We start from the raw sequence: 56416 nt of genomic DNA on the forward strand, positions 1-56416 counted from the left end.
CACGCCCTCCCGGTCGGTGGTGTGGTCGTCCGCGAAACGACGGTCACCCGTCGCGTCCGGCACGTACTTCACACAGACAACGATCCTCAAGCTCATGAGCGGTTCTCCTGGTACGGGTGCACTTGGTACGGGTGCACTGGTCCATGGCCTCAGGTCATGCCGAGGGTACTGAGTGCCAAGTCCGGCGCGCCGCGCCCCGCGTGCGGCGCGCGCCACCTGGACCGGCATGCCCTGTCGGCTCTCTTCGACTGGTGTCAGAGGCTCTCCCGAGAGAATACGGCACTCAGTACCCCTCGTAAAGGAACTCAGTACCCTTTGCCCCTCCGGAGCACGCCGGCGACCCGGCTCCCGGGATCCCAGGCCCGGCTCCCGGGCCCTGCCCTCAGGCGCCGGGGGCGCCGAGCGCGACGGCGGCCTCGGCGGTGAGGAGGCGGAAGGTCAGCGACTCCTGGAGGTAGAGCTCGACGGTGTCGGCGGTGTGCGAGAGGTAGCCGACGGAGACGTCCTGGCCGAGGACCAGCTCGAAGTCGCCGCCGCGGGTGGAGAGCAGGAAGGCGCCCTCGATGGCGGGGGCCCAGATGACCTCGCCGTCGAGCAGGCGGGCGATGTGGGCGGCCACCGGGTAGCCGTGGTCCGAGGTCTCGCTCACGGCGGTGTACGCGTCGGCGCCGAGGAGCAGGGCGTACGGGCCGCCGACCCCGGCGAGGCGGAGGGCGGTGAGGGCCTGGCTGGCGGCGGTGGGGTAGTCGCGGACGTCGGCCGGGAGCGGCACCGGCGGGTTGGAGGCGCCGGCCCGGATGCCCTCGATCCCGGCCGCCCGGTAGCCCTCGAAGACCGCCCGGTCCTCCGCGCGGGCGAGTGCCCGGGCCGCGTCCTTGACCGGCTGCCAGTCGGAGTCGCGGGAGCCGCGCTCGACGTCGTCGACGGCCTCGCGCGAGACGGTGAAGGGGACGCGCAGCTCGACGACCGGGCGGGCCTCGCGGGCGTGCGCGAGGACGCCGTCGGCGGGCGGGTCGATGGCGGTCAGGTGGCCGGTGCCGACGGCGGCGAGCGCCGGGCCCTCGGGGCCGCCGACGTCGACCACGCGGCGGCCGGCGACGTGCAGCTTGAAGGTCTGCCGGGCCTCCTCCTCGATCTCCTCCCAGGCGGCGGCCGAGACGGGGGCGAGGTCGCGGTGCAGGTTGTTCATCGTGCGGGGGTCCTTTTCAGGCTGCCGATGGCGAGCGAGCCATCGAGGACGGCGGGGGCGGCGGGGGCGGGCGGGGAAGTGGGTGCGGGGGCGGCGGTGTCGGCGCGGGTCCCGGCGGCCGCCGGAGCGGGTGGCGGGTCGTCGAGGAAGTCCGCGGTCGGCACGTGGAAGAGGGTCCCGGTGACGGCGGTGGAGAAGTCCAGCAGCCGGTCGTACGCGCCCGGCGGGCGGCCGACGAACATGTTCCGCAGCATCTCCTCCGTCACCTCCGGGCTGCGCGCGTAGCCGATGAAGTAGGTGCCGAACTCCCCGCCTCCCCCGAACGACCCGAAGGCCATGTTGAACCGCATGATCTGCCGTTCCTCGCCGTCCGGACCGGTGATCGAGGTCAGGGAGACGTGCGAGTCGGCGGGCTGGGAGTCGTCGTCGAGTTCGATGTCGGTGAGCTTGGTGCGGCCGACCGCCCGCTCCTGCGCCTCGACCGGCAGCCGGTTCCAGGCGTCCAGGTCGTGCAGGTACTTCTGCACGATCACGTAGCTGCCGCCCGCGAACTCCGGGTCCTCGGGGCCGATCCGGACGGCGGCCGCGGCCGCCCGGCCCTCGGGGTTCTCGGTGCCGTCGACGAAGCCGAGCAGGTCGCGGTCGTCGAAGTAGCGGAAGCCGTGGACGGCGTCGACGACGGTGGCGGCCCCGGCGAGCCTGCGGGTGAGCTGTCCGGCCAGTTCGAAGCAGAGGTCCATCCGGGCGGCCCGCAGGTGGAACAGCAGGTCGCCGGGGGTGGCCGGGGCGCGGTGGCGGGCTCCGGCCACCTCCTGGAAGGGGTGCAGTGCGGCCGGCCGGGAACCGGCGAAGAGACGGTCCCAGGCGTCGGAGCCGATGCCGGTGACGCAGGTCAGGCCCGCGTCGGGGGCCCGGAAGCCGACGGCGCGCCGCAGGCCGGCCAGGTCGGGGAGCAGCGCGCGGACGGCCTGCTCGCCGCCGGGGTCGACGGTGAGGACCAGGAAGATCGCGGCGGTGGTGAGCGGGGTGAGGACGGGTTGCGCGTCGGGCGGATCGGCGGGCGGATCGGCGGGCGGCGCCTGGTCCGCGGACGGGAGGCGGTCGGCGGACGGGGGCGGCACGGAGGGCATGGCGGACTCCGGTCTCCGGGGTCTGATCGTCCGTACGATTACACCCCAGAGCGGACATTCCGGCACGGCCGCCGCCCCGAACGCGGGAGGCCCGCAGCGGACGGAGGGGCCGTCCGCTGCGGGCCTCCCGGGCCTCCGCCCGGGGGTGCGAGGTCAGCCGCGGCCGCGGCGGCGCAGGCCGGACGCGGTGACCAGCGCGCCGAGCGCGACCGCGACGACCGGTACCACCAGGGCGGCGCGGAACCCGTCCAGCCCGGCCTGCGCGGTGCCGTCGGTGCCGGTCGCCGCCAGGCTGACGGTGGTCACCACCGAGAGGCCGAGCGCCGCACCGAACTGGAAGGAGGTGTTGAGCAGCCCGCCGGCCAGCCCCTGCTCCTCCTCGGCGACGCCGTCGGTGGCGGCGATGGTGAGCGGCCCGTAGGCGAGGGCGAAGGCCAGTCCGGTGAGGATCATGGTCGGGAACATCATCGGGTACGTCCAGTCCAGCCCGACCGGCAGGAACAGCGCGTACGAGACGGCCGCCAGGCAGAAGCCGCCGAGGATCACCCGGGCGTTGCCGAACCGCTCGACCAGCTTCGGCGTGAGGGTCGGCGCCAGCACCGCGTCCACGCCGACGGCGAGCAGGGCGAGGCCGGTCTGGAGCGAGGACCAGCCGCGCAGGTCCTGCAGGTAGAGGGTGACGGTGAACTGGAAGCCGAAGAACGAGCCGGCGAAGAGCAGCGCGCCGAGGTTGGCGCGCAGCAGCGGTCCGGAGCGCAGGATGCCGAGGCGGACCAGCGGCGTCGCGGAGCGCCGCTCGATCGCCGCGAAGGCGGCCAGCAGCGCCAGGCCGCCGGCCAGCGCGGCCACCGTCCAGAGCGCCCCGGCACCGGGCTCGCCGAGCCGGACCACCGCGTAGACCAGCAGCAGCATCGCGCCGGTGGCGGTGACGGCCCCGGCCAGGTCGAAGCGCTCACCGGAGCGGCGGGCGGGCACCTCGTCGCGCGGGATCAGCGGCAGCGCGGCGATCAGCAGGGCGCCCGCCAGCAGGACGGGGGCGAAGAAGACCCAGCGCCAGCTGACCGCGGTGAGCAGCCCGCCGGCCACCAGTCCGAGCGAGAAGCCGGCCGCCGCCGTGCCCGCGTAGACCAGCAGGGCGCGGTTGCGGCGGGGCCCCTCGGCGAAGGCGGTGGTGATCACGGCCAGGCCGGCGGGGGTCATGAAGGCCGCCGAGAGCCCGGTGACGAAGCGGGCGAGGATCAGCATCCAGCCCTCGGTGGCGAGGCCGCCGAGGCCGGAGAAGAGCACGAAGACGGTGAGCCAGAGGAGGAACATCCGGCGCCGGCCGAGCAGGTCGGCGGTCCGGCCGCCGAGCAGCATGAAGCCGCCGTAGCCGAGCACGTAGGCGCTCAGCACCCAGCTGAGCGAGCCGGTGCTCATGCCCAGGTCGGCGCGGATCGAGGGGAGCGCCACGTTGAGCATGGCGACGTCGATGCCCTCCAGAAAGATCGCGCCGCAGAGCACGAGGAGCACGGCGGCCTCCCGGCCGCCGAAGCGGGACGGCGCCGGGGGTTCGGGGGCGGTGGCCGGGGCCTCGGGGGCGGTGACCGACGGTTCGGGGGCGGTGGCCGGGCCGCCGGTTCCGGACCGGCTTCCGCTTTCGGGCACGGCTGATGACACGGACACGGAGCTCTCCTGGGAGTACGCGGGGAGGCGAGGGCGACGGCGGTGCGGTTCCTGTTCGGCCGGTCGGTTCCCTCTTGTAACCACTGCCATCCTGAGGCAGCATCAGGAGGCGTGGAAGAAGGCACTTCGAAGTTACCGACGCACTGCACGGGTACCGAGGACGGCTACGACGCGTTCCAGTGGGACACCCGGGAGGACTGCGAGGTCCGGCAGATCCTCGACCGGATCGCCGACAAGTGGTCGCTGCTGGTCATCGCGCTGCTCGACCGCCGCTCGCTGCGCTTCACCGAGCTGCGGCGGGAGATCGACGGGGTCAGCCAGCGGATGCTGACCGTCACGCTGCGCCAGCTGGAGCGGGACGGCCTGGTCGAGCGGACCGTCCACCCGGTCGTGCCGCCCCGGGTGGACTACGCGCTGACGCCGCTCGGGCGGACGCTGCACGCCACCATCCAGTCGCTGGTGTCGTGGACGGAGACGCACCAGCGGGAGATCGCGGCGGCCCGCGCCTCGTACGACGCACGGGCGGTGTGAGCGGCGCGTACGCCGCGCGGGCGGTGTGAGCGGCGCGGAGCCCGGCGGGGCCGGCCAGGGGGACCGGGCCCGGGCATGCGGAAGGGCGGGCCCGTTCCCGGACCCGCCCCTCCCCCCGTGCCGTGCCTGTGCCGTGCCTGCACCCGCGCCCGCACCTGGGACGGCGCCGCGCCGGCTCGGGCCTCAGACCCGCAGGGCCGCCAACTGCTCGGCGAACGGCACCACGGCCTCGGCCACCGGGGCCCGCTCCGGGCCCTCCGGCTCCGGCCGGGCCGCCGGGACGCGGCCGCCCGACAGTGCGGCCAGCTCTCCGGCCGCCCGGTCGATCCTCCCGGGGAGGCCGTCGGTGAGCCCGTCCCCCGCCGCGCCCCAGTCGTCGGTGGCGGCGTACACCGCCGTCGGGACGACCACCGCACGCAGGTAGCTGAACAGCGGGCGGACGGCGTGCTCCAGCGCCAGCGAGTGCCGGGGCGTGCCGCCGGTGGCGGCGATCAGCACCGGCTTGCCGGTGAGCGCGTCCGGGTCGATCACGTCGAAGAACGACTTGAACAACCCGCTGTACGAGGCCGCGAAGATCGGCGTCACCGCGATCAGCCCGTCCGCGCGGGTGACCGCCTCGATCGCCCCGCGCAGCGCGGCACCGGGGAAGCCGGTGACGAAGTTGTGCGCGATGTCGGTGGCGAGGTCGCGCAGTTCGACCACCGTCACCTCCACCGGCCGCCCCGCGGCGCCGAGCCGACGGACCGTCGAGTCCGCCAGTCGGTCGGCGAGCAGGCGCGTCGAGGACGGCTTGCTCAGCCCGGCGCTGACCACCACCAGCCGGTACGCGGTCACTTGGACACCTCCGTGGTCTCGTGCTGCTCCTGCTGCGCCTGCCGCTCACCCTGCGCGGCGAGTTCGGCCGCGACCCGGGCCGCGTGCGTCGGCCCGTCCGGGACCTCCGCCGGGCGGCCCTTGGCGAACTCCGCGCGCAGCACCGGCAGGACCTCCTCGCCGAGCAGGTCCAGCTGCTCGAGAACGGTCTTCAGCGGCAGGCCGGCGTGGTCCATCAGGAACAGCTGGCGCTGGTAGTCGCCGAAGGACTCGCGGAAGGTCAGCGTCTTCTCGATGACCTCCTGCGGGCTGCCCACGGTGAGCGGGGTCTCGTCGGTGAACTCCTCCAGCGAGGGCCCGTGCCCGTACACCGGCGCGTTGTCGAAGTACGGGCGGAACTCGCGCACCGCGTCCTGCGAGTTCCTCCGCATGAACACCTGGCCGCCGAGGCCGACGTACGCCTGCTCGGCCGTGCCGTGCCCGTAGTGGGCGTAGCGCTGCCGGTAGAGGTCGACCAGCTTCTGGAAGTGCTCCTTGGGCCAGAAGATGTTGTTCGCGAAGAAGCCGTCACCGTAGTAGGCGGCCTGCTCGGCGATCTCCGGGCTGCGGATCGAGCCGTGCCAGACGAACGGCGGGACGCCGTCCAGCGGGCGCGGGGTGGCGGTGAAGGACTGCAGCGGGGTGCGGAACCGGCCCTGCCAGTCCACCACGTCCTCGCGCCACAGCTGGTGCAGCAGCGCGTAGTTCTCGATCGCGAGCGGGATGCCCTGGCGGATGTCCTTGCCGAACCACGGGTAGACCGGGCCGGTGTTGCCGCGGCCCATCATGAGGTCCACCCGGCCGTCCGCGAGGTGCTGGAGCATCGCGTAGTCCTCGGCGATCTTCACCGGGTCGTTGGTGGTGATCAGGGTGGTCGAGGTGGAGAGGATGATGCGGTCGGTCTGCGCGGCTATGTAGCCGAGCATGGTCGTCGGCGAGGACGGCACGAACGGCGTGTTGTGGTGCTCGCCGGTCGCGAAGACGTCCAGGCCCACCTCCTCGGCCTTGCGCGCGATGGCCACCATGGCCTTGATCCGCTCGTGCTCGCTCGGGGTGCGGCCCGTGGTCGGGTCGGGGGTGACGTCGCCGACGGTGAAGATTCCGAACTGCATGCTGCTCACCACACTCCTGGTGAATCCCGGCTTCAGGATCCGATCGTCAAAGTTTCAACCACCTTAGCACCGGCCGCCCCGGCGATATTCCCCTCCGTGCCCGGACCCTTGTCCGTGACTGCACACCGGGCCCGGCGGACACCCCCGCCCGCCGGCCCCGGCGCCCCGCTCGCCCACGCCTCCGCCCCTGCGACTCCACTCGCCTCCGTGTCCGCTCGCCTGCGCCTGGGGCGGCCCGCTACACGGGCTCGGGGGTGCGGTCGGCGGCGCTCGCCGCCGGGGCGGGAGTGGGGGCGGAGGCGGAGACCGAGGTGGGGGCGGGGGCGGGGGCTTCGCGGCGGGCGCCGAGGGCCTCCGGGACGAGGGTGAGCAGGCCGGCGACAGCCAGGGCGACACCCAGCCAGAGCGGCGCGCGCAGACCCCAGGCGTCGATGGCGAGGCCGCCGAACGAGGTGCTGAGGATGATGCCCAGGGTGATGAAGGAGGAGTGGACGGTGTTCACCAGCGGGCGGGCGTTGCCGGTGCGCTGGACCCGGGAGACCATCGCCGGGTTCATGGTGACGCCGACCAGGCCGACGCCCAGCAGGAACGCGACAGCCGGCACCGGAAGGTGGGCGAAGATCGCGAAGCCCGCCAGGAAGAGGGCGTTCAGCCCCAGGCCGAGGGCCAGCACGGGCAGCGCGTGACGGTCGGCGAACCGGCCGACCACGGTGTTGCCGACGACGGTGGCCGCTCCGTAGGCGACCAGCAGCAGCGGGACGGACCCGGTCGAGAACCCGGTGACCTCGGTGAGGATCGGGTTGACGTAGCTGAACGCGGCGAAGGTCGCGCCGATGACCAGGGTGCTGGTGGAGAAGACCAGCCAGAGCCGGGGGTTGCGGAAGGCGCCCAGCTCGGATCGGACGGAGCCGCCGCCCTCGGCGTGGTCCACGTCGGGCACGCCGGCGAGGGTGCAGAGCGCGGCGACCACGGTGAGCACGGCCACCGTCCAGAACGCGGCCCGCCAGCCCAGGTGCTCCCCGATCACGGTGGCCAGCGGCAGACCCAGCAGGGTGCCGAGCATCAGTCCGTTCATCGCGACGGCGATCGCCCGGCCGCGGACCTCGGGGCGGGCGAGCTGGGCGCAGAGCGAGATCGAGACGCCGAAGAAGGCCTGCGCGGCGACGCCGGTGACCACCCGGGCCGCCAGCATGACCGGATACCCGGAGGCGGTCGCGGCGAGCACGTTGCCGACGAGGAATATCGCGAACACGAGCATCAGCGCGTGCTTCTGACGCACCCTCAGGAGCGCGACGGTGAGGAAGGGGCCCCCGACGGACATCGCGACGGCGAAGGCCGTGATCAGGTAGCCGACCTGCGGGACGGTGACGTCGAGACCCTCGGCCAGTTGCGGCATCAGCCCGGCGACCGCGAACTCGCTGGTCACCATCGCGAAGATGCCGAGGGCGAGGACGTACACGGCACGTGGCATGGAAGGTGCTCCCGGGGTGGTGTGGACGGATCCGTTCGCAGGTCCGTTTTGGATTAATCAGTTCAAAATCACGGCAGGCCGAGACCATCGGCGACCGGGGCCGGAACTCCGGTCGCCGGCGCACACGTTCGACCGAGCGCACACGGACCGAGGGGCTCGGGGACTCGGGGGCTCGGGGCGGGGTCGGACTCGGGGGGTCGGACTCGGGGTCGGACTCGGTTGAGAGAGAGGGGAAGAGCGGGCGCACCCGCCCTTCCGGCAGGGTCAGGGAGCGAGTGCGTCCAGTGCGGTCGCGGCGACGGCCTCCAGGGCGGCCCGGTCGGCCCCGCCCTGGGCGGCGACCCGCATGCCGCCGATCACCGCGTTGAGGAACCGGGCGAGGTCGCCCGGATCCCGCCGCGAGGCGATCTCGCCCGACCGCTGCCCGGCCGCCAGCACCGCCCGGAGCGCGACCAGCCGGATCTCCAGGTCGCGGGCCACCATCGCGGCCGCCTCCGGGTCGCGCCCGGCCAGTTCGACGATGGTGTTCACGGTCAGGCAGCCGACGCTGCGCCCCTCCGGGCGCAGCGCGAACTCACCGTCGACGACCCGCTCGAACAGGGCACGGATCCGCTCCGTCGGGGACAGCTCCGCGTCCTCCAGGAGGGCGATCTGCGGGATGGTCATCAGGTCGATGTAGCGGGCCAGCGCACGCTTGAACAGGTCGTGCTTGCTGCTGAACGTGTTGTAGATGCTGCTCCGCCCGAGACCGGTCGCCGCGCAGAGGTCCTGCGTGGACGTGGCCTCGTAGCCGTTCGCCCAGAACGCGTGCATCGCCGCGTCCAGCGCCCGGTCCTCGTCGAAGGTGCGCGGTCTCGCCATGGCAGCACCGTAGCTTTTTGGATCGATCAGTGCAATACCTTCGGGCGGGCCCGGCCGGAGCGGGCCCCGCGCGCGACAATGGGAGGAGCCGGAAGTGGCCGGGCCGGAACTCCGGAAGGACGGCGAACCGATGACGGCCTACATCGAGGTGAGCGCGCTGAGCCACGAGGGCCTGGTGCGGGAGCGGAACGAGGACAGCCTGACCGTCGGGCCGTGGACCCTCTGCGCGACGGTGACCACCAACCCGCAGACCATGCTCTTCCCGCTCGGCCCGCCGTGCGTGGTGGCGGTCGCCGACGGCCTCGGCGGCCACCCCGGCGGCGAGGTGGCGAGCGCCCTGGTCGCCCGGCGGCTGGCGGCCGCCGGACCGGACCTCGACGGCGAGGAGAGCGTCCGGGAGACGCTCCAGGCCTGCAACCGGGCGGTGTACGCGGCGGCGGCCGACGAGCCGGAGCTGGCCGCGATGGGGACGACCGTCGCGGGCGTGGTGCTGCTGACCGACCGGGCGGTGGTCTTCAACGTCGGCGACAGCCGGGTCTACCGGGTGGAGGCGACGGAGCTGCGCCGGGTCAGCGTGGACGACAGCCCGCCGCTGCCGCCCGGCCGGCGCACCACCGCCATGGTCACCCAGTCGCTCGGCGGCTCGCTCGGCCTCACCTTCGTCGAACCGCACGTGCGCTGCGCGCCGCTCGCCACCGGCGACCGGTACCTGGTGTGCAGCGACGGGCTGACCGATCCGCTGCCGGAGGACGAGCTGTTCGCCCTGGTGGACCGCCCGGACGAGGAGCCCGGACGGGCCGGCGGGCGGGCGGCGTTCGCCCTCTGGAAGGCCGCGATCGAGGCCGGCGGCCCGGACAACATCACGCTGGCACTGGTCCGGGTCGGGGCGTAGGCCCCGGACGGAAGGGTGCCCCCGGCGGTGCGCGTTCGCGCACCGCCGGGGGCACCCGGTCAGCCTTCCTGTCGCGGCCGGCCGCTCGGTCCTCGACCGTCAGCCGCTCGGTCGTCGCCGGCGGCCGTCAGCCGTCGCCGGCCAGCCTGTCGGCCTGTCGGCTTGTTGGCCGGTTGGCCTGTTGGCCCGTTGGCCGACCGTCAGTACTCGGCCTTGATGTTCGCCCCGGAGAAGCCCTGCTGGGCGTACAGGCTGACGAACACGTAGCCTGCGGGCGGGTTGGTGATGGTCAGGGTCTCGGTGTTGTTGGAGGCGTTGACCGACCGGGCGGTGTACGCGTTGGTGTACGCCCAGCTGCCGGCGTTGTAGTAGAGGTCGGCGTTGCCGGTGCCGCCGGTGCTGGTCAGCTTCAGCTGCTTCACCCCGGCCGGCAGGTACAGGTAGAAGTGGGTGTAGTTCCCGGTGGTCGCCGCGAGGTTGCTGCGGCGGCAGTTCTTGTCCAGCTGCCGGACGTCGGCGCCGGAGCACTCGGGCAGGCCCGCGACGGTGACGTTCTGCCGGGCGGTCGCGGTGGCACCCTTGTCGTCGGTCACCGTGAGCGTGACGGTGTAGGTGCCCGCCTTGGTGTACCACTTGGTCGGGTTGGTGGTGGTGGCGGTGGTGCCGTCACCGAAGTCCCAGGCGCGGGCGGTGATCGTCCCGTCCGGGTCGGTCGAGCGGTCGGTGAAGGTGACGGCCAGCTCGCCGATCGCGGTGCCGAAGGCGGCGGTGGGCGACTGGTTGCCCGGGGTGGGGGTGTTGCAGGCGCCGGCGGCGCAGGCGGTCAGCCAGCGGTCGAAGTCCGCGTCGTAGCGGGTGCCGATGGTGCTGGTGAGGTAGGTGCGGGCACCGGCCCAGTCACCGGAGCGGTACTTGGCGAGCACGGCGTCCATGTCGCTGCGGTGCTGCTCCAGCATGTAGCGGACGGCCAGGTAGCCCCAGCGGTAGACCCGCTCCGAGTCGGAGTTGTTGTAGGTGGTGTCGAAGAGGGTGGAGAGCTTGTAGGTGTGCTGACCGGCGGCGGAGATCGCCGCGTCGTACGACACCTTGCGGTACCCGTAGGAGACGTACTCGGCGAAGCCCTCGACCCACCAGACGGTCGGGGTGGTCATGCCGGCGTTGAAGTCGCCGTACATGTCGAACCGGCCGTCGAGGTAGTGGGTGTACTCGTGGTTGAGGTTCCAGATCTGGAAGTCGGGGCGCGCCCACTCGGCCTCGTAGGCGAGGAAGCGCGGCTGGTTGCCGGCCTCGGCGGGCTTGCCCTCCAGGTACATGCCGCCGTTGTTGGTGTCGATGCCGTAGATGCTCGCGGCGAACACCCCGTAGTCGAACCGGGAGTGGAAGACCACGACCTCGATGGTGGTGTTCCGGTCGTCGGCCACCGGGCCGTTGTCCTTCGCCACCGTGTGGAAGTAGGCGTCCTGGGACGTCAGGCTGGAGCAGGCGGTGGCGAGCTGGCTCGCGTCGAGGGCCTGGGCGAGGATGCGGATGCTCGGGCTGCAGGTGTGGTTGACCGTCAGGACGGCCGACTTGAGCCGGTTGGCCGAGTCACAGGTGCCGTAGTACGAGCAGTTGCCCGGGTCGAAGGCCTCGCCCATCTCCGCGACGGCGGCCCACTGGTAGGCGGTGCGACCGGACGGCGCGGACTGGTCGGCCAGGCCCTTCTCCATCGGCCGGACCTTGGCCCGGAGCGGCTCGTACTTCAGGAAGCGGCCGAGCTCGCGGGTCGCGTTGTACACCAGGAAGCTGTAGTCGCCGCCGAGTTGCGCGTTGTTGGCGGAGGCGAAGGAGTACAGCGCGTCGAGCACGCTCGGGTCGGCCTGGACGGCGGCGGCGAAGCCCGTCGTCTGGTGGCCGCGCCAGAGCACGGTGAAGACGCTGTTGAGCGCGTTGCCCATCCCGGCCGGGTTGTGGGTGGCGGCGTTGTAGTCGTTCAGCAGCCGCTTGACGACCGGTATGTAGCGGGTGTTCTCCTGGGCGCTGTCGATCAGGGTGATCGCCTCGCCGAGCGTGGCGGCGTTGGCGGCGGTGACGTCACGCGAGTGGGAGTTGCCGAAGAAGCCGTCCAGCGCGGACCGGATCGCGGTCTGCAGGGCGGTGCCGTAGGTGCCGACGTCGGCCGGGTGGTACCACTGCACGAAGTAGCCGGCGCGCAGGTAGAGCACCAGCTGGGCGGTGGAAGTGGTGTTGTCGCCCGGGTAGTTGGCGGCGTTGTCGCGCAGGGCGTACGCCACGGAGGTCATCTGGGACTCGCGGAAGGCCCCACTGGCGTCGCCGCCGGTCAGGACGAACAGGCTGTTGATGCAGCCGAGGTCGGCGGCCTTGATCGCCTGGACCAGGGCGGTGCCGCTCCGGCCGGTGAAGTCGGACACGTTGCAGGGCTGTTCGGCGGCCGCGGCGGCCGCGCTCTCGCCGAAGCTCTTGGCGAGCGCGGTGTCCTTGGCGGCCTTCGACTGGCCGTCGGCCCGGTCGGGCACGGTGGTCGAGAACGGGGCGCGCTCGCGGGCGGGCACCGGCCGGTTCTTGCCGTGGTCGTCGGGCGTCTCACCGATGGCCGGCTGGGGGGCCGGGTCGGTGGGGGCGGCCGAGGCCGCGGGCGAGCCGCCGCCGGGCTGCGGCGAGGCCGGGGCGGGGGCGGCCTGGCTGCGCGGGGCGAACAGGCCGAACGACAGGAGCAGCGCCAGGGCAAGCGTCAACAGCCTGGCAATGTGGGGTAGTTGGTGCAGAGGGCGTGCGGCTCTCACGTGGGGGCCTCCGGGCCTGGTCAGCCGCGTTGGGGGCGCGGCCTGTGGGGGGGTGAGGACCGTTGCGGCGGCGCCGTGGGGCGGCTCCGTCGAGCACCGGTGGGGAGTGTGACATGTACAATGGCACACATCACATGACGAGGGGAAGGCCTCGGAACGGACGAAAACCGAACGGCCGCGCCCATGATGGGGTGTTCCGTTCGCGGACGGCCGTGGCGAGTCCGACAGTGACGGACCCCCGCCCGCCGGGGCTCCGGAGAGGCCCCGGCGGGCGGCGCTGTGGCGGGGCGTCAGGGAGTCCCGCACACCCGGCCGGGGTGCGCGCCCTACAGGCCGGCCAGGAGCTCCAGCGGGAACGGCGGCTGGGCCAGCGGCCGGGTCGCCATCCGGAGCAGGAGCAGCGGGCTGTCGTCACCGGCCGCCCGGTTGGCGCTCAACTCGTCGCAGGCGGTGCAGCGGTGGATGATGACCCACTCGCCGGCGCCGCGCACCGAGATCGAGATGGGCTCCATCCGGGCCCGGCACTCGGACGCCCGGTCGCCGGGGACGCGGTCGTCCAGGTGCAGGCTGAACAGGCAGTTCGGGCAGTGGTTCCGGTGCACGGTGCCGGGCGCGCGCATCGGCACGTCCAGGTGGCAGTTGCGGCACCGGAAGGACTCCGCGGTGCGGCCCGCCGGTTCGCCGGACCGCCGGCCGGTGCGGCGGCCGGACCGCTCCGGGTGGGCGTGGGCGTGGAACTCCGCGTACTCGGAGGCGAGTTCCAGGCGGTCGACTTCGAGGCGGTCGGCTGCGCGGTGGTCGGCTGCGCGATGGTCGGCGTCGAGGTCATCGGCGTCGAGGTGGTCGGTGTGGTGCTTGCGGTGTCGTCGGGACACGTCGGGTGGCTCCCTGCGGGATGCGGTCGGACCGGTCGGCTCGGGATGAGGCGAGCGCCGTCCGTCCGCCCCGGAGGCGGAGCCGCGGTCGGATCAGACCGGCCGAGTGGCGGCCGGTCCGGGCGATGCGGGCTCCGTCCGGGGCGTACGAAGAGCGCTCGCTGTCGACCTGGGCACAAACCCACCACTTTCACCACGCCGCAGGGGACCACCGCCGGTCGCGGACGCGGCCGCGGACAGGCGAGGGGCCGCCGGTCGTCGACCGGCGGCCCCTACTGAAACCCGGCGGCTCCGGGCCTCGCAACCCGTTTTCCGGGTGCACGCCCGCGAGCCGCCGCGGTACGGGTCCGTCACTTGCGCACGAGCAGGACCACGCCCGCCGTCACCAGCCCGACCAGGACGGCGGCCGCGCCGTACAGCAGTCGGTGCGAGCGCACCACGGGCAGGTAGCGGTCCACGGCGTAGCGGCCGGGACCGGTCAGCGCGAGCGCGGCGGAGGCGGCGATCAGCAGCAGCTCGTACTCGCTGCCGCCCTTGGCGGCGAAGAAGGTGCTGCTCCAGGTGACGGCGAGGGCGTTGAGCATGGTGCCGAGGATCGCGGCGGCGGCCAGCGGGGTCAGCAGGCCGACGACGAGCGCGAGCCCGCCCCCGACCTCGGTGAGGCCGGCCACGACGGCCATGGCCTTGGGCGCCGGGTAACCGCTCATGTCGAAGAACTGACCGGTGCCGTCGATACCGCCGCCGCCGAACCAGCCGAACAGCTTCTGGCTGCCGTGCGCGGCCATGGTCAGGCCGAGGACCACGCGCAGCAGCAACAGGCCGACGTCGTAGGCGTGCGGTGAGGTCACTCCGGACTCGGGGATCGCCCGGGCCGAAGCGGAGGTGGTGGTGGGGGCGGTCGTGCTCGGGCTGCTGCTCGGCATGCGCGTCTCCATCGATGGGGGGTCGGTCGAGGAAGCTGGTTTGTTCAAATTCGAACCAGCGCTGTTCGACCGTACCTGGAAGTTTGAATTTGAACAACCAGCCTGACCGGGGAGATTTGGCGTGGGCGAGTCAAGAAGTGGTGTAGACCGGCGTACGGAGGTGCGCGCCGGGGCGGGGCGGGGCGGGGCACGTCCACCCGGCCCGGCAGGGGAATCCGGCGCGGCAACCCGGCGGGGAACCAGCGCGGGAGCCCGGCGGGGCGCCCGGGAGGGAGCCCGGGGCGGGCCACCGGCGCGCGCGGCGGAGCTCCGGAGGGCAGGGTGGAGACATGGCTCACCGCAGGGAACACCGGAAGGCGGCCCGGCCGGACACCCCGTACGCCGAGGCCCTCACCGCGTTCGGCGACCGTGTGCGACTGGTCACCCCCGACCAGTGGGACGCGCCCACACCGTGCGCCGACTGGTCCGTCCGGGATCTGGTCAACCACCTCACCGCCGAGCAGCTCTGGGTGCCCGAGCTGCTGATGGGCTCGACCGTCCCGGAGGTCGGCGGCCGGTTCGACGGCGACGTGCTCGGCACCGACCCGGTCGCCACGTGGACGGCCGCCGCCGAGGCCGCCCGCGACGCGTTCGCCGTGCCCGGCGCCACCGAACTCACCGTCCACCTCTCCTTCGGCGACGTCTCCGGCCGGTACTACCTGGACCAGCTCACCGCCGACGCCGTCGTGCACACCTGGGACCTCGCCGAGGGCATCCACCGCCGCACCCGGCTGCCCGCCGGGCTGGTGGACTTCGCGCTCGGCGAGTACACCGGCTACGGGGACCTCTCCGGCAGCGGCCTCTTCGACCCGCCGCTCCCCGTCCCGGCCGACGCCGCCCCGCAGACCCGCCTGCTCGCCCTCACCGGGCGGCGGGACCGCCCCTGACCCGCCGGACCGCGGCCTCGCCGCTCCCGCCGTCCCCTCCCCCGCCCTCCGCTGCCCTGTCCCGCCCTGTCCCGCCCTGTCTCGCCCTGTCTCGCCCCTGACCTGCTCCGTCGCCGGACGGGCACCCGGGTGCGTACCGCGACGCCGGATACTGGAGGTGTCGGGACACATCGGACGAGACCGGACGAGACCGGACGGGAGGCGGGTGCGCCATGAGCCGCAGGCCGGACATCCTGGACGAGTTCACCGCGGAGCACCGGGCGGTGGAGGACCTGCTCGCCCGGATCGAGGCCGGGCTCGAACCGCCCTCCGGGGCGTCGGAGGCCTCACCGGAGGCCGCAGGGACGGCGGACGCGGCCGCAGGGACGGCGGAGCCGTCCGAGGTGGCGGCGGCATCCGGCCCCCCGGGGAGTGCGGCGAGTGGGGGAGCCGCGGAGGCGTCCGGGGCGCTCGACGAGGCCGTCGGGCTCCTCACCGACCTGCTGTTCAGCCACTGCGCCGCCGAGGAGGAGCACCTGTTCCCGGTCGTCCAGCACGACGTACCCGACGGCGGTGCGCTGGTCTTCCGGTGCATCCACGACCACCTCGCGATCGGCCAGTACCTCTCCGACCTGCAGGGACTCCCGCCCGGAGACCCGACCACGGGCACCCTGCTGCAGGGGCTCGCGGGACTGCTCCGCCGACACCTGGCAACGGAGGAGAAGCAGCTCTACGCGGCCGCCCGCAAGGCACTGCCGGCCGACGCCCGCGCCGCGCTCGCCGAACGGCTGCGGGCCGCGCGGACGGAGGTCGCCGAAGCCGGGCCGTGACCCGGAGGACCGGCCCCGGCGACCGGCTCGGCGACCGCCGCGACGATCGGCTCAGCGGTCGGCTCAGCGGTCGGCTCAGGGTCGGCTCGGCGACCGCCGCACCGCCTCAGCGCTTCGGGCTGATCACCGCGAACCGGCCGCCCTCCGGGTCCCGGAGCCGGGCCACCCGCCCGTACGGCGAGTCGAAGGCCGGGCCGATCACCGCCCCGCCCAGCGCCTCCGCCCTGGCCAGCGCGGCATCGGTGTCCGGCACCGAGAACGACACCTCCCAGTGCGGGGGCATCCCCGCCGCGCCGCCCGCCTGCTCCCTGGCGAGGGCGGCGACGCTGTGCCCCTCCGCCCGCAGCACCACCCGGTCGTGCTCCCAGCGCACCTCGAAACGCTCCGGGTCCCGGCCGTCCCAGCGGAACACCTCGCCGTAGAAGAGCGCGGCCGCGAAGGGGTCGGGCGTGCGGAGCTCGATCCAGACCGGAGCGCCCGGCAGGTCCAGTTGCCGCGCCCGGCCCGGCGGGCCCTCCCAGATCCCGAACACCGCGCCCGCCGGGTCGGCCGCGAACGCGACCCGCCCCGCGTCGAAGGTGAGCGGGCCGACGGCGAGTGTCGCCCCCCGCTCACGGACCGCGTCGGCGGCGGCGTCGGCACTCTCGGTGCCGAAGTAGCTCGTCCACGCGACGGGCATGGCCCAGCCGCCGCCCGCCACGCCGAGCCCGGCGACCGCCTCCCCTCCGGTCACCGCGTGCACGTACGGGCCGAAACGGTCCGGCGCCGGCTCGAACTCCCAGCCCAGCAGCGGCCCGTAGAACGCCTTGGCCGCGTCGAGATCGCGCGCCACCAGGCTCACCCAGCACGGAACGGCCGCTACACAGCGCACCGTGGCCGTTGCCTCACCGCTGCCCATCGCGCACCTCCTGGTCCCGGCCGCCGGGCCCCTCCCGACTCCCACGGCCGACCGGCCGCCCGGGCGAGTTCAGCCTAGGCCGACGAGGCGACCCCGGCACGGCACGGCACGCAGGACCGGCGCGTGTGCGGGCGCGGGTCCGGGGTGGGAGGCGGGAGGTCCGGGCGCACGCCCCCGCGGCCGGGCGTGCCGAAGTCCGGCCACGCCGGGCGGCGGGCCGGACGGTGCCCCGCGGGCCGTGGTTCCCACGGGCGTCGGCGGTGGACGGAAGCGCGGGTCAGAGCAGAGGGTCCCGCTCGAAGCCGTCGTGGCCCGCTCCCGGAGCGGTGAGGGCGAGCCAGCCGTGGCCGCGGACCGGGGTCTCGGCGGTGATGGCCGCCGGGTCGACGGACAGGCCCGCCGCGGCCACGCCGATCGACTGCACCCGGGAGGCGTTGGGCTCGGCACCGTCGAAGTCGTCCTCGTCCTCGTCCTCGTCCGGGTCGTACTCCTCCGCCTCCTCGCCGGCGCCACCGCCCACGCCGCCGGAACCGGGCAGCGGCTCCCAGGCGAGCGGCTCGCCCGTCCACTCCTGGTCCTCACCGCGCCAGTAGCCGCGGACCAGCGTGCCCTGCTCCGCCGCAGCCCAGATGACGGAGTCGGCGAAGGGGTCCTGGAAGAAGACCTGGGCCCGGCCGCAGGCGGCGCTGAGGCGCTCGACGACCTCGTGCGGCCACCACGTCGTCTCCCGCAGCGGCGACTCGGCGTAGATCAGGCGCCAGCCCGCGTACTCGGGCGTGACGAACACCCGGTGCACCGCGTCCGGGGCGTACTTCTCGTCGTCCTCCTGCGCGGCCAGGCCGTAGCGGACGGTGACGGGTATCCGGTCGTGCAGGCCGAGGACCGCGAACGCCGCCTCGTACGTCTCGCCGGGGACGGCCAGCCACCAGTGGTCGGGCAGCGGGCCGGGCCGCTCGGCGGCGAACGCCCGGCGGGCCGTCTCCGCGAGGGTGGCGGCGTCCGGACCGGGCGTGCCGCGGTCGCCCGCCGCCCGGGCGGCCAGGACGTCGACCAGTGCGGCGAGTGCCTCGGGGGCGGGAACAGCTGCGGTCACGGTGTTCATGCCGGTGACGTTAGCCCAGGGGTCTGACACTCCGTCCACTGCGTCGCCGGGACGGGCCCGGCGGTGGCCAGCCTGCCCTCCGCCATGGTGACGACCGAGTCCGCCAGCGCGCCGACGGCGGCCGGGTCGTGGGAGATGAAGAGCAGTGCGAGGCCGGTGCGGTCCCGCCGCTCCGCGAGGCGGGCGAGGATCGCCTCCCGGGTGCCGGCGTCGAGTCCGGAGGTGATCTCGTCGCAGATCAGCACCGCCGGGTCGGCCACCAGCGCCCTTGCCAGGGCAGCCCGTTGCAGCTCGCCGCCGGAGAGCCCGGCGGGCGGGCGGGCCGCCTTCGCCGGGTCCAGTCCCAGCTCGGCCAGCAGGCTCCGGGCCTCCTCCGCGGCGGCGGACGGTGAGCGGCCGCGGAGCCGGACGGCCGCCCGGGCCACCTGGTCGAGGACCGGACGGTGGTCGGCGAACGCGCTCCTGGCGTCCTGGAACACGTACTGGACGGCCGCCAACCGCCGCCGGCCCCGGCGCCGGACGCTGCGCGGCAACGGCTCGCCGTCGAGGAGGACGGCGCCGTCGTGGCGCGGGTGCAGCCCGGCCAGGCAGCGCCCCAAGGTGGTCTTGCCGCTGCCGGAGCGGCCGACCAGGGCCAGGCACTCCCCCGCCCGCAGCGTCAGCGCGATGCCGTGCAGCACGGTCACGCCGCCGGGGTGCCGGGCGGTGAGGCCGGTGACGGACAGGCGGACCGGCCCCGGTGCCGGGCGGCCCGGCCGGGCCGGAACCTGCGGAGCGGACGGAGCGGGCGGAGCGGGCGGAGCGGGCGAGACGAACGGCGCGGACGGCGCGGACGGCGCGGCCGAGGCGGACGCAACCGGCAGGACTCGCGGAACCGGTCGCGGAACCGCCGGGAGGACCTCGGCGGGCGGGCCGGTCCGCACCGCCCGGCCGGCCTCCAGGACCACCACCTCGTCGGCCAACTCCCTTACCGTGCGCAGGTCGTGGCTGAGCAGGAGCAGTCCGGTGCCGCGCGCGACGAGCCGACCGAGCAGGGCGGTCACCCGGGCGGCGGTGCGCGGGTCCTGTCCGGTGGTGGGCTCGTCGGCGACGATCACCCGGGCCCCGGTCAGCAGCGCCTGGGCGAGCACCACGCGCTGCTGCTGGCCGCCGGACAGCTGGTGCGGGAACCGCCGCAACACCCCTTCCACATCGGCCAGTTCGGCGTCCAGCAGGACCCGGCGGACGGCCTCGGGGCCGCCGCCGTGCACCCGGGCGAGGTCGCGCAGCAGCACGCCGACCCGGCGGGCCGGGTTGAGCACGGTGGCGGGGTGCTGCGGCACGTGGCCGACGCGCACCGCGTCCCCGGGTGCGACGCCGCCGGTCACCGCACCGGTCACCCGCGCGCCGTCCGGGTACACGCCGAGCAGGGCGAGCGCGGTGGTGGTCTTGCCGCTGCCGGACGGCCCGACCAGCGCGGTCACCCGGCCGGACCGGACCCGCAGGCTGACGCCGTCCACCAGCACCCGCGCGCCGACCGCGACCCCCAGGCCGTCCACACTCACCAGCACCGGTCCGGTCACCGCCGGGCTCCCTTCCCGCCGGCCCGGTGCAGGGCGGCGTCGAACAGCAGGTTGGTGCCGGTGGAGAGCCCGGCCACGAGCAGCGCCGGAACGACCACGGCCCAGGGCTGGAGGAAGAGCCCCGGCCGGTTGCGGTCGACCATCACCGCCCAGTCGGCGGCGTCCGGTTGCACGCCGACCCCGAGGAACGCCGCCGTGGCGACCAGGTACAGCGCGCCGACCAGCCGGGTGCCGGCGTCGGCGGCGAGCGTACGGCGGATCGTCCGGGCGACCTGGCCGAGGGCGATCCGCCACCACGACTCCCCGTGCAGCCGCAGCGCCTCCACGACCGGCCGGGCCGCCGCCTCCACCGCCGCCGCGTGGACCACCCGAGCGACGTCCGGCACCGCCGCCGCCCCGACCAGCACGGCGAGCCCGGCCGGACCGGGTTCCAGCGCGGTGGCGACCAGCAGCACCAGCAGCAGCGAGGGCACGGCGATCAGCACGTCCAGCGGCCTCAACAGCAGCTCCTCCACCCAGGTCCTCCCGGTCAGCGCGGCGGCCAGCGCCAGCGGCAGCGCCAGCGCGTAGGCGAGGACCGTCGCGGCTAGCGCCACGAGCACCACCGACCGACCGCCGAGCAGGACTTGGCGCCACACGTCGCGGCCGGTGAAGTCGGTGCCCAGCCAGTGCCCGCCGCCGGCCGTGAACGACACCCCGCGCGGCCCCGGCTCCCCCGCGACGAGCGGTCCGACCAGGGCGAGCAACAACGGCACGGCGATCAGGGCGGCGCCGAGCGCGTACTTCCCCACGCCGTCACCTCCCCCGGTGCCGCGGCCGCGCCCGGGCCGCGGCGGGCTCGGCTGGGACGGCGCGGCGGCGGGTGGCCCGGCGGCGGGTGGCCCGGCGGGCGGCTCGGCGGCAGCCGGGCGGGCGCCCGTCACACCGCCACCTCTGCGCGCGGGGCGAGCCGGCGGGCGACCAGGTCGGCGCCCAGGTTGAGGACGACCGTCACCACACCGAAGAGGACCGCGAGGCCCTGCACCACGGGGACGTCGCGGGCGGCGACGGCGTCCAGCAGGACGGTGCCCAGGCCGGGGATCACGAACAGGGCCTCGGCCACGATCACACCGCAGAGCAGCCAGTCGGCGGTGCGGGCGAGCTGCTGGGCGGCCGGGGCGAGCGCGTTGGGGAGGGCGTGCGTCCAGCGGACCCGGGTCGGCGGGACGCCGCAGCGCAGCGCGTGGACGGCGTACGGGGCGGCCATCGCCTCGATCAGGCCGGCCCGGACGAGACGGGCGACGGAGCAGACCGGGCGGGCCAGCAGCACCACCACCGGCAGCACCAGGACGGCCGGCTGCTGCCCGACACCGCCGACGGCGGTCGGCGGCAGCCAGCCGAGGCGGAGCGCGAAGACCGCGGTGAGCAGCACCCCGAGCGCGAACTCCGGTACCGCGTACACCCCGAGGGTCGCGGTGCTGATGACGCGGTCCAGCGGGCCGCCCTCGCGGCGGGCGGCGAGCATGCCGAGGCCGACCGCCGTGGGGACGAGCAGGGTGAGGGTGAGCGAGGCCAGCAGGAGGGTCGGGGCGAGGCCGTCGGCGAGGTAGCCGGCGACCGGGCGACCGCTCACCAGCGAGCTGCCGAGTTCGCCGTGGGCCAACTCCCCCGCCCAGTCGGCGAACCGCTCCGCCGCCGGCCGGTCCAGCCGCAGCGCCGCGCGGACCGCGGCGATCCGCGCCGGATCGGGGTCGTCCCCGGCGATGGTGACGGCGGCGTCGCCGGGCAGCGCCTCGGTCAGGGCGAAGACCAGGACCGGGACGGCCGCGATCTGCCCGGCGCCGAGCAGCAGCCGGCGCCCGGCCCAGCCGCGCAGCGGCGTCGTCATGCCAGCCAGACCTTGTCGAACCTGGCCCAGTCGAGGGTGTTGGCCGGGGCCTCGGCGGAGACCCCGCGCAGGCGTTGCGCCGTGCCGACGATCCAGTCGGCGAAGCCCCAGATCAGGAAGCCGCCCTCGTCGTACAGCCGGCGCTGCATCCGCTCGTAGAGGGCGGCGCGGGCGGCCGGGTCGGCCGTGGACTGGGCCTGGGTGTACAGGTCGTCGAAGTCGGGGCGCCGCCAGTGGGTGGCGTTGGTGGTGGAGGCGGACAGCAGCCGCTGGGAGATGTGCGACTCGATGGGCAGCGCGCCGGAGCGGTAGGAGGCGAACACGCCGCCGTCCAGGATGTCCTTCCAGTAGGTGTCCTTGTTGCCGACCTTGACCTCCACGGTGACGCCGGCCTTGGCGGCCTGCTCCTTGAGGATGCCGGCCGCCTCCACGAACCCGGCCGCGACCGGGGAGGTGTCGAGGGTGACCTTCAGGCCCTCGGCGCCCGCCTCGCGCAGCAGGGCGCGGGCCCGGTCGAGGTCCTGGGTGCGCTGCGGGAGTCCGGCCGGGTAGTACTGGGCGCCCTTGCCGAACAGGTCGTTGCCGATCTCGCCGGCGCCGGAGAGGGCGCCGTCGACCAGCTCCCGCCGGTCGGCGATGAGGAAGAAGGCCTGCCGGACCCGGACGTCGTCGAAGGGCGGCCGGTCGGTCTTCATCACGAAGCCCTGCATGGCGCTGTTGCGCAGCCGCACGATGCCGATCCGGCCGCCGTGCTCGTGCGCGCGGGCGGTGGCGGGGGTCAACTCGTGCGCGTACTCGGCCTGTCCGGCGAGCAGGGCGTTGGCGCGGGCGGACTCCTCGGCGGCGCCGAGGATCTCCAGCTCGTCGAGGTGCGGTGCGCCGTCCCAGTAGCCGTCGAACCGCCGGACCAGCAGCGAGGTGCCGGGCTTGAACGAGACGAAGGAGAACGGGCCGGAGCCGACCGGCTGCCGGAAGTCCTCGGTGCCGTCCGGGACGACGTAGGCGCCGAACGCGGCCAGTACGTTGGGGAATTCGGCGTAGGGGCGCTTGAGCCGGAACTCGACGGTGCGGGCGTCGAGCGCGCGGCTGGCGGCGAGGTCGACCGGTTCGAGGGAGGCCCTGGCCCGGAACGCCCGCTTGGGATCGGCTATCCGGCGGTAGCTGAACAGCACGTCGGCGGCGGTGACCGGGCGGCCGTCGTGGAACGCGGCCTCGCGCAGGCGGACGGTCCAGGTGTCGAGGCCGGCGTTGGGCTCCCAGCCGGCGGCGAGGCGGGGGACGGCGGCGAGGTCGGAGCCGGAGTCGGCGAGCTTCTCGTAGAGCGCCTTGGCGCGGGCCGCGTCGGCGAACAGGTTGACCAGGTGCGGGTCGAGGGTCTCGTTGGCGCCGCCGCCGGCGAACAGGGCGCGCAGCCGGCCGCCGCGCCGCGGGGTGGCGGAGGCGGTGGCCGCGGCGTCGGAGGGGGTGCCCGCGGGGCCCGGGGAGCAGGCGGCGAGGCCGAGGGTTCCGACGGCTCCGACCGCCCCGGCGGAGGCGGCGAGCAGGGTGCGGCGGGCCACCGGCCGGGCGGACGGGCGGGCGTCGGGGCGGGCGGTCGGGCGGGCGTCCGCCGGGTGAGCGTCCGCCGGGTGAGCGGTCGACGGGCGGGCGGTCGGGCGGGCGGGTGTCGCGGAGGACGGGCGGGGGTGCGGACGGTCCATGGGGTCAACTTCTCTTTCTTGCGCGGGGGTCGAGCCGGGCGACCAGGTGGAGTCGGTCCTCGTCGGCGGTGTCGGCGGGGCGGTCGCCGTCCGTCCAGGGCGGTTCGGTGCGCGGGCCGGGGCGGTCGTAGAGGGCGAGCACGGTGAAGCCGTGGGCGGCGAGCAGGTGGCGCAGCTCCTGCGGGAAGAGGAGCCGCCAGGCGGAGTGCTGCTCGACCGGCGCGGCGCCGTCGTCGCCGGTCCAGATCCGGGTGCGGCGCAGGAGTTGGGCGGCGCGGTCGATCCACAGGGTGGTGTGGGAGGTGAGGGTGACGCCGTCGCGGGTGACGGTGTCGACCCTCGGGGTGTCCAGGAGTTCGGTGCGGCCGAGGAAGAACGCGCCGTTGCGCATCTCGGCGACCAGCAGGCCGCCGGGGCGCAGGTGGCGTCCGAGCCGGCCGAGCAGGGCGTCGAGATCCGCGTTGGTGTGGCAGTAGAGCAGCGCGCTGTCCAGGCAGAGCGCCGCGTCGAACCGGTCCGGCGCGAAGTGGAAGGTCCGCATGTCGCCGACGTGGTAGGCGGGCCCGGGGTGGCGGGCGCGGGCGTACTCGATCATCGTCGCGGAGCTGTCCAGGCCGGTGACGGTCCGCCCGGCGGCGCGGTGCAGCCACTCGGCGTCCCGGCCGGTGCCGCAGCCGAGGTCGAGCACGTCCGGTCCGGCGCCGTGCTCGCGGAGCACCGACTCGGCCCACCGGGCGGCGGTGAACCCCGGGTCGGGGAAGCGGAGTTCGTAGAGCTCGGGGTCGTCGGTGAGCAGGTTGCGGTGCTCGCCCGGAAGGGGCCGCGCGGAGGTGGCCCCGGTCGGTGCGGAGGTGGTCGGGGCGGAGGGAGTCGGGGCGGGCGGGGGCGGAACGGGCCGGGGCGTCATCGGGCCTCGCTGGGGAGAGGGCGGGCGGGGGCGGGGAGCCGCCCGGTGCGGTGCAGCCGGGCGAGAGCGGCGGCGGAGGCGAGGCCGAGCGCGGCGCAGAGCAGCCAGGGGGCGGTGGCGGCACTGTCCATGGCCCGGCCGACCGCGGTGTTGCCGAGGGCCGCGGCGAATCCGGAGACCACGTAGTAGAGGCCGTAGTAGGTACCGGTGAGGCCGGCGCGCCCGAACGCGGGGATGAGTGCCAGGACGAACGGCTGGGCGGTCATCAGGCCGAGTTGGAGCAGCAGCACTCCGCCCAGGACGCCGGGCAGACCGGGAGCGACGAGCGGCAGCAGGAAGCCGGTGGCGGCGACGGCGAGGCCGAGCGGGATCCAGCGGGTGGCCGGCCCGTCCCTCTGGAGCCTTGTGGTGATGCGGAGTTGGAGGGTGAGGTTGGCCAGGGTGCTGGTCAGGAAGACCAGGCTGACCGCCCCCTCCCACCCGGTCGCGCGGCGGGCGGCGTCGGGCAGCAGCAGGTAGAGCTGGCTCTCCATCCCGAACAGGCCGACCATGGCCAGCGAGAACGCCAGGAACCGGCGGTCGGCGGCGACTTCGCGCCAGTCCGCGAGCACTCCGCGCGGCGGCGGCGGAACGGCCCGCTCGGGCAGGGCGAGCGCCTGGGCGACGGTGAGCACGGCGAAGATGCCGGCCGCGGTGAGCGCGGCCGCCCGGAAGTCGACCAGCAGCAGGACGGTGCCGAGCAGCGGCCCGGCCAGTGCGCCGGTGGTGGCGAACACGCCGAACAGCGCGAACGCCTCGGCCTTGCGGTCGGCGGACTCGTGCGCGACGTACGTCCGCACGGCCGGGTTGAACAGCGCGCCGGCCAGGCCGCTGAGCGCGGACGCGGCGAGCAGTATGCCGAGCGAGTCGCCGAGCGCGAACAGCCCGAAGCCGACGCTGCGCAGCGCACACCCGGCGATGATGACGCGGCGTGCTCCGAGCCGGTCGGCGGCCGAGCCGCCGAGGATGAACAGGCCCTGCTGGCTGAGGTTGCGCAGGCCGAGCACGGTGCCGACGGCCAGCGCGGAGAGTCCGAGGTCGTGGCCCAGGTGGCCGGCCAGGTACGGGATGAGCAGGTAGAAGCCGGTGTTGACGCCGAGCTGGTTGACCAGCAGGAGCCGTACGGGCAGGGGGAAGGACCGTACGGCGCGCAGTATTCTCACCGGCCGGCCACCGGGCGGGCGTGGGCGGGTGGGGCGGGCGGGTGTGCGTGGGCGTGCGGACCCCGGCCCGCGGCGGGGGGCGGTACGGCCCCCCGCGCCGCCGCCTGGACGGACCCCTGGACGGCCTCCCGGACGGGCAGCACGCCGAGGCCGGCCCGGTCCGGTGTGCGGACGGTGCCGTCGGAGCCCCCGATGCCCTGCCAGGGGTCGTGGGCGAGCAGGAGGTGCCCGTCGAGGTCGATCCAGCGGGCCCGGTCGGCGAGGTGGACGGCCGGCGCGATGCCGAGCGAACTGGCCGCCAGGCAGCCGAGCATCAGCTCGGTGCCGCTGCCGCGCAGGGCCTCCTCGATCCGCAGCACCTGGTGGACTCCCCCGCACTTGGCGAGCTTGAGGTTGACGCCGTGGACCCGCCCGGCGAGGCGGCGGACGTCCTCGAAGGTGACGGCGTCCTCGTCGGCGATCACCGGGACCGGCGATCGCTCGGCGACGGCGGCGAGCACGTCGGGGTGCCCCGGGGCGATGGGCTGTTCCACGGCCACGACGCCGGTGACGGCGAAGGCGGGCAGCAGCTGGAGGGCCTGTTCGGGCGTCCAGGCGCCGTTGGGGTCCAGCAGCAGCCGGGCCTCCGGAGCGGCCTCGTGGACGGCCTGGACCCGGACGAGGTCGAGGCCCGGGTCGGCGGAACCGGCCTTGACCTTCAGGACGGTGAAGCCGGCGTCGGCGAGGCGGGCGGCCTGGACGGCGGCGCGCGCGGGCGGCTCGATCCCGATGGTGCGGGCGGTGGCCGCGGCCACCGGTTCGGCCCGGCCGAGCAGCCGGTGGACGGGCTCGCCGGCCCGCTTGCCGACCAGGTCGAGCAGCGCGGCCTCGACGGCGGCCAGCACACCGGCCGGCAGGGCTTCGAACGGGACTGCGCCGCAGCGGAGTTCGGCGAGCGCCTGCTCCGGGTCCGGGAACCGCTCCAACGCGGGCCGCAGCCCTTCGAGTTCGCGCCGGATCCGGTCGGTGGGCAGGTGCAGGTAGACGCTGCTGACCACTTCGCCGTGCCCGGTCAGCCCGCCGTGGCCGAGCGCGAGCTGGACGGCGTCGCGTTCGGTGGTGACCGAGCGGGAGATCCGCAGCGGCTCGGCGAGCAGGAGCCGTACGGTACGGACGTCGAGCCTCATCGGTCCTCCTCGGTTCGTTCGGTGCCGCCAGGGCCTGGGCCGGCGCCTGGGGCTGGGCCGGGGCCTGGGCCTGGGCCGACGACCGCCCGGTCCGGCGGCACGGCGGGTGCGGCGAGTGCGGCGGGTGCGGCGGTCGCAGCCGCTGCGGCGGGGACGGCCACCGCCGCGACGGCCGGCGAGGTGCTCCCGGTGCGGCAGCGCGCCCAGCCGCTGACCTCGACGGCCGCCGGGTGCGGGATCTCGATCGGGCGGAGCGCCGCCCGCTCCGCGTCCAGGCCGTGCCGCCGGCAGAAGGCGTCGTCGTACACGGTGCCGAGGTAGCGGTGCGGGCCGTCGGGGAAGACCGTGGCCACGGCGGCGCCGGGGTGGACCCGGGCGGCCCAGGCCGCGACCAGCGCCACCGCGCCGGTGGACCAGCCGCCGCTGACGAAGGCCCCCCGGGCCAACCGCCGGCAGGTGTCGACCGCCTCGGCCGGACCGACCCAGTGGACTTCGTCGAAGGCCTGGTGGGCGACGTTGCGCGGGTGGATGGAGCTGCCCAGGCCGCGCATCAGCCGGGGCCGGGCGGGCTGCCCGAAGATGGTGGAGCCGACCGAGTCGACGCCGATGATCCGCAGCCCGGGCCACCGGCGGCGCAGCGCCCCGGCGAGGCCGGCGCTGTGTCCGCCGGTGCCGACGCTGCAGACCAGGACGTCGAGGTGGTCGAGGTCGGCGGTGATCTCCTGGGCCATGGCCAGGTAGCCGGCGGCATTGTCGGGGTTGTTGTACTGGTCGGGCCAGTAGGCGTCGGGCAGCCGTTCCAGCACCTCGTGCAGCCGGGCCAGCCGGGCGGCCTGCCAGCCGCCGCGCCGGGCGGGCCGGTCGACCAGTTCCAGGCGGGCGCCGTACGCGCGCAGCAACTGCCGCATGGACGGTTCGAGTTCGGTGTCGCCGACCAGGACGACGGGGTGGCCGAGCGCCTGTCCGGCGAAGGCCAGGCCGACGCCCATGGTGCCCGAGGTGGACTCCACCACCGTGGCGCCGGGCCGGAGTTCGCCGCGGGCGTGGGCGCCGCGGAGCATCGCGACGGCGGACCGGGCCTTCATGCCGCCCGCGCTGAGCCCCTCCAGTTTGGCCCAGAAGCCCGGGTGCGGGTGCGGCAGCGGGGTGGTGATCCGGGCCAGCGGGGTGTGACCGAGCAGTGGCAGCAGACCGGGGTTGCCCAGCACCGCGCCGGAGTCGAGCAGGGCGGTCATCGGGCCCCGCCTCCGTACAGGTGGAGGACGGTGGGGCCGCCGTCGAGCCAGAAGAAGGGGTAGGGCTCGGCGCTGACGGCGGTGACGCCGTCGCCGATCAGCCGGGGCAGCACGGCGCTGCCGGTCTGGGCGAACAGCACCAGTGGCTTGCCGGTGGCGCGGGCGTGCGCGAGCAGCGGCTCCAGGGTGCCGTTGCCGAGGGTCATGCCGGAGGCGAGGATCGCGTCGCAGTCGTCGAGCCGGGCGAGGGCGTCGGTGTGCACGGGCTCGTCCCACTCGGTGGCGCCGCCCTTGAGGTCGCACGGACGGTAGCCGACGCCTCGCGAACGAAGCTGTTCCAGGAGGGAGTTGACGACTCCGACGACCAGCACCCGGCGGACCTCGGCGAGCGGCAGCAGGCCGACCACGGCGGCGGCCCGGGCCCGGGACTTCTCCAGCGAGGACCCGGCCGACAGGGTGACCGCCCGGGCGCCGTGGGCGGCGGTGTGCGGGCGGCAGTGGCCGAGGTAGGCGTCCAGTGCGGCGACCCGGACGGCGGAGAGCGGGTGGGCGAGCAGCTCGGCGACGGTGGCGCCGACGCAGTCGGTGAGCGCGTCGGCGGGCAGTTCGCCGGGTTCGACGGCGCAGGAGCCGACGGCGGCGTCGAGCCGGAGGCTGAGCACCTCGTTGCGGTAGCCCTGGGCCCGACCGGTGTGCCGGACGGCCTGCGCGGTGGTGAAGGCGAGGGCGATCCGCAGGCCGGCCGGGTCGGGTCCGTACGCCCCGGCACGGGCCCGGTCGGCGACCAGGTCGAACGCGGAGCCTGCCACGGCGGTGGCGGTGGCGGTGACGGGAGCGGCGGAGCCTGCCACGGCGGTGACGGGCTCGGCGGCGGCCACGGGGGTGGCGGAGGCGGCAGGAGCGGCGGTGCTCACGCGGGCACCGCCGCGGGCTCGGCCGGACAGGCGGCGGCCGCGTACCGGGGGCTCAGCCCGGCGAGCAGCCGTTCGGCCGCGCCGCGGGCCCCGGCGCCGCCGGTGTCGGCGGTCATGACGTGGCCGAGGTACTCGTTGTTGCTGGTGGCGGGCCGCACCTCGCGGCCGGGCCCGGCGAGGCTGAGCTCGACCACCGCGGGGTCGCAGCGCACCTCGGCCTCGCCGTCGAAGCCGTCCAGCAGCCCGGCCCGCCGCTCCCCCGGGACGGGGAACTCGCCGGGGACCAGGAAGGCGATCGCCGCGCTGGCGACGCCGGTCGGGTGGACCGCCAGGTCGGGGCGGCGGCCGAGGGCGACGTCGACGGCGGCGGCGGCGAGGTCCACCCCGGTGACCCGCCGGACCAGTTCGGTGATCCGGTTCCCGGCCGGGCGCGGGTTGACCTCCACTACCCGGGGCCCGGCCGGGGTCAGCTTGATCTCGGTGTGCGCGACGACCTGGTCGAGGCCGAGTGCGGAGAGCGCCGCGACGGCGGTGTCGGCCGCGGCCGCCGCGTCGGCGGGGTCGAGCGCGGCGGGGAACATGTGACCGGTCTCGACGAACGCGGGCGCGCCGCCGACGCTCTTGTCGGTGATCCCGACGACGTGCGCGACGCCGCCGGCGGAGACCGTCTCGACGCTGACCTCGGGCCCGGTGAGCAGCTCCTCGATCAGGACCACCGGGTCCCGCCGCTGGCCTCGCGCATTGACCGGGAAGGCCTCCAGCGCCCGGACGGCCGCGAGGAGTTCGACCTCGTCGACGACCTCGCGGACGAACATCCCGGCACACAGGTCGACCGGCTTGACGACCAGCGGGTAGCCGATCGCCCGGGCGGCGGCGCGGGCCTGCTCGCGGTCGGCGCAGAGCGCGTACGCGGGCCCGGGGACGCCGGCCCCGGCGAGGGTGCGGCGGGTGGCGTCCTTGCGGCAGGCGGCGGCGACCGCCTCCGGGTCCGGCCCCGGCAGTCCGAGCCGGCGGGCCACCCGGGCGACCTGCGGCAGGTAGTAGTCGCAGGAGGAGAGCACCCCGTCGAAGCCGAGCAGCCCGTGCAGCCGTTCGGCGTACGGGAGCAGCACGGCCGGGTCGTTGGTGTCGGTGGTGAGGATGTTCTCCGCGGCGAGCAGCGGGTGCGGGCCGTCGGCGGGGGCGGCGCGCAGGTAGTGGTGCAGGTCCCGGGTGAGGAAGGTGAAGCGGTGGCCGCTCTCCCCCAGCGCCCTCGGCAGCAACCTGCTCATGGAGCCGACCCAGCTCTCGATCACCAGCAGATGCGCCACGACTCTCCCTCTCGACGGACACGCAGACACGGCGGCAGGCCGGATTCGGCAGGCCGCGAGAGGAACGTAACGGGATTCGTTTTCATTTTCAACACGCCGGTACGCACTTCCGCCGCCGCGTTAGATGAAAGTGGTTTTCATGTACGCTGACAGTCACCCACCCCGGCCCGATCCGTCGGAGATTCCTGATGAACCGTCATGAGCCCTATCTGGTACGGCATGCGCTGCCTTCGGACATCCCGGGCGCGCGCCGGCTGATCCTCGACACCTTCTACCGCGAGTTCGGCTACGGCTACGTGCCCGCCTGGCACGCCGACGTGGTCGACCTCCAGGGGCACTACCTGGACCACCCCCGGCACGCACTGCTGGTCGCCGTCCGCGACGGCGAGGTGGTCGCCACCACCGCACTGCACTCCACCGGGCCGGCCCACCCGCCGCACCCGCGCGAGGTCGCCGAGCGCTACCCGTCCGGCACCACCGCACAGCTCGTCCGGGTCTACGTCCGGGCCGAGCACCGCCGGCACGGCCTGGCCCGCGAACTCGTGCGCCGCGCATGCGAGTTCGCCGCCGAGGAGGGCGGCTACCGGCGGCTCTACCTGCACACAAACACCGCCGTCCCGGGGGCCGAGGCATTCTGGCGCAGCCTCGCCGAGGAGGTCTACGACGCCCGTCCGACCGGTGAGCACGGGCCCGGCGTGGCCACCGTCCACTTCGAGATCCCGCTGCGCCGGCCGGTGGCGCTGGCGGGCAGCGCGGACGGCCACCCGGCCGGGTGAATCGCCGGGGACCCGCACGCCGTCGGACCCGAACCGCCTGACCCGACCCGAACGGCCTGACCCGACCCGTCGGACCCAACCCGCCTACCCCGACCCGAACCGGCCTGAACCGGCCTGCACCACGCCGGCGACCATGCCGGTGACCATGCCGGTGACCACGCGCGCCGGTGGCGCCACCGCCGCACCCCCGGCCGGCCGCCCCCGCCCTGGGGGCCCGCCGCGGCCCACGTCGCCCGGGCTCGGCCCGCCAGGTGTGGCCCCCCGGCCTGCCGCGCCTCGGCGGCCCGCCCGGGGTCCGTGCGACGAACCTCGACGCGCTCTCGACGCGCTCTCGACGCACTCCCGAATCCCCCCCTCGACGTGTCCTCCGCACTCCCTCCACGCTCCCCGGAGACCCGCCGGCGATCCGCCGCACCCGGCCGACAAGGGGCCTTCGCCAGAATGTGACGCAGGTCACATTCGAACGCGAAATTTCCGGGGACGGATTCCCCGTTTGGCTCTTCGTAGGACTAAGCGGGGAGAAACTCCCCGGAACCCGGGAGGAGCACAGCGTGAGCACCGCCGCCGTCGAGCCGACCCGCACCACGGAGCCGCCGGTCCGCGCGCCCAAGCTGCGCGCGGACGCGAGCCGGAACCGTGAGCGGGTCGTCATGGCGGCCCGGGACGCCTTCGTCGAGCACGGTGCGGACGCACCGCTGGACGAAATCGCCAAGCGCGCAGGCGTCGGAAACGCTACGCTCTACCGGAACTTCCCGACCAGGGCGGCGCTGATCCGCGAGGTCGCGCTGCTCGTCAAGAACCGCATCGTGGCGATCGCCGAGACGGCGGCCGCCGAGGGCACCGGCCCGTTCGACGCCCTCCAGCGGTTCGCGCACCGGACCGTCGACGAGAAGGTCGGCGCGCTCTGCCCGATGCTCACCAACCGGGTCGACATGTTCGACCCTGAGCTGACCGAGGCCCGGGAGCGCCTGATGAGCGTCGTCGGCGGTCTGCTGGACCGCGCCAAGGCGGCCGGCGAACTGCGCGCGGACGTCGACCACGGCGACCTGTTCATCGCCTTGAGCCAGCTCACCCGCCCGCTGCCGGGCACCTCCTGCCACGTGCTGGACGACTTCGTCCACCGGCACCTGCAACTGTTCCTGGACGGTATGCGGGCGCCCGCGCGTTCCACCCTGCCCGGCCGGGCCGCGACCTTCGAGGACTTCCACACCGACCACTGACCCGCCGAGTCACCTGACCTCTCACCGCGGGACCACCGCGCGGCCACCTCCGCGCGCCCGTTCGCACTGATCCGCACACCTCGCACCGTGAAGTGAGTACCCCCATGCCAAAAACCGACGCCCTGCCCGCCGTCCAGCCTGATCCGAGGCGCTGGAAGGCCCTGATATTCATCGGGCTCGCGCAGCTGATGGTCGTCCTCGACGCCACCATCGTGAACATCGCCCTGCCCTCCGCCCAGCAGGACCTGGGCATCACCGACGGCAACCGCCAGTGGGTGATCACCGCGTACGCGCTGGCCTTCGGCGGCCTGCTGCTCTTCGGTGGCCGCGTGGCGGACCTGTGGGGCCGCAAGCGGACCTTCGTGGTCGGCCTGGCCGGCTTCGCGTTCGCCTCCGCGCTGGGCGGCGCCGCCGCCAACACCGCCATGCTGCTCGGCGCCCGCGCCCTCCAGGGCGTCTTCGGCGCACTGCTCGCGCCCGCCGCGCTCTCGCTGCTGGCCGTCATGTTCACCGAGGCCAAGGAGCGCGCCAAGGCGTTCGGCATCTACGGCGCCATCGCCGGCGGTGGCGGCGCGATCGGCCTGATCCTCGGCGGCCTGCTGACCGAGTACCTGAACTGGCGCTGGACCTTCTTCGTCAACATCCCGTTCGCCGTGGCCGCCGCCATCGGTGCCGTCATGGTGATCCGCGAGCCGGCCGAGGGCCGCAACCGCAACCGCCTCGACGTCCCCGGCGTCATCCTGGTCACCACCGGTCTGGTCGCCCTGGTCTACGGCTTCACCCGGGCCGAGTCCGACGGCTGGTCCTCCGGCGTGACGATCGCGCTGTTCGTCGGCGCCGCCGTCCTGCTGGCCGCGTTCGTGGCGGTCGAGGCGCGGGTGAAGGCGCCGCTGCTGCCGCTGCGCGTCATCCTGGACCGCAACCGCGGCGGGGTCTACCTGTCGCTGGGCCTGGCCGTGATCGGCATGTTCGGCCTGTTCCTCTTCCTGACCTACTACCTGCAGATCGTGCTCGACTACAGCCCGGTCCTGACCGGCGTGGCCTTCCTGCCGATGGTGGCCGGCATGATCACCGGCTCGACCCAGATCGGCGCCCGCCTGATGACCCGCGTCCCGGCGCGGTACCTGATGGCGCCCGGCTTCCTGGTCGCCTCGGTCGGCATGCTGATCCTCACCCAGATCGACCTGGACACCTCCTACCCGGCGCTGATCCTGCCCGGTCTGGTCCTGATGGGCCTCGGCATGGGCACCGCGTTCATGCCGGCGATGAGCCTCGCCACGCACGGCGTCGAGCCGCGCGACGCCGGTGTGGCCTCCGCCATGGTCAACACCTCGCAGCAGGTCGGCGGCGCCATCGGCACCGCGCTGCTGAACACCATCGCGGCCAGCGCCACCACCACCTGGCTGGCGGCCCACATGGGCGCCGTGACCAGCCCCGCCGCCGCCCAGGCGGTGCAGTTCCAGGGCATGGTGCACGGCTTCTCGACCGCGATCTGGTGGTCCTTCGGGATCCTGGTGCTGGCGGCCGCACTCGCCTTCGCGCTGATCAACGCCGGTCGCCCCGACCAGGCGGCGTCCGGCTCGGGCGAGGGTGCGGTGGACAGCAACGAGGTGCCGGTGCTCGTGCACTGACCCTCACGGGGGTGGTGCGACGGTGCGCAGCGGCCCGTCCGGTGTCCGACAGGACACGGGACGGGCCGTTCGCCGTTTCCGGACGCCGTCGAGGGGGCGCGGGCCCGGCCGAGCGGACCCCCACTAGAAGTGGGGATCATCCCCCGTTTATTCTTGGTCGAGCTTCGAAACGGGGACAGTTCCCCGCTTCACTTCGACCGAGGTGCGTGGACATGACCCGGAATGAGAGCCGCCCCGGAGCCGGACGGGGGCAGCGCGCCGCCGACTGGGCGGACGGCCGGCTGGGGATCTACACCCTGGCCAGGACCAACCTGCGCAAGATCTTCCCGGACCACTGGTCCTTCATGCTGGGCGAGATCTGCCTCTACACCTTCATCGTCATCATCCTGACCGGCGTCTGGCTGACGCTGTTCTTCAAGCCCTCGATGGGCGAGGTCGTCTACGACGGCGTGTACGTCCCCCTCAAGGGCGTGCCCATGTCGGAGGCCTACGCCTCGACCGTCGACATCAGCTTCGACGTGCGCGGCGGCCTGCTGATCCGCCAGATCCACCACTGGGCGGCCGTCGTCTTCGTCGCCGCCATGTTCGTCCACATGATGCGGGTCTTCTTCACCGGCGCGTTCCGCAAGCCGCGCGAGATCAACTGGCTCTTCGGCTTCCTGCTGCTCTTCCTCGGCATGATGGACGGCTTCCTCGGCTACTCGCTCCCCGACGACCTGCTCTCGGGCACCGGCATCCGCTTCATCGAGGGAGTGGTGCTGGCGATCCCGCTGGTGGGCACGTACGTCCAGATGTTCCTGTTCGGCGGCGAGTTCCCCGGCCACGACATCGTGCCGCGGTTCTTCACCCTCCACGTGCTGCTGGTCCCGGGCATCATGGTCGCGCTACTGGTGGCCCACCTGATCCTGGTCTTCCACCACAAGCACACCCAGTGGGCCGGGCCCGGCCGGACCGAGAAGAACGTCGTCGGCATGCCGCTGATGCCGGTCTACCTGGCCAAGGCCGGCGGCTTTTTCTTCCTCGTCTTCGGCGTCATCGCGCTGATGTCGGCGATCGCCACCATCAACCCGATCTGGGCGTACGGCCCGTACCGCCCCGACCAGGTGTCCACCGACGCCCAGCCCGACTGGTACATGGGCTTCGCCGAAGGGCTCATCCGGGTGATGCCCGGCTGGGAGATCGGCCTCTGGGGCCACACCCTCAACCTCGGCGTACTGGTCCCGTTCACGCTCTTCCCGGTCGTCCTCGGCGCGATCGCCGCCTACCCCTTCGTGGAGAGCTGGGCGACCAGCGACAAGCGCGAGCACCACCTGCTCGACCGGCCGCGCAACGCGCCGGTGCGCACGGCCCTCGGCGCGGCCTGGATCTCGCTGTACCTGGTGATGCTGGCCGGCGGCGGCAACGACCTGTTCGCCACCCATCTGCACCTGTCGCTCAACACCATGACCTACGCCGTCCGGGTGGGATTCTTCGTGGTCCCCGTGGTCGTCTTCACCGTCACCCGGCGCTGGTGCCTCGGCCTCCAGCGGCGCGACAGGGAGAAGGTGCTGCACGGCCGCGAGACCGGCGTCGTCACGCGCCTGCCGCACGGCGAGTTCGTGGAGGCGCACACCCCGCTCGCGCCCGCCGAACTGCACCGACTCACCGCCCACGAGCAGCCGCGCCCCCTCGAACTGCCCGCCCCCGTGGACGAGAATGGAGTCGCCCACCCGGCCGGGGTACTGCAGCGCACCCGTGCGAGGCTGTCCCGTGGGCTGCACGGCGAGGACAACAGGATCGCCAAGCCCACCGCCGACGAGTACCGCGAGACCACCGGAGGCCACGGCCACTGAGGCGCCCGCCCCGGTCCCGCCACCGGTCCCGCCACCGCCACCGGGCCCGCCACCGCCGACCACGAACCGTCCGGCTCCGAGAGGGAGGACATCGTGCACGACCGTACCGAGCAGCTCGCCGACAGCAGGTACCTCCTGCTCACCACCTTCAGTGACGACGGCCGCCAGGTGCACTCGCAGAGCTGGGTGGTCGCCGACGGCACGGCGCTCGGCATCTGGACGCCCGTGCACTCGGGCGACGCCGACCGCATCCGCCGCCACCCCAAGGTCCTCATCGGCCCCTGCGACGCCCACGGCCGCCCGACCGGGCGTCAACTCCCGGCCCGCGCCGCCGTCTGCGACGAGGACGACACCGCCCGCTACCGCACCTCGCTGATCAACAAGTACGGCCTGCCGGCCCTCGTCGCGCTGGCCCGCAGCCGGATGCGGCTCGGGCTGTCCGGGACGATCGGCATCCGGATCACGCTCAACGAGCTGGAGCAGCGGCTGATCGGGCCGGAGTGGCAGGTGCCGGGCACGTACTGCCCGAACTGAGGCCGGCGCCGGGCGCGCCCTGGACGCCTCACGGGCGTACGGCGCCCGGGCGTACGACGTCCAGCCGTCGACGTCCGGGGTGCAAGGCGTGCGTCCGGGCGCAACGAGTCCGGACGTACGGCGTACGGCGTACGGCGTGCGGGCGCGCCCCGGTTCCGGCGCGGGCATTCGGGCGCGCGGCGTCCCGGGTGCGCACCCTCGGCGGGGTGCGCACCCCGCTGCCCGCCGCCCGCCCGTCGTCGTGCACGCCGACCCGGCGCGGTGGCGTGTCAGTCCACGCCCTCCTCCGGCGCACGGGCCAGGTCGCCCGGCTCACAGGCTTCCTGGCCGGTGCCGGCGTGCACCACCTTCACGGCGTGCCCCGGACCGCCCGGCACCACCCGCTGCTCGTGCCCGCAGCGCGGGCAGATCAGCGGGATGCGCGGACTGCGGCCCTCGGCCCTGCCCGATCCCGCGGCCTCGCCCGGCGCCGTCACGTCAGCGGGTGGGTCGGGATCGGGCTGACGGCCTGGATCTCGCCGTGGGCCTTGGTGAGGAGCTGGGAGGCGAGGTCGTTGAGCGCCCGCGCCGCCGCGATCTCCTCGCCGACCCGCAGCTGCTCCGGGTCGGACGGATGACGGCTGGTGTAGCCGTGGGCGCGCACCTCGGTCCCGTCGCCGAGTCTCAGCAGGGCGGCGGCCGCCGTGCGCGGCCCCTCCTCGCGGAACTCCATCTCGATGTGCCAGCCGACCAGCGTCTGCATGGCGGATCACCTCCGGCGGTCGTTCCTCGTCCGGTTACTCCTCCAGGGTGCGCCGCCCCCACCGGGAACACCAGGCCAGCACTTTGCAAAGCCCGCCGAGCGGCTTTGCAAAGTCGGTCCAGGGGAACTTGAACGCGTTCAGTACACGGCGTAGAGTCGCCGGCGCAAGCATTTGAACACGTTCAGGGGGTGGTGCGGCCATGGGACAGGGCACCGTCGAACTCGTCGACCTGCTGGTCCTGCTCGGCATGGGCGCGGTGATCCCGCTCGGCCTCACCCTGATGGACGAGCCCGGCCTCGCCCGCGTGCGCCGGTACTGGCCGCTGGCCGCCGTCCCCGGCGCGCTCTCGCTCTGGCTGCCACGCGGCGGCCTCGCCACCGGCAGTGCCACCCTCTACGCGCTCGGCACGCTGGCCATCGCCGCCCACGCCCCGGTCCGACTCGCCCGCACCCGCTCGCTCGCACCGCACGAGATCGCCGTGCTCACCGCCCTCGCCACCCCGTCGGTGGCCGGGCTCGCCCTGGTCGCGGAGCGCTCGGGGCACGAGCTGTTCGGATTCGACCTCGACATCCTCGCCCTGACCGTCCCGCACTTCCACTACGCCGGATTCACCGCCGCCCTGGTCGCCGGACTCGTCTGCCGGGCCGTGCCCGACAGCCGGGCAGCCCGCTGGGCCGCGCTCAGCGTGCCCCTCGGCACCCTGCTCGTACTGGCCGGCTACTTCGTCGACGACTGGGCCGAACTGGCCGGCGCCGCCGTCCTCACCACCGGCATGTGGCTGGTCGGCCTCCTCACCTGGCGCGACCTGCGCCCCCGGGTCCGCGCCGGTGACGACAGCGTCCACGGCGACGGCAACGGCGGCCACGGCAACGGCCCCCGCGGCGCCGACGGCAGGCGCGACAGTCCGGACACCCGCGGCCGTCGGGTCGGCGGCGGCCGGCACCGCACCACCGCCACCCTGCTCGCCGTCTCCGGCACCGTGCTCGCCGCCACCATGCTGCTCGCCCTCTGGTGGGCGGTCGGCGAGGCCGCCGGAATACCCCACCCCACCCTCGGCTGGATGGCCGCCACCCACGGCGTCGGCAACGCGCTCGGCTTCGCGCTCTGCTCACTGCTCGCCTGGCGCCGTCTCGCCCTCCCCCAGGAGCACGGCCGATGACCGCCACCCCGCCCCCGAACGACCTGAGCTACCCCGAGATCGGCGCCAGCACCGCCCTCGGCGGCCCCCTGCCCGCCGGCTACAACCACCTCCGCCACCGCGCCCCGATCGGCCACGGCCGCGCCGCCCTGGACGCCGCCGGCGACGCCCTGCTCGGTTGGCGGATGCACCGCGCCGCAGGCGTCCGGATCACCGCCGAGGCCGACCGGGCCGCCCCGGGGGTCGCCGTCCGCTGCGCCATCGGCGTCGGCCCGTTCCGGGCGGGTGCCCCCTGCCGGGTGGTCTGGAGCACCGACGGCACCGACGGTACCGGCAGCACAGGCAGCACCGGCGACTCGGACCGCTACGGCTTCACCTACGGCACCCGACGCGGCCACCTCGCAGTGGGCGAGGAGACGTTCGTGGTCGAGATGGGCCCGGACCGGATCGTCTGGTTCACCGTCAACGCCTTCAGCCGCCCGCGCCGCTGGTACGCCCGCCTCGCCGGCCCGCTCCTCCCCCTCGCCCAGGGCCTCTTCGCCCGCCGCTGCGCGCGGGCCCTCGCCCGGATCGCGGCGGAGGCGGAGCGGTCCGAGCGGGCCGCCGCGGGCAGGGGACGCCGCCGCGAACACGACGGGTGGGCCAGGTAGGGCTTGGCGGCCGCCGGGCGCAGCGCTCTGCCGACGGGCGCGCCGGACCCGCCAGGCCAGGGACGGGGACGGGGCCAGGACCGGGGACGGGACGTACGCCGGGGCCGGGCCCAGGAGGGCGGCGGCCCGGGCTCGACCGGCTCGGCGTCGACGAACGGGAGGTGGCGGGTCGGGCGGGTGCCGGCGCGGCACCGAGCCGCGGCACTGAGCCGTGGCCCCGAGCCGCGGCGCCCGGCGTACCGACCCGGTAGGGCCGGTCAGGCCGGTCAGGCCGGTCAGGCCGGTCAGGCCGGCCGGACGGGGACCGAGACGAGGAGCGTGCCCGCGTCCAGGGTGCGGACCTCGAAGTGGTCGAGGTCGCCGGGCGGGAAGGCGGTGCCGCCGGTGGTGCGCAGGGGGCCGGACTCCTCGCCGTAGCCGGTCGCGGGGACGCTCCAGGTGGTGACGGTCTGGCGTTGGCCGGTGGTCGAGACGGCGACCAGGTCGCAGGTCAACGGGCCCTGGACGCGGGAGAGTTCGAGGGTGACCCGGCTCCCCCAGGGAACGCCGTCGACGCCGACCACGGCATGGGCGCCGGTTCCCGCGTCGGTCGCGGTGAACTGCCGGGCCGCGACGGCGACCACGCCGGGCGTGGAGTCGGCGGTGACCACGACGGCCGTGACCGCCGGCCCCGCCACCGCCAGTACGGCCGCGACCGCCACCAGCACCAGTCGCCGCACCCGCCCGCGCCGGCGCCCGGCGGCCACCTCGGCGACCAGCCGGTCGAGCATCACGGGATCCGGCCGGGGCACCGGGTCCGACGCCGGGACGGCGGCCGCGTACCCGGCCAGCAGCGCCTCGACCGGTCCCAGCTGCTCCAGTTGCTCGGTGCACCGCGGGCAGCCCGCGGCCAGGTGGGCCTCGAACGCCGCGCGCTCGGGCGGATCCAGCACCCCGAGGACGTAGGCGCCGACGTCGAGGTGCGAGGTGTGCGCGGGACCGGTCCCGGACGGTGTCACGATGTCACTCCCCGTTCCTCCAGCGCGAGCCTGAGCGAGCGCAGCGCGTAGAACACCCGCGAGCGTACGGTGCCCGGCGGGATGCCGAGTTCGGTGGCCGCCTCGTCGGCCGTGCGGCCCTTGAAGTAGGTCTCGACGATGACCTCGCGGTGGGCGGGCGAGAGGTCGCCGAGCGCCTCCGCGATGGTCATCAGCCGGAGCGCGCGGTCGAGTTCGTCCTCGGCGGGCAGCAGTTCCAGCGGAGCGGGGTCCACTTCGTGCGGCCGGGCCCGCTCGGCGCGGTGGCCGTCGATGACGATCCGCCGGGCGACCGTGACCAGCCAGGGCCGCAGCGAGCCGGCCGCCGGGTCGAGCCGGTGGATGTTGCGCCAGGCCCGGAGCAGCGTCTCCTGCACGATGTCCTCGGCCCGCTGGCGGTCGCCCGCGACCAGGTGGAGCACGAAGCCGAGGAGCGGTCCGGCGTGCTCGTGGTAGAGCGCGCGCATGAGCTCCTCGTCCGGTGCCGGCGCGCCCCGGGCGGCCGTTCCACCGCCACCGGGAGCCTCCTCGGTCACGACGCCATCCTTGCGCACCCGTACCTCCGGGTCGAGAGTGGTCCGATCGGCGGCACTCAGTAGCCGCTGGGGCTGCTGGGGCCGGCGGCGGCGGCCCGGGCGCCGGACGGGGTCACCGCCCACCAGGTGCCGCCCACGCCCTGGCCCTTGGTGTCGCCGGGCTTGCCGTCGGGGGCGTAGCGGTAGAGCGGCCAGCCGTCGAGGGTGAGCTGGTGGGAGCCGTCGACCCGGGTGACGGTGCCGACCAGCCCGGGGTCGATGCCGCTGACCGTGGGGGTTCCGTCGGCCGGGGCCGGCGGCCAGATCACGGCGCACCCGCCGGTGCAGTCGGAGGTGGGCGGCGTGGCGCTGTCCTGGTCGAAGCGGTAGAGGGTGAAGCCGGCGCTGTCGGTGACGACGGTGCCGAGTCCGGCGTCGGTGGTGGTGCGGAGCGTGGCGGCGGCCGGGGCGGAGGGCGACGCGGGGGCCGTCGGCGCGGTGGACGGGGTGCTCGGTGCGGCCGGTGTGGTCGAGGAGCCCCCTCCGGACGATCCGCAGCCGGCCACCAGGGCGGCCACGGCCAGTCCGGACGCGGCGAGCACCGCGATCCGGCCGGTCCGCCGGGTGTCTCCGCCCCTTCCTCTTCCGGCTCTCCTTCCGGCTCTCCTTCCGGTTTCTCTTCCGGTTGCTCCGCCGGTTCCTCTTCCGGTTGCTCCGGTTGCTCCGGTTGCTCCGGTTGCTCCGCCGGTTCCTCGGCCGTCGGCTTCCCCGGTGCCTTCTCCGGTACGACTGGTGTTGCGCATGGTGGCTGCTCCCCGGTCGGTGGGTGGGCACGTCCGTGCCGGACACCCTCCCGTACGGTCCGGGCCGCCCCGGCGTTCACCGGCCGCCCGGATCGCCGCCGGATCATTGCCGGAATAGCCCGGGCACGGCAGCCGTTGTCGCGGGCACATGGCCTTGACCGCCACCACCGGAAGGGCAGGAATCGCGACATGAGCAGCACGGTCGAGCTGACCAAGGAGAACTTCGACGACATCGTCCCCGGTCAGGAGGGCAAGGACTTCGTCTTCATCGACTTCTGGGCAGCCTGGTGCGGTCCGTGTCGGCAGTTCGCGCCGGTCTTCGAGAAGGCGGCGGAGCGCCACCCCGACCTGGTCTTCGCCAAGGTGGACACGGAGGCGCAGCAGGAGTTGGCCGCGGCCTTCGGCATCCAGTCGATCCCGACCCTGGCGATCATCCGCGAGGGTGTCCTCGTCTTCTCCCAGGCGGGCGCGCTGCCGGAGCCGGTCTTCGAGGACCTGATCGGCCAGGCCCGGAAGCTGGACATGGACGAGGTGAAGCGCAAGGTGGCGGCCGAGCAGAACGGCGGCCCGCAGGAGTGACGCCGGTGGTGTACCGGTGTGTCGGGATGCCGGGTCTTCGAGGTCCCGGGTGTTGAGGTCCTGAGCGGGTGGCGTGCGGCGGGTCCCGGTGGTGTCGTTCGATGCCCCGGGGCCCGCCGCCGTGCGTTCAGGCGGACGGTCCGGTGCCGCCCCATTCCGTGAGCCGGGCGGCCAGGGCGCGGACCTCGGCGCGCAGTTCGTCCGGCCGGAGGACGGTGAACGGCCAGCCGAGGCCGGCCAGCATGACCGCCATGCCGTCCAACTGCTGGGCCCGTGCCCGCAGCAGGACGCGGCCGTCGTCGGTGGCGGTCACCGTGCCGGCGGTGGGCGGGATCCGGCGGCGGGCCTCGGTGAGCGTGGTGGTGAGCACGACCTCCACCTCGTGCGTCCAGGGCACCGAGGCGAGCGACTCCAGTACCCGCTGGACGGGGTCGACGTCGGCCGGCGGTTCGAAGGCGGTCTCGCGCAGGTCCGCGGACCGGATCCGGTCCAGCCGGAAGGTGCGTTGTTCGCCGCTGCGGTGGTCCAGCCCCGTCGTGTACCAGCGGCCCGAGTGGAAGACCAGTCCGTACGGGTCGAACTCGCGCTCGCTGGGGGCGCCTTCGCGGTCCCGGTAGTCGAGCCGGACCCGGCGCCGGCGGCGTGCCGCCTCGGCGAGCGTGAAGAGTGCGGCGGCGGCCGGGCTGGGACCGGTGGCGGGTGCGGCGGTGAGGCCGAGTGTCTGCTCGACCGCTGCCACCCGCTCGCGCAGTTGCGGCGGCAGCACCCGTTGGATCTTGGCGAGCGCCGACTCCCCGGCCTGCTCCCCCACGGAGAGTCCGGACCGCTGCCCGGCCAGCAGTCCGAGCACCACGGAGGCGGCCTCGTCCCCGGTGAGCATCAGTGGCGGCAGCCGGAAGCCGGGCATCAGCCGGTAGCCGCCGTACCGGCCGCGCTCGGCCTGGACCGGGATGCCGAGGTCGGCCAGCCGGGTCGCGTACCGGCGGACGGTGCGGACGTCGACCTCCAGCCGCTCGGCCAGTTCGGCGCCGGTGAGGCCGGGTCGCGACTGCAGCAGTTCCAGCAGGGCGAGGGTGCGGCTGACCGGATGGTCCATGAGTGTCCCTTCGTGCGGCCTTCGTTCCGCCTTCGTGCTGCCTCTGTTCGGCCTGCGTGCGGCCTGGGTGCGGCCTGCGGACCAGCAAGTCTCCGGGGGTCGGATCGATCGGTTCGATCCGGCCGGTTAATCCGGTCGTGTTCTGTCCGCATTCGATCCTAGAGTCGGAGACAGCGGCAGGCACTCCACGAGTACCCCGGGGCACCGGCAGCCGCGCACTGCAAGGAAGACAAGCACGGCATGGATGCCCGGAGAGGATCGATCCATCATGAGCACCTTCGTACTCGTTCCCGGATTCTGGCTCGGCGGTTGGGCCTGGGACGCGGTCGCCGAACCGCTGCGCGCGGCCGGTCACACCGTCCACGCGGTGACCCTGCCCGGTCTCGGCGCGCGGGTCGGCGAGGCCTCGGCCGAGATCGGCGTGGAGAGCCACATCGCCGACCTGACCGACCTGCTGGTCCGCGAGGACCTCCGGGACGTGGTGCTCGTCGCCCACAGCGGGGGCACCATCGCCGTCTCCGGTGCGGCCGACCGGGTGCCCGAGCGCATCCGGCGGGTCGTCTTCGTCGACTCCGGCCCGCTCGACGACGGTGCCGCGCTGGCCGACCTCTGGGAGCCGGACTACCGCACGGCGATGGAGGAATCGCTGGTCGACGGCTGGCGGCTGCCGCTGCCCTCCTGGGAGCTGCTGGCCTCCAACGGGGGCAGCGTCGACGGGATCGACGAGGCCGGGCTGGCCCGGTTCCGCGAGCTGGCCACCGACCAGCCGGCCCGGACGCTCACCGAGCCGGTCCGGCTGACGGGCGGTGCGGACAAGCTGCCGAAGGGTCTGATCTCGTGCTCCATCCCGCTGGAGCAGGTCCGCGCGATGATCGCCGACGGCCACCCGTACTTCGCGCTGCTCGGCGGCCCGGAGTGGGAGCTGCGTGAGGTGCTGACCGGGCACTGGCCGATGTTCTCCCGGCCGGCCGAGACGGCGGCGGCGCTGGTGGAGCTGGCCGAGGCCGAGTAGCGGACGGCGGGTAGCGGGCGGCGGGTAGCGGACGGCCGGGTCGGGTGTCGGCGGCCGCGGGGCGGCGGCCCCGCGGCCCGATCGCGGCCGGGCGGGGCGGCGGGCCGCGATCGCGGCTCCGGGCGGCCGCGGGCTCTGCGGAACCCGACGCTCTCGGGGCGGCGGCCGGATCGGTGGCCGGCGGCCCTGGGTCCCGGGCCGGGCGGCGGGCTCGTCCGCGTGTTCGGCTGCGCCGGACGGGCCGGTCGGCGCAGGATGGGCACGACGCTCCGGCCCGGTCCGGCGCGCCGACCTGCACCAACCCGCACCGATCCGCACCGCGACCGAACGAGGGCGAACGCGTCGATGAGTCAGCACCCGGCCGCCACGGGCTGCGGCACCGTTCCGGCCGCCGTGTCCGTGCTCCGGCGGGTCACCGCCCCCGTGGCGGCCGGCGGTCCCGCCGACGCGCCGCCCCGCGGTGCAGCGGGCGCTGACCTCCACCCGCCCTGCCCGGACGGGCCGGTGCGGCAGGGCGGTCCGGGCAGCGGCGCGGAGCCGCCCGCCCCGGGGCTCACCCCGCCGGGCACCCGCACCGTGGTCGCCCCGAGGCCGTCGGCGGAACGCGCGGAGTGGCCGCCGGACGGCATCCGGGTCAGGCTCGGCCACGGGAGGAACGGGACGAGCCGGACGAGCGGGAGGACCGGCCGCAGTTCGGGCCGGCCCTCGGACCGGCCCGCGTGCCTGCCGTCGTGCCGCCCCTGGTGCGGCTGCGCACCCGGCGCCGGCGGGCGCACCCGGATCCCCCGCACCTGCGAACACACCTGCGAACGCACGCCCGTCACCCCCGCCCCGCCTGCCGGGGTGACCACCGAGATCACGGAGGACCAGGCATGACCACCGCTCCCACCGCTTCCGCCGCTTCCTCGTCGGCCGTCCCCGAGGAGTACGACGTGATCGTCGTCGGGGCCGGCCCGACCGGCGAGAACGTGGCCGACCGGACCGCCGCCGCCGGCCTGCGCACGGTGATCGTGGAGAGTGAACTGGTCGGCGGCGAGTGCTCGTACTGGGCCTGCATGCCGAGCAAGGCGCTGTTGCGCCCGGTGGCCGCGCTGGCCGACGCCCGTGCGGTGGCGGGCGCCCGGGAGGCGGTCGGCGGCGGGGCGCTGGACCCGGCCGCCGTACTGGCCCGGCGCGACTCGTTCACCTCGCACTGGCAGGACGACGGCCAGGTGAAGTGGCTCCGCGACACCGGCATCGACCTGGTCCGTGGCCACGGCCGGCTGGCCGGGGAGCGCCGGGTGACCGTCGAGGCGGAGGACGGCAGCGAGCGGCTGCTCGTCGCCCGGCACGCCGTCGCGGTCTGCACGGGCAGCCGGCCCGTCCTTCCGCAGGACGTCCCCGGGCTGACGGAGGCCCGGCCGTGGACCAACCGCGAGGCGACCGGCTCGCCCACCGTGCCCCGGCGGCTGGCGGTGATCGGCGGCGGGGTGGTCGGCGTGGAGCTGGCCACCGCCTGGCGGGCGCTCGGTTCGGAGGTCGTGCTGCTGGTGCGCGGCTCCGGGCTGCTGCCCCGGATGGAGCCGTTCGCGGGCGAGCTGGTCGCGGACGGCCTGCGCGACGCGGGCGTGGACGTGCGCTTCGGGGCCTCGGTCACCTCTCTGGAGCGCGTGGACGGGGCCGCTGCGGAGGTCCGCCTGGTCCTGGCCGACGGCGGACGGCTGAGCGTCGACGAGGTCCTCTACGCCACCGGCCGGGCCCCGCGCACGGCGGACATCGGACTGGAACAGGTCGGCCTGCACCCCGGCGGCTGGCTCGACGTGGACGACAGCTGCACCGTGCTCGGTGTCGACGGCGGCTGGCTCTACGCGGCCGGTGACGTCAACCACCGGGCGCTGCTCACCCATCAGGGCAAGTACCAGGCGCGGATCACGGGCGCGGCGATCGCCGCTCGCGCCCAGGGGCGGCCGCTGGACACCGCGCGCTGGGGCGCGCACGCCGCGTCGGCTGACAGTGCGGGCGCGCCCCAGGTCGTCTTCACACATCCGGAGGTCGCGGCCGTCGGCCTGACCCTGGACGCGGCCGAGCGGGCCGGGCTGCGGGTGAAGGCGATCGACCACGACCTCGGCGCGGTCGCCGGCGCCTCGCTCTACGGCGACGACTACCGGGGCCGCGCCCGGGTCGTCTTCGACCTGGACCGGGAGGTGCTGGTCGGCGCCTCGTTCGTCGGCCCCGGGGTCTCCGAACTGCTGCACTCGGCCACCGTCGCGGTGGTCGGCGAGGTGCCGATCGACCGGCTCTGGCACGCCGTACCGGCGTACCCGACGATCAGCGAGGTCTGGCTGCGGCTGCTGGAGGGCTGCCGGGGGTGAGCCGTGCCCCGCCCGTCCCGGGGGCGCGCCCCCGGGACGGGCGGCTCGGCGCGGGCGGCTCGGGGCGCGCGCCCGGGACGGGCGGCTCGGGGCTGGCGGCTCGGCGCGGCGAGAGGTGGGAGTCGGCGGGCGGCGGGACACTGGCCGGAGAAGGGTGTCCGAGCGGGGGCCGTTACGCCGATCAGGTGGTGTGTGTGATGACCGAGGTGCTGTTGGCCGTCGGGACCGAGAAGGGCCTCTTTCTCGGGCGCAGCCGCGACCGGCTGGACTGGGAGTTCAGCGGGCCGCACTTCCGGATGAACGCGGTCTACTCCGTCGCGATCGACGGCCGTGACCCCGTCGACGGCAGGAACCGCCGCGACGGCCGCGTCGGGCTGCTGGTGGGTGCCGACAGCAGCCACTGGGGACCGTCGGTGTGGCGCTCGGACGACCTGGGCGCCAGCTGGTCCGAACCCGCCGCGCCGGCGATCCGCTTCCCCGAGCACACCGGTGCCTCGCTCACCCGGGTCTGGCAGCTCCAGCCGGCCGGCCCCGAGGCGCCCGGCGTGGTCTACGCGGGCACCGAACCGGCCGCGCTGTTCCGCTCCGCGGACGGCGGTGCGAGCTTCACGATGGTCGAATCGCTCTGGGAGCACCCCCAGCGTACCGAGTGGGGCGCCGGGTACGGCGGCCAGGGCCTGCACACCGTCCTCACCGACCCGCGCGACGCCGAGCGGCTGCTGGTCGCGGTCTCCAGCGGCGGGGTCTACCGCAGCAAGGACGGCGGCGGCAGCTGGGTGCCGTCCAACACCGGGCTGCGCGCCGAGTTCCTCCCGGAGGAGAGCCAGTACCCCGAGTTCGGCCAGTGCGTCCACAAGATCGCCCCGGACGCCGTCGACCCCGACCGGCTCTACCTGCAGAACCACGGCGGGGTCTACCGCAGTGACGACGCGGGCACGACCTGGCGGTCCGTCGCCGACGGGCTGCCGGCCGACTTCGGCTTCGCCGTCGCCGCACACCCGCGCCGCGCGGACACCGCGTACGTGTTCCCGCTCGGCGGCGCCGACGACCGCATCCCGCCCGGCCGCCGCTGCCGCGTCTTCCGTACGACCGACGGCGGCGACAGCTGGCAGCCGCTGGCCGACGGCCTCCCCGGCGAGGACCACTACGGCGTCGTCCTGCGCGACGCGCTGCGCACCGACGACGCCGACCCGGCCGGCCTCTACTTCGGCACCCGCACCGGCGAGGTCTACGCCAGTCACGACGAGGGCGAGCACTGGTCGTCGCTGGTCTCCCACCTGCCGGACGTCCTCTGCGTCCGCGCGGCGGTGGTGGCGGACTGACCCGCCCGGGGCGATGGGCCGGTGGTGGGCCGGCGGTCGGCCCCCTCGGCCTCCCCACCGAGCCGACGAGCCGACGAGCCGCCAACCCACCGGGCCGCCGAGCCGCCAACCCGCCGGGCCGAAAACACCGTTGCCGCCGGGCGGGTCGCTCACGGAGCATGGCGGACGGCAGGACTTTCCCGCTCCCGGAAATCGGACGGACGGCGTGACAGAAGCAGAAACCGAGTGGCAGTTCGGGTACGGCGTCGACGGCCTTCCCGTCGTGCGGTACCAGCGGGGCGAGCGGGAGGGCCGCCCCTGGGCCGACCGGCTGGAGGTGCTCGACCCCGGCGCGACCCCGGCCGCCCTCGCCCGGTACGCACTGGCGGAGTTGGCCGGCTGGGTGCTCTCAGGCCCCGTCCCCCTCGGTGAGGAGTTGCTGCGCCGCGGGGCGACGCCCCTGCGCCACGGCCACACCATGCACCGGGGCCTGACCGACGAACCCCCCTCCGAGGGCTGGGCGTCGTGGGCGGGGACGCCGATCCGGGACGGGTTCCACGTGGTGCCGTGCGACCGCGAGGCCAAGGACCTGGTCAGGGCGTCGGTCGGCGCCTTCGGCCCCGGTCACCCCGACCACCGCCCGGAGGAGCACGAGGACGAGCCGGCTTCGGCGCGGCGACTGGACGAACTGCTCTCCGGGCAGGTCATCGGCCCCCTGCTGCCGTCCAGCGCCCTGGTCGTGGACGACGCCGACCGGGTGGTGGCCGGCGCCGTCCTGACCGACTGGGACGGCCTGCCCTGGATCGCCCACGTCTTCCGCGACCCGGAGCTCAGCTATCCCGGACTCGGCCGGGGCCTGCTGCGCCGCGTCCTCGCCGACGCCGCCGCTCGCGGTGCCACCGGGATCGGCCTGGCGGTGACCGAGGGCAACCGGGCCCGGCAGCTGTACGAGTCCCTCGGCTTCACGGTCACACGCAGCACGCTGACGGTGATCGTCCCCTGAGCCGCCCGGCGCCGCGGGCGCCGCCGTCCTGGAGCCGGCCTCAGGGGCGGGCCAGCTCCAGGACGGCTATCCCGGCCAGGACGGTCGCGCTCGCCGCCATCCTCAGCCGCCCGAGGCGCTCCCGGAAGACCACGGTGGCGATCAGCGCGGCGATCACGATGCTCGTCTCGCGCAGCGCGGCGATGCTCGCGAGGTTCCCCCGCGACTGCGCCCAGACCACCAGCCCGTACGCGGTCAGCGACAGCACCCCGCCGAGCAGACCCACCGGAACCAGCGGACCGGCCTCGGCCAGCAGGCCCCGGCCCCGGCGCGCCCAGGCGATCAGCGCCAGCGTCGGCCCCTGGAGGAGGAACAGCCAGGCGACGTAGCCGCCGACCGTCCCCGCGTGCCGCACCCCGCCGCCGTCCAGCACGGTGTACGCCGCGATCATCACGCCGGTGCCGGCGGCCGCCCCGAGCGCGGGCAGCTGCGCCCGCCCCGGAATCCCCTTGGCGAAGGCCAGCCCGATCAGGCCGCAGGAGATGACGGCCACGCCCAGCAGCTCCCCGCCGCCGAGCGTGTCGCCCAGCACCGTGACGGACAGCACCGCCACCAGCAGCGGCGCCGAACCCCGGGCCATCGGGTACATCTGCCCGAAGTCCCCCAGCTGGTAGGCCCGGAGCAGGAGGAGCTGGGACGTCACCTGCATCACCACCGAGGCGATCAGGTACGGCCAGGCCGCCGCCGCGGGCAGCGGGTTGAGCGCCACCAGCACCACCGCGCACCCGGTGTACGCGAGGTTGATCAGGGCGAAGCCGACCAGCTTGTCCTGGATCCGGTGCGCCAGCCCGTTCCAGACCGCGTGCAGCACGGCGGCGGCGAGGACCACCGCGGGAACGGCAGCGGCACCGGTGACAGCGGGCATGGCGGAACTCCTGTCCAACGGGCCATCAGGCGTGGAATCGGGTTCCACGCTACACTGGATCGATGGAAGAGCGTTCCGAATATTTCTCCCCGCTGGAATCCCGGCTGGCCGCGCACATCCGCGCCCACCTCGGCGAACTGCGGGGCACCGAGGCCCGGGTCGCCCAGGTGGTCCTCGCCCGGGGCGCCGACCTGGTCGACCTCAGCGTCAGCGACGTCGCCGAACTCGCCGGCACCGCACCGTCCTCCGTCGTCCGGGCCTGCCAGCGGCTCGGCTTCCGGGGCTACCAGGAGCTGAAGATCGCCGCCGTCCGGCAGGCGCCGGCTCCCGCACCCGACCCGTCCGACGCCCGGGACCCGGCCGCCCGGGCGCTCGCCGACACCGTCCGCGCCGCCCGCGAGGCGCTCGACGGCATGGCCGCCACCCTCGGCGCCGACGACCTCCGGGCGGCGGCCGAGGCGCTGAACGCCGCCGACCACGTGCTGGTCGTCGGCGCGGGCCTCTCCGGCGCGGTCGTCGTCGACGCCGCGTACCGCCTGCGCGCCCTCGGCCTCCTCACCGACTCCCCCGCCGACCCGATCACCGCCCAGTTCGCGGCCGCCCAACTCCCGCCCACCGCCGCCTGCCTGGCCATCAGCCACACCGGCGCCACCCGCACCGTCGTCGACGCCGCCCGGCACGCCCGCACCAACGGCGCCGCCGTCGTCGCTCTCACCAGCTACGCCCGCTCCCCGCTCACCGAGACGGCGACCCACACCCTGGTCGCCGGCGGCCAGGACCTCGTCTTCGGCCTGGAGACCACCGCCAGCCGCATCGCCCACCTCACCGTCGTCGACGCACTGACCTCGACCCTGCTCGCCCTCCGCGGCGAGACCGCGGAGCGGGCCCTGCGCCTGTCGGCGGACGTGACGGCGGACCACGCGTACTGAGGCCGGAGGCCGGGCGGGGCGACGACGGGGCGAGGTGACCACGGGGCGAGGTGACCACGGGGCGGGGCGACGACGGAACGGCACGCCCGTTCCGGTGAACCACGGGCCGCGGGGCCGAGCGGCCGACTAGACTCGCGGCGCAGCGAGTCCGCACCCCACGCATGTGGGGATGGTCCCGACATGGCGGCACTTCGCGGTGCCCGGTTGGTCCGCGCCCCACGCACGTGGGGATGGTCCCGTTCCCTGCGATCCCTGGGGCGAGTGGACCTCGTGCCCCGCGCGCGCGGGGGCGGAGTGGGGCGAATCCGCGGGTGCGGCCGGGGCGGGCGGGGCTCCCAAGGGGTGGAACGACAACCTGGCCGGTCAGGGGTGGTGTGTAGGCTCGCGGGCATGGCGAGGGTGACGCGGGACGACGTGGCGAGGGTGGCGGGGACGTCTACCGCGGTCGTGAGTTATGTGATCAACGACGGGCCGCGCCCGGTGGCCGCCGCCACCCGGGCGCGAGTGCTGGCGGCGGTCGAGGAGTTGGGGTACCGGCCGAACCGGGTCGCGCAGGCGATGGCGAGGCGGCGGACCGACCTGATCGGCATGGTCGTGCCGGACGCCCGGCAACCGTTCTTCGCCGAGCTGGCGCACACGGTGGAGCGGGCCGCGGCGGAGCGCGGGCGGCTGCTGCTGATCGGCAACTCCGACTACGCGGACGAACGCGAGGCCCACTACATCCGCGCGTTCCTGGGGATGCAGGTGGACGGGCTGATCCTGGTCACCCAGGATCCTTCGGCGCCCGGGGTGGTCGGCATCGACTCCACCGAGGGGACGCCGGTCGTGCTGCTGCACCACCGGGCGGAGACCGAGCGCGGGATCGCGGTGGTGGCGGACGACGAGGGCGGGGCCAGGGAGGTCGTGCACCACCTGCTCGGCCACGGGCACTCCGACGTGCACTGCTTCGGCGGCACCTTCTCGCTCAGCCCGAGCGACCCGGTGACCGTGCGGACCGCCGGCTGGGCACGGGCCCTCGCCGAGGCGGGGATCTCCACCGAGGGGCGGCTGACGCAGGCGCCGTTCGACCGCGTGCGGGCGCACCGGGAGGCGCTCGTGCTGCTGGCGCGCGCCGACCGGCCGTCCGCGATCTTCTGCGCCACCGACGACCAGGCGATCGGCCTGCTGCGGGCCGCCGACGACCTGGGCATCCGGGTGCCGGAGGATCTCGCCGTGGCGGGGTTCGACGACATCGCGGAGGCGGTGATCGCCGGGCCGCCGCTGACGAGCGTCGCCACCGCGCAGGAGGAGATGGCGCGCGCCGCCGTCGGCCTGGTGCTCGGCGACCACCCGGGCGGCGGACAGCCGGACGGGAAGCAGCCCGGCGGGAAGCTGCCCGGCGGGGAGCAGCCCGGCGGGAAGCTGCCCGGCGGGGAGCAGCCCGGCGGGGAACGGGCGGACGGGGAACGGGCGGACGGGACGCTGCCGGACGGTCGGGCCGTGTCGAGCGGGGCCCGGATGTTCCCTGCCCGGATGGTGGTCCGCCGGTCCTGCGGCTGCACCCCGGGCTGAACGGCCGCCGCAGGAACGGGCGGCGGGAGTGGCGACGGCGGTCGGCTCGGCCGCCGGGTCGCCGGCCTGGGCGGCGCCGGCCGCGCTCGGGCTGGCCGCCGTGCTCCAGCGGTGGGACGCCGCGTTCACGGTGGTCAAGCTCGCCGGTGCCGCCTACCTGGTGTTCCTGGGCGGGCAGGCGCTCTGGCAGGCGCGGCGCGCGGGGCGCGGTCAGGCGCCCGAGGGGGCCGAGCCGGGAGCGGCATCGGCAGCGCCGGTGGAAGCGGGAACGGGCGTGGGAGCGGGAGCGGACGAGGCGGGTGCCCCGGGTGAACCGGGCGCTGGAGCGCGGCACCGGCGGCGTGCTGGTCGCGCTCGGGATCGGAACGGCCGTCGAGAGCGCGTGAGCCCGGCCGGGCGGCACCGCCTCCGGCCGACCTGCCCGACCTTCCCGGCGTGCCCGACCTTTCCGACCTACCCGGCGGACTCCGGGCCGGACACGGGCCCGGTGTGGACGGTCCAGGGGTCCGTGCCGCCCTGGTTGATCGTCACCAGGCCCCGGGCCGGCACCAGGAGGGACGCCCGGGCCTCCTCACTGCCCCAGACGCCGCGCTCCGGACCACCGTCGTCCTCGGACGGGGCGCAGGAGCAGTCGTCGCCGTCCCCGCTCAGCTCGCACTCGCAGCGGAAGAGGACCTCCCAGAAGGCGTCCGACATGGTCTGGAAGGTGAGTTCGACCGGCTCGTCCGGACGGTGTGCCAGCACGGTGTCCCGTCGCCCGACCAGTTCCGGCGGCAGGTCCTCGGCCGCGGACAGCGGCAACAGGCGCAACGACCAGCTGCCGGGGCCGCGGTCGACGACCTTGAGGTGCGTCGGCCCCGGCCAGAGCAGGAACCGGCCCTGGTACGGGAGGTACGCGGTGAGCACGGACGAGTCGCTCGTGATCCGGGACACGGTGCGGGTGACGGGGGTCAGTTCCAGGTAGTCGGCGTCGCTGGCGAGTTCGACGATCGCCGGCCGGCCGGGCTCGGGCCAGTCGATCAGGAACTCCCTCTTCGACCTCTCCGGCTCTCCCTCCCCCGTGTAGTGGAAGCGCTCGCCGCTGTACGGGTCCGGCCGCGCGGCCGCCACCGGGTCGAGCAGCAGGAGCAGGGAGTCGATCGGGACGGCCGTGCAGCCGGGCGTCCAGCCTGATCAGCGCCGCCCGGCCTTCGCCGAGGGCCTTCTGCGCGGCCCCCGGTGATCCGTCCTTCAGTGCGCGTCCGGCCCGTTCGCCGGCGTCGACCGCCTGCCGGTGCTCGTCGGCGGCCTTCTCGGGGAGGGCGGCGGCCTGGAGGCCGGGGGCCAGGGCGTCGAGTTCGGCGAGGTAGGCGGCGAGGGCGAGTTCCGGTCGGGAGGGCACCCGGTCACGGGGGCCCTCCTCGACGGCGTCGACCACCGGCACCGCACCCGGCACCGGCTCGGCACCCGCCGCCGCACCCGCCGCCGCACCCGACTCGGTCTCGTCGGTCCGGGCCGCCGGGAGCGCGGGCCGGGCCGGTACCGCCCCGGCCGGACGCCTCCCCAGTACCCGCTGGGCAGCCAGCGCGGAGCCCGCGCCCGGGGCGAACGACACGACGACGTCCCACATGGAGCCCCCCGGCCTGCGGAGGTACCGCCTCGGCACCGTCCGGTCGCGGACAAGCTATCGCACGCCGGCGAACGGGGCGGCGGGGGGGAACGGGGCCGCGGCCGGGCGGCGGCGGCTCCGGCTACCTCTCCACCCCGGGCGGCGGGCCGAGCATGACGTCCAGGTTCAGGTGGCCGTCGGGGGCGATGAGCCGGTCGAGGTTGAGGGCGGAGATGCCCGCCCAGAACGCCCCGCGCTCGAACATCGCCTTCTCGTAGCCCGCGAGCGCGGCGTCGAGCTCACCCGCGTCCCACCGCGCCGCGGTGAGGACCGGCGCCACGGTGAGGGCGAGTTCGGCCGCGTCCCACATGGCGAGGTTGACGCCCTTGCCCGCGAACGGCGACATCAGGTGCGCGGCGTCGCCGACCAGGGTGGCGCCCGGGCTGCGCGGCCAGGTCAGGCCGACCGGCAGCATGTCCAGCCGCTGGGTGCGCAGGGTGTCGTCACAGGCGGCCAGGGCTGCCCGGAACTCCGGTGCCCAGTCGGCGAAGTGGTCCTCGACCGCGCTGCGGGTGCCGGCCGGGTCCTGCTCGGAGAGGCCGGCGGCCGTCAGCCAGTCCTCGGCGCAGCGGTAGAAGGCGTAGATGCGGATCCGGCCGTCGCTGTTGCGTTGGAGGGCGAGGCCCTTGTTGTCCTGGAAGCCGTACAGGCTGCCGTTGCCGACGAATGCGGCGGTCCCGGGGGCGGTGCGGTCGGCGTCGGGGACGCCGAGTTCGACGAGGCTGACGCCGGTGTAGCGGAGCGCGGTGCCGGTGAGCAGCGGACGGACGCGTGAGCGGGCGCCCTCCGCGCCGACGAGCAGGTCGCAGGTCTCGACCGTGCCGTTGTCGAAGTGGAGCCGGTGCCGGCCGTCGCCGAGCGGTTCGGCGTGGTCGAGGCGGTGTCCCCAGCGGACGGTGGCCGGGGCGAGGGAGTCGAGGAGGAGGGCGCGCAGGTCGCCGCGGTCGATCTCGGGGGCGCCGTCGTCGTCGGGTGCTCCGGTGCGGCCGACCGGGGCCCCGACACCCACGCCGACATCCGCGCCGACATCCGCGCCGACACCTGTGGCGGGGTCCGCGCCGGGGCCCGCGGCCTCGCCCGCGTCCGCCCCGGCGGGTCGGCCGGCGCCGAAGGCGGCGTGGACGGTGCCGTGCTTGTCGAGCAGGCGGAAGTCCTCGCCCTCGGGCCGGGCCCTGGCCAGGAACTCGGCCTCCAGCCGGGCTTCCCGGACGGCGCGCCGGCCGGTGTCGCCGTGCAGGTCGAGGGTGCCGCCCTGGACGCGGGCGTCCCGGGAGGGCTCGCGCTCGTACACGGTGGCGGCGACGCCGTGGACCTGGAGGACCCGGGCGAGGGTGAGGCCGGCGGGGCCGCCGCCGATGACGGCGATGTGCGGGGTGGTCGTCATTCCGGTCATGGTGCGCACTTCTCCTTGGGAGGGGGAGATCGCGAGGGCCCGAACGCCGTCCAAGTCTGGTGGACCGGGCGGGCGGGCTGAAGGCCGGAATCGGACGGTGCGGCCCCACCGCGGGCCGGGGTCGGGCGGTTGGAGGCGCGGGTGGGGCCCGGACGCGGACGCGGGCGGAGACGGCGGCGGGCCCGTACCGGTGTCCGGTACGGGCCCGCCCGCGTCGCCGCGGGCGCGGCCGTCGTGGCCGTGGTCGCCGTCGGCCCCCGGCGTCGTCCGCCCGGCGCTGCCTGCACGCGTGCACGCCGGTGACGGTGGTGCCGTCGGGGCCGCCGGGGCGGGTGGGGCCGGCCGGGGCGGGCCGGGAGCCGTCCGGGATGTCCGAGACGACGTCCTTGCGGATCGCGTTCGTCCTGATCCGCGACCCGGCCGCCGCCGCCCCGCCCCGGTCTCAGCCGGAGGCGCGGGCGACCCGGCGGAACACGACGCCGAGGGCCACCACGGAGAGCAGGACCAGGATGCCCGTCTCGACGAGCTGGATCGGGACGAAGTGCGAGGCCGGGTGGTACTCGCCCCAGGCGGTCCGCGCGTCGTCGCAGAGCGGCCCCGCGTTCATGCAGTAGGTCTCCGGGACCTTGCTCCCGTCCGGGAGGATCGCCCCGTTCTCCACCAGCCAGGCGTTGGCGGGCTTCACGAAGCCCGCCATCCGGCGGTCGTACTCCTGCTCGGCGTAGACCGTCGGCCAGAAGTACGGCCGGACCAGCTGCATCACGGCGGTCGCCAGGACCACCAGCACTCCGCTCACCAGCACGGCGGTGATCGTCCGCCGCGCCAGCTCGCCGACCAGCACCCCCAGCGCGAGGCCGAACAGCGACCAGGCGATCGGGGCCAGGCCCAGCGCGGGGTAGGTGAAGGCCTGGAACGGCGGGTCGAAACCGACCGGGCCGTTGATGATGTCCACCCACCACACCCAGGTGGTCAGTACGGACAGCAGGCCGACGGCCGGCAGGACGACCAGCCCGGGGACGGCGAGCCGGGCCGCGAGCCAGCGGCGCGGGGCGACGGACTGTGCCAGCACCAGGCGGATCGTGCCGCGCTCGTACTCCTGGGCGAGCAGCGGCCCGCCGAGGAACATGCCCAGTACGACGGGGAGCGCGGCGACGGCCGGCTGGACCAGCGTGGTGAACCCCGTCGCCAGCAGGTCGACCCGCCGGACCGTGGACCAGCATTCCGGGCGGTACCAGGAGGGCGACCCGTAGCAGTTCATCTGGTTCAGGAGGTCGATCCGGTCCTGGACCACGAAGTGGAGGGAGAGCAGTGCGACCGTGGCGAGGGCGAGGAGGACGAGGGTGACCCGGACGGCGGGTCGGCTCTGCCGCAGGGCCAGCCAGACGGGACCGCTCGGCCGGCGGGTGGAGCGGGTGGAACGCGTCGGGCGGGTCGGGCGGGTCGGGCGGTCGGCGGGCTCCTGGGCGGCCCGGCCGGTCATCACGCTGGTGCTCATGCGGCGGCCTCGCGGTCGGGGGCGGTGGAGTCGGTGGGAGCGGTGGAGTCGGCGCGGGCTCCGGTGCCGGCTCCGGAATCGGCCCCGGAACCGGCGGAACCGGGACGATCCGCGATCGGAGTGCGGAGGTAGGCGAGCAGCAGCTCCTCCAGACTCGGCCTGGCGACCTCCCAGGGACCGTCCACGACCTCTCCGGTACTGAGCAGTGCCGTGACCTGGCGGCCCCGGACGCGCCGCTCCACGGCCATGTCGCCGGGGAGTTCGGCCGCCCCGGCCGCGCCGGTGACCAGCTGGTGGCCGTCCAGGATCTCCTCCAGGTCACCGGCGAGCCGGATCCGCCCGGACTGCACCAGGAGCAAGTGGTCGATGACGCCTTCGAGTTCGGGCAGGATGTGGGAGGAGATCAGGATGGTG

Annotated in this window: 51 protein-coding genes and 2 pseudogenes (1 of these 53 cut by a window edge); 19 read left to right on the plus strand and 34 right to left on the minus strand. The window is 74.9% G+C overall.

From position 1 onward, the window contains the following. From AC067J_RS37210 to AC067J_RS37225, 4 genes and pseudogenes are all read right to left on the minus strand, one after another. Positions 1–96: pseudogene (locus tag AC067J_RS37210) on the minus strand (electron transfer flavoprotein subunit beta); the annotation flags it as partial. Positions 97–382: 286 nt separating this feature from the next. Then, complete coding sequence (locus tag AC067J_RS37215) at positions 383–1189, minus strand: family 1 encapsulin nanocompartment shell protein (RefSeq protein ID WP_478306979.1); 807 nt, start codon at positions 1187–1189, stop codon at positions 383–385. After that, entirely contained in the window at positions 1186–2319 is a 1134-nt protein-coding gene (locus AC067J_RS37220; protein WP_478306980.1) for a Dyp-type peroxidase, read from the minus strand. Before AC067J_RS37220 ends, AC067J_RS37215 begins: the two co-directional genes overlap by 4 nt. A gap of 153 nt (positions 2320–2472) precedes the next feature. Next, positions 2473–3831: an MFS transporter gene (locus AC067J_RS37225; protein WP_478307156.1), complete on the minus strand. Its 1359-nt coding sequence runs from the start codon at positions 3829–3831 to the stop codon at positions 2473–2475. Between the two features lie 264 nt (positions 3832–4095). Between AC067J_RS37225 and AC067J_RS37230 the strand changes: the two genes are divergently transcribed. Beyond that, complete coding sequence (locus tag AC067J_RS37230; protein WP_478306983.1) at positions 4096–4515, plus strand: winged helix-turn-helix transcriptional regulator; 420 nt, start codon at positions 4096–4098, stop codon at positions 4513–4515. A gap of 183 nt (positions 4516–4698) precedes the next feature. Here the strand turns inward: AC067J_RS37230 and AC067J_RS37235 are convergent, their stop codons facing one another. The 4 genes from AC067J_RS37235 to AC067J_RS37250 form a co-directional block, all read right to left on the minus strand. Beyond that, a complete protein-coding gene (locus AC067J_RS37235; RefSeq protein WP_478306985.1) occupies positions 4699–5349 on the minus strand; it encodes an FMN reductase in 651 nt (216 codons plus the stop codon). Then, complete coding sequence (locus AC067J_RS37240; RefSeq protein WP_478307157.1) at positions 5346–6479, minus strand: LLM class flavin-dependent oxidoreductase; 1134 nt, start codon at positions 6477–6479, stop codon at positions 5346–5348. Before AC067J_RS37240 ends, AC067J_RS37235 begins: the two co-directional genes overlap by 4 nt. A 238-nt stretch (positions 6480–6717) precedes the next feature. Next, positions 6718–7950, minus strand: coding sequence for an MFS transporter (locus AC067J_RS37245; RefSeq protein ID WP_478306987.1), 1233 nt, complete (start codon positions 7948–7950; stop codon positions 6718–6720). Positions 7951–8214: 264 nt separating this feature from the next. Next, positions 8215–8811 (minus strand): TetR/AcrR family transcriptional regulator, encoded by a 597-nt coding sequence (locus AC067J_RS37250; protein WP_478306989.1) that lies wholly within the window; start codon positions 8809–8811, stop codon positions 8215–8217. Between the two features lie 130 nt (positions 8812–8941). Between AC067J_RS37250 and AC067J_RS37255 the strand changes: the two genes are divergently transcribed. Then, positions 8942–9703, plus strand: coding sequence for a PP2C family protein-serine/threonine phosphatase (locus AC067J_RS37255; protein WP_478306990.1), 762 nt, complete (start codon positions 8942–8944; stop codon positions 9701–9703). 200 nt (positions 9704–9903) lie between these two features. Here AC067J_RS37255 and AC067J_RS37260 read toward each other — a convergent pair whose 3' ends face one another. The 3 genes from AC067J_RS37260 to AC067J_RS37270 all read right to left on the minus strand — a co-directional run bounded on the left by AC067J_RS37260 (position 9904) and on the right by AC067J_RS37270 (position 14284). Next, the gene (locus AC067J_RS37260; protein ID WP_478306991.1) at positions 9904–12438 is read right to left on the minus strand and encodes a collagenase; all 2535 of its coding nucleotides are present in this window, start codon (positions 12436–12438) and stop codon (positions 9904–9906) included. A 374-nt stretch (positions 12439–12812) separates the two neighbouring features. Then, positions 12813–13361 (minus strand): RNHCP domain-containing protein, encoded by a 549-nt coding sequence (locus AC067J_RS37265; protein WP_478306993.1) that lies wholly within the window; start codon positions 13359–13361, stop codon positions 12813–12815. 350 nt (positions 13362–13711) lie between these two features. Beyond that, entirely contained in the window at positions 13712–14284 is a 573-nt protein-coding gene (locus tag AC067J_RS37270) for a DoxX family protein (RefSeq protein ID WP_478306995.1), read from the minus strand. Between the two features lie 329 nt (positions 14285–14613). Between AC067J_RS37270 and AC067J_RS37275 the strand changes: the two genes are divergently transcribed. Together AC067J_RS37275 and AC067J_RS37280 are read left to right on the plus strand one after the other, a co-directional pair. Continuing rightward, entirely contained in the window at positions 14614–15210 is a 597-nt protein-coding gene (locus tag AC067J_RS37275; protein WP_478306996.1) for a TIGR03086 family metal-binding protein, read from the plus strand. 212 nt (positions 15211–15422) lie between these two features. After that, positions 15423–16019, plus strand: coding sequence for a hemerythrin domain-containing protein (locus AC067J_RS37280; RefSeq protein ID WP_478306998.1), 597 nt, complete (start codon positions 15423–15425; stop codon positions 16017–16019). A 106-nt stretch (positions 16020–16125) separates the two neighbouring features. On the opposite strand, the gene AC067J_RS37285 is transcribed toward AC067J_RS37280, so the two are convergent. The 12 genes from AC067J_RS37285 to AC067J_RS37340 all read right to left on the minus strand — a co-directional run bounded on the left by AC067J_RS37285 (position 16126) and on the right by AC067J_RS37340 (position 29882). Then, a complete protein-coding gene (locus AC067J_RS37285) occupies positions 16126–16851 on the minus strand; it encodes a VOC family protein (protein ID WP_478307000.1) in 726 nt (241 codons plus the stop codon). Between the two features lie 343 nt (positions 16852–17194). After that, a complete protein-coding gene (locus tag AC067J_RS37290; protein WP_478307001.1) occupies positions 17195–18019 on the minus strand; it encodes a hypothetical protein in 825 nt (274 codons plus the stop codon). Further along, on the minus strand, positions 18016–19581 hold the full coding sequence (locus AC067J_RS37295; protein WP_478307003.1) for an ABC transporter ATP-binding protein: 1566 nt from the start codon (positions 19579–19581) through the stop codon (positions 18016–18018). The genes AC067J_RS37290 and AC067J_RS37295 overlap by 4 nt, the downstream gene beginning before the upstream one ends. After that, positions 19578–20372: an ABC transporter permease subunit gene (locus tag AC067J_RS37300; protein WP_478307005.1), complete on the minus strand. Its 795-nt coding sequence runs from the start codon at positions 20370–20372 to the stop codon at positions 19578–19580. Before AC067J_RS37300 ends, AC067J_RS37295 begins: the two co-directional genes overlap by 4 nt. 128 nt (positions 20373–20500) lie before the next feature. After that, the gene (locus tag AC067J_RS37305; RefSeq protein ID WP_478307007.1) at positions 20501–21448 is read right to left on the minus strand and encodes an ABC transporter permease; all 948 of its coding nucleotides are present in this window, start codon (positions 21446–21448) and stop codon (positions 20501–20503) included. After that, positions 21445–23148, minus strand: a complete 1704-nt coding sequence (locus tag AC067J_RS37310) for an ABC transporter substrate-binding protein (protein ID WP_478307009.1) — start codon at positions 23146–23148, stop codon at positions 21445–21447. Before AC067J_RS37310 ends, AC067J_RS37305 begins: the two co-directional genes overlap by 4 nt. A 4-nt stretch (positions 23149–23152) precedes the next feature. Further along, positions 23153–24055, minus strand: coding sequence for a class I SAM-dependent DNA methyltransferase (locus AC067J_RS37315; protein ID WP_478307011.1), 903 nt, complete (start codon positions 24053–24055; stop codon positions 23153–23155). Continuing rightward, complete coding sequence (locus AC067J_RS37320) at positions 24052–25257, minus strand: MFS transporter (protein ID WP_478307013.1); 1206 nt, start codon at positions 25255–25257, stop codon at positions 24052–24054. Before AC067J_RS37320 ends, AC067J_RS37315 begins: the two co-directional genes overlap by 4 nt. Further along, positions 25254–26423 (minus strand): dipeptide epimerase, encoded by a 1170-nt coding sequence (locus AC067J_RS37325; RefSeq protein WP_478307015.1) that lies wholly within the window; start codon positions 26421–26423, stop codon positions 25254–25256. The genes AC067J_RS37320 and AC067J_RS37325 overlap by 4 nt, the downstream gene beginning before the upstream one ends. Then, the gene (locus tag AC067J_RS37330) at positions 26420–27658 is read right to left on the minus strand and encodes a PLP-dependent cysteine synthase family protein (protein WP_478307017.1); all 1239 of its coding nucleotides are present in this window, start codon (positions 27656–27658) and stop codon (positions 26420–26422) included. The genes AC067J_RS37325 and AC067J_RS37330 overlap by 4 nt, the downstream gene beginning before the upstream one ends. Continuing rightward, positions 27655–28467 (minus strand): Rossmann-like domain-containing protein, encoded by an 813-nt coding sequence (locus tag AC067J_RS37335; RefSeq protein WP_478307159.1) that lies wholly within the window; start codon positions 28465–28467, stop codon positions 27655–27657. The genes AC067J_RS37330 and AC067J_RS37335 overlap by 4 nt, the downstream gene beginning before the upstream one ends. Before the next feature lie 101 nt (positions 28468–28568). Next, the gene (locus AC067J_RS37340; protein ID WP_478307019.1) at positions 28569–29882 is read right to left on the minus strand and encodes an ATP-grasp domain-containing protein; all 1314 of its coding nucleotides are present in this window, start codon (positions 29880–29882) and stop codon (positions 28569–28571) included. A gap of 188 nt (positions 29883–30070) precedes the next feature. On the opposite strand from AC067J_RS37340, the gene AC067J_RS37345 reads away from it, so the two are divergent. From AC067J_RS37345 to AC067J_RS37365, 5 genes are all read left to right on the plus strand, one after another. Further along, on the plus strand, positions 30071–30658 hold the full coding sequence (locus AC067J_RS37345) for a GNAT family N-acetyltransferase (protein ID WP_478307021.1): 588 nt from the start codon (positions 30071–30073) through the stop codon (positions 30656–30658). A 551-nt stretch (positions 30659–31209) separates the two neighbouring features. Next, positions 31210–31878: a TetR/AcrR family transcriptional regulator gene (locus AC067J_RS37350; RefSeq protein ID WP_478307023.1), complete on the plus strand. Its 669-nt coding sequence runs from the start codon at positions 31210–31212 to the stop codon at positions 31876–31878. A gap of 104 nt (positions 31879–31982) precedes the next feature. Beyond that, entirely contained in the window at positions 31983–33509 is a 1527-nt protein-coding gene (locus AC067J_RS37355) for an MFS transporter (RefSeq protein ID WP_478307025.1), read from the plus strand. 212 nt (positions 33510–33721) lie between these two features. Next, positions 33722–35341 carry a cytochrome bc1 complex cytochrome b subunit gene (gene qcrB / locus AC067J_RS37360; protein ID WP_478307027.1) on the plus strand — a complete coding sequence of 540 codons (1620 nt, stop codon included), beginning with the start codon at positions 33722–33724 and terminating at the stop codon, positions 35339–35341. A gap of 93 nt (positions 35342–35434) precedes the next feature. Beyond that, complete coding sequence (locus tag AC067J_RS37365; protein ID WP_478307029.1) at positions 35435–35875, plus strand: PPOX class F420-dependent oxidoreductase; 441 nt, start codon at positions 35435–35437, stop codon at positions 35873–35875. A gap of 269 nt (positions 35876–36144) precedes the next feature. Here AC067J_RS37365 and AC067J_RS37370 read toward each other — a convergent pair whose 3' ends face one another. Both AC067J_RS37370 and AC067J_RS37375 read right to left on the minus strand, forming a co-directional pair. Continuing rightward, positions 36145–36351: a hypothetical protein gene (locus tag AC067J_RS37370; RefSeq protein WP_478307031.1), complete on the minus strand. Its 207-nt coding sequence runs from the start codon at positions 36349–36351 to the stop codon at positions 36145–36147. Beyond that, on the minus strand, positions 36348–36617 hold the full coding sequence (locus AC067J_RS37375) for a DUF1876 domain-containing protein (RefSeq protein ID WP_327676014.1): 270 nt from the start codon (positions 36615–36617) through the stop codon (positions 36348–36350). The genes AC067J_RS37370 and AC067J_RS37375 overlap by 4 nt, the downstream gene beginning before the upstream one ends. A 200-nt stretch (positions 36618–36817) precedes the next feature. Between AC067J_RS37375 and AC067J_RS37380 the strand changes: the two genes are divergently transcribed. Next, positions 36818–37777 carry a YndJ family protein gene (locus tag AC067J_RS37380; RefSeq protein ID WP_478307033.1) on the plus strand — a complete coding sequence of 320 codons (960 nt, stop codon included), beginning with the start codon at positions 36818–36820 and terminating at the stop codon, positions 37775–37777. After that, on the plus strand, positions 37774–38406 hold the full coding sequence (locus AC067J_RS37385; protein WP_478307035.1) for a DUF1990 family protein: 633 nt from the start codon (positions 37774–37776) through the stop codon (positions 38404–38406). The genes AC067J_RS37380 and AC067J_RS37385 overlap by 4 nt, the downstream gene beginning before the upstream one ends. A 284-nt stretch (positions 38407–38690) precedes the next feature. On the opposite strand, the gene AC067J_RS37390 is transcribed toward AC067J_RS37385, so the two are convergent. Genes AC067J_RS37390 through AC067J_RS37400 form a run of 3 tightly spaced genes read right to left on the minus strand, consistent with a single transcriptional unit; the run spans position 38691 to position 40539 of the window. Next, positions 38691–39404 (minus strand): anti-sigma factor family protein, encoded by a 714-nt coding sequence (locus AC067J_RS37390; RefSeq protein ID WP_478307037.1) that lies wholly within the window; start codon positions 39402–39404, stop codon positions 38691–38693. Further along, positions 39401–39976: a sigma-70 family RNA polymerase sigma factor gene (locus AC067J_RS37395; RefSeq protein WP_478307039.1), complete on the minus strand. Its 576-nt coding sequence runs from the start codon at positions 39974–39976 to the stop codon at positions 39401–39403. The genes AC067J_RS37390 and AC067J_RS37395 overlap by 4 nt, the downstream gene beginning before the upstream one ends. A gap of 38 nt (positions 39977–40014) precedes the next feature. Next, positions 40015–40539: a COG4315 family predicted lipoprotein gene (locus AC067J_RS37400; protein WP_478307041.1), complete on the minus strand. Its 525-nt coding sequence runs from the start codon at positions 40537–40539 to the stop codon at positions 40015–40017. Positions 40540–40929: 390 nt separating this feature from the next. Here AC067J_RS37400 and trxA point away from each other — a divergent pair, with 390 nt between their 5' ends. Further along, a complete protein-coding gene (trxA, locus tag AC067J_RS37405; RefSeq protein WP_478307043.1) occupies positions 40930–41319 on the plus strand; it encodes a thioredoxin in 390 nt (129 codons plus the stop codon). Between the two features lie 127 nt (positions 41320–41446). On the opposite strand, the gene AC067J_RS37410 is transcribed toward trxA, so the two are convergent. After that, complete coding sequence (locus tag AC067J_RS37410; protein ID WP_478307045.1) at positions 41447–42415, minus strand: helix-turn-helix transcriptional regulator; 969 nt, start codon at positions 42413–42415, stop codon at positions 41447–41449. Between the two features lie 268 nt (positions 42416–42683). Between AC067J_RS37410 and AC067J_RS37415 the strand changes: the two genes are divergently transcribed. The 4 genes from AC067J_RS37415 (at position 42684) to AC067J_RS37430 (ending at position 48082) form a co-directional block, all read left to right on the plus strand. Then, the gene (locus AC067J_RS37415) at positions 42684–43427 is read left to right on the plus strand and encodes an alpha/beta fold hydrolase (protein ID WP_478307047.1); all 744 of its coding nucleotides are present in this window, start codon (positions 42684–42686) and stop codon (positions 43425–43427) included. Between the two features lie 872 nt (positions 43428–44299). Then, positions 44300–45778, plus strand: a complete 1479-nt coding sequence (locus tag AC067J_RS37420) for a dihydrolipoyl dehydrogenase family protein (protein WP_478307049.1) — start codon at positions 44300–44302, stop codon at positions 45776–45778. Positions 45779–45975: 197 nt separating this feature from the next. Next, the gene (locus AC067J_RS37425; protein ID WP_478307051.1) at positions 45976–47100 is read left to right on the plus strand and encodes a WD40/YVTN/BNR-like repeat-containing protein; all 1125 of its coding nucleotides are present in this window, start codon (positions 45976–45978) and stop codon (positions 47098–47100) included. A 205-nt stretch (positions 47101–47305) separates the two neighbouring features. Next, positions 47306–48082: a GNAT family N-acetyltransferase gene (locus AC067J_RS37430; RefSeq protein WP_478307053.1), complete on the plus strand. Its 777-nt coding sequence runs from the start codon at positions 47306–47308 to the stop codon at positions 48080–48082. A gap of 40 nt (positions 48083–48122) precedes the next feature. Here AC067J_RS37430 and AC067J_RS37435 read toward each other — a convergent pair whose 3' ends face one another. Beyond that, the gene (locus AC067J_RS37435) at positions 48123–48986 is read right to left on the minus strand and encodes an EamA family transporter (RefSeq protein WP_478307055.1); all 864 of its coding nucleotides are present in this window, start codon (positions 48984–48986) and stop codon (positions 48123–48125) included. A gap of 62 nt (positions 48987–49048) precedes the next feature. On the opposite strand from AC067J_RS37435, the gene AC067J_RS37440 reads away from it, so the two are divergent. From AC067J_RS37440 to AC067J_RS37450, 3 genes and pseudogenes are all read left to right on the plus strand, one after another. Beyond that, positions 49049–49915, plus strand: coding sequence for a MurR/RpiR family transcriptional regulator (locus AC067J_RS37440; protein WP_478307057.1), 867 nt, complete (start codon positions 49049–49051; stop codon positions 49913–49915). A gap of 390 nt (positions 49916–50305) precedes the next feature. Next, positions 50306–51466 carry a LacI family DNA-binding transcriptional regulator gene (locus AC067J_RS37445; protein WP_478307059.1) on the plus strand — a complete coding sequence of 387 codons (1161 nt, stop codon included), beginning with the start codon at positions 50306–50308 and terminating at the stop codon, positions 51464–51466. Between the two features lie 28 nt (positions 51467–51494). After that, positions 51495–51608, plus strand: a pseudogene (locus AC067J_RS37450) (LysE family translocator); the annotation flags it as partial. Between the two features lie 311 nt (positions 51609–51919). Here the strand turns inward: AC067J_RS37450 and AC067J_RS37455 are convergent. The 4 genes from AC067J_RS37455 to AC067J_RS37470 all read right to left on the minus strand — a co-directional run. Then, a complete protein-coding gene (locus AC067J_RS37455; RefSeq protein ID WP_478307169.1) occupies positions 51920–52576 on the minus strand; it encodes a hypothetical protein in 657 nt (218 codons plus the stop codon). A gap of 620 nt (positions 52577–53196) precedes the next feature. Continuing rightward, entirely contained in the window at positions 53197–54507 is a 1311-nt protein-coding gene (locus AC067J_RS37460) for an FAD-dependent oxidoreductase (protein ID WP_478307061.1), read from the minus strand. Positions 54508–54949: 442 nt separating this feature from the next. Next, positions 54950–56002 carry an ABC transporter permease gene (locus AC067J_RS37465; protein WP_478307063.1) on the minus strand — a complete coding sequence of 351 codons (1053 nt, stop codon included), beginning with the start codon at positions 56000–56002 and terminating at the stop codon, positions 54950–54952. Then, positions 55999–56416, minus strand: the end of a protein-coding gene (locus AC067J_RS37470) for an ABC transporter ATP-binding protein (protein ID WP_478307065.1). The gene runs 560 nt beyond the window's last position; only the last 418 of its 978 coding nucleotides appear in the window; its start codon lies beyond the right edge, outside the window — the gene reads right to left on this strand; it ends in the stop codon at positions 55999–56001. Before AC067J_RS37470 ends, AC067J_RS37465 begins: the two co-directional genes overlap by 4 nt.

This window comes from Kitasatospora sp. NPDC042419 (genome assembly GCF_056437345.1).

Excerpts from the sequence above, each read along its gene's own strand:
- AC067J_RS37380 (WP_478307033.1), top strand. The coding sequence starts at position 36,818 with ATGGGACAGGGCACCGTCGAACTCGTCGACCTGCTGGTCCTGCTCGGC.
- AC067J_RS37435 (WP_478307055.1), bottom strand. The coding sequence starts at position 48,986 with ATGCCCGCTGTCACCGGTGCCGCTGCCGTTCCCGCGGTGGTCCTCGCC.
- AC067J_RS37240 (WP_478307157.1), bottom strand. The coding sequence starts at position 6,479 with ATGCAGTTCGGAATCTTCACCGTCGGCGACGTCACCCCCGACCCGACC.
- AC067J_RS37425 (WP_478307051.1), top strand. The coding sequence starts at position 45,976 with ATGACCGAGGTGCTGTTGGCCGTCGGGACCGAGAAGGGCCTCTTTCTC.
- AC067J_RS37460 (WP_478307061.1), bottom strand. The coding sequence starts at position 54,507 with ATGACCGGAATGACGACCACCCCGCACATCGCCGTCATCGGCGGCGGC.
- AC067J_RS37410 (WP_478307045.1), bottom strand. The coding sequence starts at position 42,415 with ATGGACCATCCGGTCAGCCGCACCCTCGCCCTGCTGGAACTGCTGCAG.
- AC067J_RS37345 (WP_478307021.1), top strand. The coding sequence starts at position 30,071 with ATGAACCGTCATGAGCCCTATCTGGTACGGCATGCGCTGCCTTCGGAC.
- AC067J_RS37440 (WP_478307057.1), top strand. The coding sequence starts at position 49,049 with ATGGAAGAGCGTTCCGAATATTTCTCCCCGCTGGAATCCCGGCTGGCC.
- trxA (WP_478307043.1), top strand. The coding sequence starts at position 40,930 with ATGAGCAGCACGGTCGAGCTGACCAAGGAGAACTTCGACGACATCGTC.
- AC067J_RS37280 (WP_478306998.1), top strand. The coding sequence starts at position 15,423 with ATGAGCCGCAGGCCGGACATCCTGGACGAGTTCACCGCGGAGCACCGG.
- AC067J_RS37305 (WP_478307007.1), bottom strand. The coding sequence starts at position 21,448 with ATGACGACGCCGCTGCGCGGCTGGGCCGGGCGCCGGCTGCTGCTCGGC.
- qcrB (WP_478307027.1), top strand. The coding sequence starts at position 33,722 with ATGACCCGGAATGAGAGCCGCCCCGGAGCCGGACGGGGGCAGCGCGCC.
- AC067J_RS37355 (WP_478307025.1), top strand. The coding sequence starts at position 31,983 with ATGCCAAAAACCGACGCCCTGCCCGCCGTCCAGCCTGATCCGAGGCGC.
- AC067J_RS37315 (WP_478307011.1), bottom strand. The coding sequence starts at position 24,055 with ATGACGCCCCGGCCCGTTCCGCCCCCGCCCGCCCCGACTCCCTCCGCC.
- AC067J_RS37245 (WP_478306987.1), bottom strand. The coding sequence starts at position 7,950 with ATGCCACGTGCCGTGTACGTCCTCGCCCTCGGCATCTTCGCGATGGTG.
- AC067J_RS37465 (WP_478307063.1), bottom strand. The coding sequence starts at position 56,002 with ATGAGCACCAGCGTGATGACCGGCCGGGCCGCCCAGGAGCCCGCCGAC.
- AC067J_RS37255 (WP_478306990.1), top strand. The coding sequence starts at position 8,942 with ATGACGGCCTACATCGAGGTGAGCGCGCTGAGCCACGAGGGCCTGGTG.
- AC067J_RS37445 (WP_478307059.1), top strand. The coding sequence starts at position 50,306 with ATGGCGAGGGTGACGCGGGACGACGTGGCGAGGGTGGCGGGGACGTCT.
- AC067J_RS37275 (WP_478306996.1), top strand. The coding sequence starts at position 14,614 with ATGGCTCACCGCAGGGAACACCGGAAGGCGGCCCGGCCGGACACCCCG.
- AC067J_RS37250 (WP_478306989.1), bottom strand. The coding sequence starts at position 8,811 with ATGGCGAGACCGCGCACCTTCGACGAGGACCGGGCGCTGGACGCGGCG.
- AC067J_RS37270 (WP_478306995.1), bottom strand. The coding sequence starts at position 14,284 with ATGCCGAGCAGCAGCCCGAGCACGACCGCCCCCACCACCACCTCCGCT.
- AC067J_RS37215 (WP_478306979.1), bottom strand. The coding sequence starts at position 1,189 with ATGAACAACCTGCACCGCGACCTCGCCCCCGTCTCGGCCGCCGCCTGG.
- AC067J_RS37290 (WP_478307001.1), bottom strand. The coding sequence starts at position 18,019 with ATGAACACCGTGACCGCAGCTGTTCCCGCCCCCGAGGCACTCGCCGCA.
- AC067J_RS37310 (WP_478307009.1), bottom strand. The coding sequence starts at position 23,148 with ATGGACCGTCCGCACCCCCGCCCGTCCTCCGCGACACCCGCCCGCCCG.
- AC067J_RS37375 (WP_327676014.1), bottom strand. The coding sequence starts at position 36,617 with ATGCAGACGCTGGTCGGCTGGCACATCGAGATGGAGTTCCGCGAGGAG.
- AC067J_RS37415 (WP_478307047.1), top strand. The coding sequence starts at position 42,684 with ATGAGCACCTTCGTACTCGTTCCCGGATTCTGGCTCGGCGGTTGGGCC.
- AC067J_RS37385 (WP_478307035.1), top strand. The coding sequence starts at position 37,774 with ATGACCGCCACCCCGCCCCCGAACGACCTGAGCTACCCCGAGATCGGC.
- AC067J_RS37220 (WP_478306980.1), bottom strand. The coding sequence starts at position 2,319 with ATGCCCTCCGTGCCGCCCCCGTCCGCCGACCGCCTCCCGTCCGCGGAC.
- AC067J_RS37325 (WP_478307015.1), bottom strand. The coding sequence starts at position 26,423 with ATGAGGCTCGACGTCCGTACCGTACGGCTCCTGCTCGCCGAGCCGCTG.
- AC067J_RS37330 (WP_478307017.1), bottom strand. The coding sequence starts at position 27,658 with ATGACCGCCCTGCTCGACTCCGGCGCGGTGCTGGGCAACCCCGGTCTG.
- AC067J_RS37420 (WP_478307049.1), top strand. The coding sequence starts at position 44,300 with ATGACCACCGCTCCCACCGCTTCCGCCGCTTCCTCGTCGGCCGTCCCC.